The following is a 57,671-nucleotide window of genomic DNA, read 5'->3' as shown; positions in this document are numbered from 1 at the left end:
ATGATTTAGCTAAAATAACTGAACAAAAAGTTGATGCTTACTCATTTGTTACAGTCAATAACAACAAATATTCTGTACCAGACTATCTAGTAGGTGAAACAGTAGTGGTTAGAAGTTATGCAAGAGAAATTAAAATTTATGTAAATGACAATCTTGTTTGCACACATAAAAAGAAAGATGGTTCTTTGGAATATTCTATCGACATTAAACATTACTTAAATACACTAGATAGAAAACCAGGAGCAATTAGAAATTCGCTTGCATTGAAAAGTACTCCATACCTTAAAACCATCTTTGATAAATATTTTATCAAAGAACCAAGAAAATTTGTAGAGATAATTAAAGATAATAAGGAAAAAAGTACTGATGAGTTAGTAGATGTATTTAATGAATACATTAAATATGGCGAAAATGGAGTTCCAAAAGATGTGATAAAGCAAGTTAATAGCATAGAATTAAAGACCAGAATGATAATATCATCCTACGATAATCTTTTAGTTGGAGGTAACAAATGAGTATTAAAGAAATTGCAAACGAATTAAAACTTTCATATCTAAGAGAATGTCATGGAATACTTCTAGAAGAAGCATCAAATCTAGGGTTATCAAATGAGGAGTTTTTACTTCTTTACTTAGAAAGAGAACTTGAAAGAAGAAAAAACAATGGTATCACCAGAAGAATAAGCCGTGCTAAATTTGTAAACAAAAAGTTTTTAGAAGATTTTGACAAAAACAAATACTCTTTAGAATTAAATAAAAAATTTGAATATCTAGAAAAACTAAAGTTCATAGAAAACAAAGAAAATGTACTATTGATAGGAACACCAGGATGTGGAAAAACACACTATGCAACAGCGTTAGGAATTAAAGCGTGTATTGAAGGAAAAAACGTATTGTTTACAACCGTTCCAAATTTAATAATTGAACTACAAGAGTCAATGAGTAAAAACCAACTAACAAATTACAAGAGAAACTTTGAAAAGTATGATTTAGTAATCTTGGATGAACTTGGATACATCTCATTTGATAAGGCAGGATGTGAAATACTCTTTAATTTACTTTCTTCAAGAAACGACAAAGGTTCAATAATATTAACAACAAATTTAACATTTGATAGATGGGAGGAAGTATTTAAGGATCCGATGCTTACAGGTGCGATAATCGATAGATTAGCGCATAGAGCACATATCATGGATATGTCACGAGAAATAAGCTACAGGATGGAAGATACAATTGAATGGTCAAAATTAAATAGCTGAAAAAACAAGAAAAAAATTTTCTCCCCCTAGGGGGAGAATGAATTAATTAACAACAATACTATTATTAAGAATAAATATTGGACCATTTTTCAAATATTATCATGGACCATTTTTCGGTTGACATTTACACATATCAAATTGACTATTATAAGCTGATATATAACGAGATGAATTGATTTTTGATTCTATCTCAGACCAAAGCTCACCAAATGTTGGTGCCGTTGCGGTATCCTTCGAGGTAATACCATGCACGCGTATATTGGACTGAGCATAACGATTTCCTGGTGGTTGAATTAAACTATAAAATCGATCAACGATTTCAAGGTCTTTAATAAACGCCATACCGATTGAACAGGCTGAGTTATTATAATGTGTTGCGGTCTCAAAATCGATGACGCAACAATCAAATTGTTTTGGTAATTCTATCATGACTACCACACCCTTTTCTTATTTTTGCTCTTTTATTATAGCACGCCGATAAAAGAGAGAACAGAATAGGGAGCGAGCTCTTGAAGTATTTTCAACTTCTAGCCCACTCCCAATAGATTCATTTTTACCGCAAAAATGTAATTAACGGTTATTTAGTAAATTTATTCTTCATTCACAATTTGATAGTAAACACTTGAAGTAACACGATACACAATGTAATAAATTACCACGAAAACAGTAATAACAATCAGATAAGGGATAAAGAATTGTGATAATTTATAAATACCGAACAACCCTAAAAGGCGGAAAATAATCTTACTTGCAACTAAACCATGAATAACAGCCACAATAATCGGTAAGGCGAAGAGCCAAAACGTTTGCTGTTTAATCGTTGTTTTTATCATTTCTTCTGGTAATCCAACTTGTTTCATGACTTGGAAGTTGGCTTTATCATCATACCCTTCGGTTATTTGTTTATAATAAATCATTAAGACGGTACCGACCAGTAACACCACACCAATCATAATCCCTAAAAATAGGAACCCGCCATTAAATTGATACGTTTCTTTACGGGTCTGTTCAACGCTTAATACACGTTGATTGCCCCCAGCAAAAACAGTTGCTATTTTATCTTTTAGAGCATTACTATCTTTCGTTACATCAAAGGAAATTCTAAAACTACCTGGCCCCATAACCGTATTCTCTAGTTGATAATACTTACCAAGTTCCATCATCTCTTCTCGTGTTGGTACCACAAGTTGGACATAATCAATAATAACATTGGTATAAATAGGATCGGTATTATATTTGACTTGATACTGTTTCCCGGCAATATTGAGCTCTTTCTTATCTTTTAAAACCTCATTCAAATCATTTAATAATATTTCGCCTTCATTTAATTGATGCTTGGTCCCATGCAATTGATTATAATCTTCTATGGTCATAATCGTTCCAATAAAAGTCCGATCTTTTGACATGATCTCGATATTTGCTAATTTTTCTAAAGTATTCATATCCTTTGATAATCTTAAATTAATATAAACACTTTCAGTTAGATAAACATCCTTTACTTCTTGAACGTCCGATAACTGATTTATTTGCTCTTGAAGTGCTTCTTTCTTTGCCAAAATAGCGTCGGGGCTTTCATCTAAAAAATAATCATGATCATAAGAATAAACTTCATAATCGCGTATATGACGCATTTTTATAGTATCTTCAATCCCGCCATAAATCGAAATGGTACTTCCTAACGCTAACATAAAACCTGTACTTAAAATGGCAATACTCGCTAAACTTATGGCATTTGAACGAATTCGGTATAACATTCCAGATATTGATAGGAAATGATTTGGTTGATAATAGTAGTTCTTATTTTTCTTTAATTGATTCAATACAAATGAGATTAACGTCATAAATAAGAAATAGGTTGCCATCATCACGAGCAGTACTGCTATGAAGAACATTAAAATAGCATCCAAGAGACCTTTTGTAGTCCAAGCTATATAATAACCCGCACCCAGTGACACCAAACCAGAAATTAACCAAATCCATTGAAATTTCCCAGTTTTTTCTCCAGATTTTTGTTGGCTCATTAAATCAATTGGATTTAACAAGCTTACTCGGAATGTTTGAAATAGATATAATACGAACAAGATACCCGCCAATAAAATTAGTACTACAGAGATAGCATACCAAGAAAGTGGATAATCGCCTAAGGTGGCGGCTACGTCTTTAAGCAGATTTGTCATCACCTTAAACATAATCGTCCCAACTAATTGCCCCATTACAATACTCAATAAACCAATCACAACAAAGTTAATCAGTTGCTCAATTAGAATAACCATTGAAATATGCAATTTCTCAAATCCTAAAATAGAATACAATGAGAATTCTTTACTTCTTCTTTTTGCGATAAATGTTTGACCATAGATGGTAAAGATGATGGCCAATAAAGCTACAATAAAAATCCCCAGTCCCATTAAGATGGGTAACTCCGTATGGCGTTCTGTCACAAATTTATTGGTCTTTAATGATGCCATGATGTAAAGCGTCGCAAACATGATACTGCTGGCCAATACGAATGGTATTTGCAATTGATGATTGGCTTTTAAATTTCGCCAAGCAAGTTTTAAATATAGTCCTAATTTCATAATTATTCACCACCTTGATTCATAGCGGTTAAACTATCTGCAATTCGTTCTTGGAACGCTTGTACCGAATCATTGCCACGATAAATTTCATGAAAGACAATCCCATCTTTAATAAATAATACGCGGTTCGACATTGCCGCAGCTTTAATCGAGTGGGTTACCATTAAAATCGTTTGTCCCATCTCATTTAATGACTGAAATAATTCTAAAATTGTTTGGGAGGTTTTCGAATCTAATGCTCCCGTTGGCTCATCAGCTAATAAAATATCCGGTTGCGTAATAATCGTTCTCGCAATCGCAATGCGTTGACGTTGCCCTCCTGATATTTGGTACGGAAACTTCTCTAATAAGGATTCAATCCCTAAGATAGGGGTAATCTCTGATAAACGTTGTTCCATTTCGGTTATCTTTTTTTCCGAGAGAACTAATGGCAAGAGGATATTGTCTTTATTATTGAAGTTATTTAACACATTAAAATCCTGGAAAACAAACCCGAGACGTTCTCGACGGAACTTCGCAATATCTTTTGATTTTATTTCAGATAAAGGTAGATTGTTTAGTAAAACTTGTCCGTTCGTCGGCTGATCTAATGTTGCGATAATATTTAGTAAGGTTGTTTTCCCCGAACCAGACTCTCCCATGATTGAAACAAATTCTCCTTCATTGACTTCGAAGTTAACATTTTTAAGAGCTTTCGTTAGCACGCCAAAACCTTTTTTACCATATACTTTCTCGACATTTTGAATTTTTAATAATGACATTTTGCTCACTCCTTTGATTTGTTAACTTAAGTTTACTGGATATCTAAGGTAACTGCCTTTATCTAAACTAACAAAAACAAGTCTAATCTTACATTTTTGCAAGATTAAACTTGATATAGAAAATACTTCCTTGATTCAGTTGTGATTCGACTCGAATGGGTTGGGTTAAGCGTTCTGAGATTAAATCGACTAAGTATAACCCAAGACCACTGGCTTTTTCATGTAATCGTCCATTAAAACCAACATAGCCTTTATCAAAGATTTTAGTCAAATCACTTGCTTGTATACCAATACCATTGTCTTGAATTGCCAACTCTTGTGTTGCCTCATTAAAATATATTGATATTTTTGCGCCATTTTCATTTTGGCAGTATTTCAACGCGTTTGAAAGAATTTGTTCAATCATCAGGGAGCTCCAGTGACCGTCAGTAATCACCACTTGTATTAATCTCTCATATTCCAAACTCACATTATAGTAAAAGAATTGATATCGATATTTCTTAATCAGTGGACTTAAGATTTCATCCAATGTTAACCTAGTAAACTCCAAATCTGCGCCAGGATTCATTAATTTTATATACGATAATGCCATACCCGTGTATTTATCAATTTCGGTCATTAATAAGCGTAATTCATTGGTATTTTCCCCTTGGTTTTCTCGCAATAATAATTGCGCTCCCGCAATCGGCGTCTTCATCTGATGAAGCCAGGTCAGAAAATACGTCTCGGTTTCGAGTCTGATATGATGGAGCTCTTGTTTTAATTGGTGATTTTCATCTTGTAAAACTTGCAATTCTTCTTGTTGTAATTGGTCATGTTCAAAGCGAATTAAACTAATTACAAATAAAATCACGCCGACAAATAAGCTCAACCATAATATATATTGAATCATCTGTCCATCTAATTGGTAGACGATCATGACAACCATCGTTAAAACGACTGGTGTTATATACAAAAGCAAAGATGGCCATTTTAGTTTAAGATATTGTTTCAATCTATTCATTTTCATCCACCTTTAAAGCATAACCAAGTCCCTTTTTAGTTTGTATACTCGTTTTGACACCTTGTTCCTCCAACCGTTTGCGAATGCGCGAAATATTGACGGACAAGGTATTATCATCAATAAAATTAGCTTGATCCCAACAATGATCCATAATCGCTTCTCGCGAGACAAATCCACCTTTAGCTTCGATTAATGACTCCATGATTTGTAATTGAGTATGAGTTAATTCGACCGCTGTTCCTTCATAGAGTACACTCGCATTGGCAAAGTCGACGCTTAATCCGCCATAACTGTCTTGTGGCGCTTCAACGGTGTAATCATAAGAGCGGCGAAGAAGGGCTTGGATCTTAGCCAAGGATAAACTTAAATCAATCGGCTTGGTTAAGTAATCGTCCGCCCCCATTTGAATTGCCATCACTTGGTCCATATTGTCTGCTCGAGAAGAAATAAAAATAATGGGTACTTTTGAAAATTGTCGAATTTGTTGACACCAATGATAGCCATTAAAAGCTGGCAACCCAATATCCATTAATACTAAATGAGGTTCGAATGCTTTAAATTCTTCAATGACTTTCGTAAAGTCTTCAATTAAAGCAACTTGATATTGCCACTTTTCCAACTCGACTTTTAATTGTCGAGCAATTATTTTATCATCTTCAACAATGAGTATTTTCATAAGCCACCTCCTAAGTTATTTAACACTATTTTACTAAACTCATACTAACGTCGCTTTCTTCTTTTCCATTTGTCATAGATTAATAAAAGCCATTGAATCGGGTAATAAATAAGCACAAAAATGAAGGCTATTCTAATGACTGGATACATTAAATAGGGATTGCGCCAAATTTTATAATAGAGAATAATACCTAATACGATTAATAGGAAATGAAAAATACGACTTAGTCTACGCCTGATTAACCATTCACGGTCACTCATTTCTCGTTGTTTTCGCATATTACCGTCCTCTTTTTATGAAATTCATCACGTGATTTCTGCTAGATTTATCTTACCATTTTATAAACAAATAACCAATGATAAATGACTGAATTAATGTTCAATAGCTTTAATTATAATGAAAAATTGCTGCTCATAATTGATAATCTGCAACTATATACTTTTGAAAATATTGTGGTAAATCATTAGGAAATATAGACTCGAATCTTTTCAGCCCTGAATATTATGTTCCATCTTAATTACAGTTTCTTCCATAACAAAGTATAATTTTTTAAAAGCTTGGATAGTAAAATTAAGCTAGAAAAATAAATAGGCCATTTGTATGGTATCCTAAACATACGAACACATGCTAAGGAAGGAGTACATACAAATGGCTTATACACATCTTACCATGAAAGAATTGATTTGGATAGAAAATTATTACGATAGCGGTAAAAAAGTAACGGATATCGCTAAAAAATTAAATCGGGCCATCCAAACCATTTATAACGTCGTTAATTTTCTTAAAAATAGTGGTAATATTCAGGAATACTACGATCAATATAAAGAGAATAAATCACGCTGTGGTGCCAAAAAGAAGGTCTTTAACACTAAACAAATCACATATATTAAGAAAAAAGTGGACCAGGGGTGGTCTCCTGACGTCATCATTGGTCGGAATGAACTCCCATTAGGATGTACAGCTCGAACACTTTATCGTCGTTTTAAAGACTCGGAACTCTTTGATCCCTCAACTTTACCGATGAAAGGTAAGAGAAAACCTAATGGGTATCAGGAAAAAAGAGGTAAACAACACTTTAGACGCACCATCGAAGATCGTCAAAAAGAAAATCCACAATATGAGAAAGAATTTGGACATCTAGAAGGTGACACTATTGTCGGAAAAGACCATAAGAGTGCAGTCCTAACACTGGTCGAAAGAATCAGTAAACTCATCATCCCGATAAAAATTAACAGTCGCAAAGCAAGTGATATGCGAATCGCTTGTGATAACTGGTTTGCTTATTTACCGAGAAATTTATTTAAATCCATTACGTTTGATTGTGGAAAAGAATTTTCTGATTGGCAAGCCATTTCAAATGTCAATGACATCAATATTTACTTTGCTGATCCCGGTTGTCCGTCACAACGCGGCTTAAATGAACACTCTAATGGACTACTTCGAAGAGATGGGTTATCTAAGGGGATGGATTTTACCGATATATCGCAGGAAATACTCAGCCAAACAGCTCATTTCCGCAATGAAATTCCACGAAAATCATTAGGTTATCGAACGCCAATTGAAGTTTTTATCGATTGTTGTAAGGAACTTGGATGGATAGATGCTTTCTAATGCACACAATGTGTTTGTTAAGACAGTGAATCCATTGCGTAAGGCACCTGATTGTTAGAGCTTGACTTGGTGCCTAGCCCGGCATGATGATTTGGGGATGCTTTTTGGGTCTCCTACCCAAACCCTTTCCCCAACTCGCTATTCGCGAGTATCATACCGGAGCATCCAAGTAAAGCTCTAACGATTTAATGCATCAATTTGACTCACTACACTTGCCACAAATCTGACTTTGTGGAAACCTTAAAGTTAGTGGATAATTTATACTTGAACTTTCGAACAAGCATTTTAATTATCAATTAGAAAAAAAGCAAACGTATTATGTGTTAGGTAAAAATTCTAGCTTAATTTGACAATCAAAAAAGTTTAAATTATTTTGACTTTTATAAAATTTTTGGTAATTTATAATTGAAGTGAGTTTTATAATTTGGGTATTCATCATCAATCAAATATCTTTATCCAAGGCCCTTTGAAAATATTATAGGAGGTAGAAAATCATGAAAAAATTTCTGAAAAATTTACTATTTATAGTTGGTTTAATATTAGCATTTAATAATGCTACATTAGTAAATGCTACGTAAGCGTCCTATATCAGAGTATCTTGATACTTAAAAAATCCACTTCCAAATTTTTTAATCAAAGATGGAAGTGGATTTACTTTTTTATTGGACACTTAACTGGCAATGTCGTTGGACTAATTCACTCCATGGCAAATAAGCCTCTAAGACCTCATTTTTTTCAAAAATCGGTTCATTCGGTAAGTGGGTCAGTAAATAATTGATATATTTTTCTGAATCAAGCCCATGTCGTTTCGCTGTTTCAATTATTGTTAGAATGACAGCGTTCGTTTGAGCCCCTTCAAAACTCTTGGAGAACAACCAGTTCTTTCGACCAATCACCAAGTTCTTTATCGCTCGCTCCGCTAAATTATTCGATAAGACTAAATGACCATCTTCCAATACGGTTTTAAAAGTATTTTCATAATTTAATGCATATTGGATGGCTTTACCGAGCTTGAACCCTGGCAATACTTCTTGGGTGCGACACCAATCGAAGAAGGCTTCCATAACAGGGCGTAACTCTGACTGTCGTTTGACAAGTCTTTCTTCTGGTGTGAGTTCTGCCCATGCTTCTTCTAAGCGGAATAGCTGATTACAATAGTCTAAACCAACTGCTCCCAAACTCTCTTTCGACTGCTTGGGTGTCGCTTCGTAGAATTTTCGTCGCACATGGGCCCAACAGCCGACTAATTTCGCATTCTCGAGTTGACGATAAGCCGCATGCATATCACAATGAACATACCCCGAGTAGTCACCTAAGAGTTCTTTTATCACCTGTCCACTCCGCTTAGCATCATGATGGTAGAGTGTGATGCCTCTTTCAGCGTCTTTACCAGAAGCAACGACCCAATAATAAGTTTGATTCGTTTTACTCTCTAAGACTCGATACGGTGTTTCATCCGCATGTAGATGCGTTTGTGATAACAGCTCTTGTGTTAACCGCCGATAAAGGGGTAGAAAATATTGTTCACTCACTTTCATCTGCCAGTGAGTCAATTCTTTTCGGGTGATGGGAAGGGATAACTTCACCCAATCTGTTTCTTGTCGATAATTAGGGACTTTTAAATTGTATTTTAGATGAATGGAATGTGCAATAATCGAAGCGGAGCCTAAACTATGGTTCAAGGGAGCCTTCGGTACCGTGGATTTAATAATGACATCTTGATCCTTCAATTGACTACAATGCTCGCATTTATAGGCATGTTGAATATGGTCCACCCGTTTTATTTGCGCAGGGATAAAGACTAATTCCTGACGATAACAGTGCGAACCGATTTCTTTTAAATGATGTTGACAATCTGGGCAGTGGCAAGCTTCCCCTTCAAGAGAATAGTGTTTTTCTTCAACGGGAAATTGATCGAGTGTGAGTTGGCGTTTTCCGGACGATTTCTTTCGTGTATACTGTATCGTTTCAATCTCGCCTGGGAGAGTCCGGCATTTGTTTTGCCGGTTCATTTTCATCTTCGAAGAGAGAGAGTTGACCATCAGGAACGATAATCTTCTCAGATTTTTTCCCATAGAGCAGTTTTAATAAATAAGCATTTTGTTCACGAAGTAAAGCAATTTCATTATTGAGTGTTTCGATTAAATTTAATAGTGATTCGCCTTTTTGTTCTAAATTGTTCATATGCCTTACTCCGTTCATTAGTATAGGTATAGTATAAAACAGAAGAGAGAGACTATCAATAGAAAGTTCGCTGATTGGCCACCTTAATTTTGGGTTCGATCGAGAACCCTTGAAGTAACCAGTTCACTTGAGTTTCATTTAATTTTATTATGTCATCATTATGAGAAGGCCAAGTTAAACGGCCGTTTTCGAAACACTTATAGAATAGCCAAAACCCTTGACCATCCCAATAGAGAATCTTAAACCGATCTTTTTTTGTCCCACAGAATAGAAAAAGTTTTTGTGAAAAAGGATCCAATTGATACTTTTCTCTCACGAGTGATGCAAGGGAATCAATTCCTTGGCGCATATCGGTTTTTCCTGAGATTAGATAAACTTGACCTAATTGATTGATATTCATTTTCAAGATAACACCCCTAAAATAGTTTGATTATCACTATTTTAGGGGTATTATCCGATTATTGATAGATACTCTGTTATGGGACGCTTACAATGCTACTTCTCTCATTGATGATTATAGTATTGATAAGGGGGCATTAGTACAACCGCTACATTATGAAGACGCAAGAAATTTCAAAAAATATAACTATCAAATTTTGTCCGATTGGTATTTTGCCTACCAAGTTTCGCCTGGAATTAACACCCCAATTGGATCTATTGTAAGAACTTACAATGTTTTTTGGAGAGATGTTTCATATACAGTAGAATACGATGTATATGACAGATATTCTGGGGCATTTATTAGACATGTCAAAAGAACACAATACACTAAAGAAGAGGATTGGCGTGTGGTTTATTAGTATAAAGGAGTGGTAAGATGAAACTTTTGGAATCGAACATAACAAAATTTGTTTTGATGATAATATATTTCCTGTTACCTATTGTCAGTTTACACCTAAATTTACCCACCTCAAACATAATTATAAATAATAAAATCAGTTCCATCATCTCATTCATTTTAATCTTAATTTTTTACAAAAAGCAACTTTCAATGAACAAACTCATTTTAGGACTCTACCTTTATTACTTCATTTTTCTAATTCTAGCAACAAGCGGAATTTTTTCCTAAAATCAATAGTTGAAAGAATAAATTATAGTATGTCTATTAATTAAGATGTGCTGGTACACTAAAATTTGAATACCAAATTTACAAACCTACAAAAGCAAAGAAACAGTTCAAAATGTATGTTTCTTTGCTTTTTTGCTACCACTTTAATTATTAGAAAACATCTATACCTCCTATACTAGAGCTATTAATTCACTCTGATAACTTCCATATGAAAAGATACATTAAAAAACGCCCCCTCATTGAGGGAGCGTCACATTAATTAGCAATTAACTAATTATTTTTTTAAGTCTAAGTTGTAGAATGATTTTAAGCCGTTGTATTTAGCAACCTCGCCTAATTCATCTTCGATACGTAATAATTGGTTGTATTTAGCGATACGGTCTGTACGGCTTAATGAACCTGTTTTGATTTGGCCAGCGTTAGTTGCAACAGCGATGTCAGCGATTGTTGAATCTTCTGTTTCACCTGAACGGTGTGATACAACTGCTGTGTAACCAGCTTCTTTAGCCATTTCGATTGCATCGAATGTTTCAGTTAATGTACCAATTTGGTTAACTTTGATTAAGATTGAGTTACCAACGCCGTTTTCGATACCACGTTCTAAGATTTCAGTGTTTGTTACGAATAAGTCGTCACCTACTAATTGAACTTTATCACCGATACGTTCAGTTAATAATTTCCAACCTTCCCAGTCGTTTTCATCCATACCATCTTCGATAGAGATGATTGGGTATTTGTTTACTAATTCTTCTAAATAATCAACTTGTTCTTCAGCTGTACGTTTTACACCATTTTCACCTTCGAATTTAGTGTAGTCGTAAACGCCATTTTCATAGAATTCTGAAGAAGCACAGTCAAATCCTAAGAATACATCTTTACCTGGTTCTAAACCAGCTTTTTTAATAGCTTCTAAGATAGTTTCAACACCATCTTCAGTTCCTTCGAATGAAGGAGCAAATCCACCTTCGTCACCTACAGCAGTTACTAAACCACGGTCATGTAAGATTGCTTTTAATGCGTGGAATACTTCAGTACCCCAACGTAAAGCTTCTTTAAATGTAGGAGCACCAACAGGTAAAATCATGAACTCTTGGAAAGCGATTGGCGCATCAGAGTGAGATCCACCGTTAACAATGTTCATCATTGGTGTAGGTAAAACTTTAGTATTGAATCCACCTAAATATTGGTATAAAGGAATATTTAAGTAATCTGCAGCTGCACGTGCAACAGCGATAGAAACACCTAAGATTGCGTTTGCACCTAATTTACCTTTGTTAGGAGTACCGTCTAATTCGATCATTAATTTATCGATTGCTTGTTGTTGTAAAACATCGTATCCTAATAAAGCTTCAGCGATAATATTGTTAACATTATCAACTGCTTTAGAAACACCTTTACCTAAGTAACGTTCTTTGTCTCCGTCACGTAATTCAACCGCTTCGTGTTCACCAGTAGAAGCACCTGAAGGTACCATACCGCGACCGAAAGCACCGCTTTCTGTATAAACTTCAACTTCGATTGTTGGGTTACCGCGTGAATCTAAAACTTCGCGTGCATAAACATCTGTAATAAATGGCATTTTTTATTTCTCCTTTAATTTGGTATAAATTTTTACACTGAGATCGTATAAAATACCTATCTCTATTGTAATTATAAATTGGGTGAAATGCAAAGCATTTCGAGGTTTTTCATTATTTTTTAATTAATGATTCACCAGTCATTTCTCCTGGTTTTTCAAGACCTAGTAAATCTAACATTGTAGGCGCTACGTCTGCTAATCGGCCATCTTCTCTTAATTCAATTCCATGTTTTGTTACGATAACCGGAACTGGAACAGTCGTATGAGCAGTGTGTGGCGTTCCTTCAGGTGTTATCATCGTCTCTGAGTTTCCGTGGTCAGCAAAAATTATCGCATAGCCACCTTTTTCTAAAATAGCATCAACCACTTTACCTAAGTTTTCGTCAACTGCTTCGATTGCTTTGATAGTTGGTTCTAACATACCAGAGTGTCCAACCATATCTGGGTTGGCGAAGTTTAAGATAATCGCATCATTTTCATCATTCATAATGCTATTATATAAAGCATCGCCCACTTCGTAGGCTGACATTTCAGGTTTTAAGTCATAAGTAGCTACTTTTGGTGATGGGATTAAAATACGGTTTTCGCCTGGGAATTCCTCATTACGTCCACCATTCATAAAGAATGTAACATGTGGATATTTTTCCGTTTCGGCGATACGTAATTGTTTTAATCCAGCATTTGATAATACTTCACCGATAACATTTGTCATTGGAATTGGTGGGAATGCTACTTCTGCATCAATACTAGGATTATAAAGCGTCATAGTTGTTAATTTAACATTTTTCGCTTGTACGCCACGATCAAAGTTATCCCATTCTTTATCGGTAACTGCATTTGATAATTGGATCGCACGGTCTGGACGGAAGTTAAAGAAGATGATTGAATCATTGTCTTCAACTTTAGCAATTGGTTGACCATTCTCTGTAATCACAGCTGGAACGATAAACTCATCTGTTATACCTTCAGCATAGTTATGTTCTAAAACAGCTTGTGCTGAGTCAAATGTTGGTCCTTCGCTATGGAAAATAGCATCATAAGCTAATTTCACACGTTCCCATCGTTTATCACGGTCCATTGCATAATAACGACCAGATACAGTAGCAATCTTACCTACGCCAGTTGCAGCTAAGTAATCTTCTAAAGTTTTAACGTAGCCTGGTCCAGCTTTTGGATCCACGTCACGTCCATCCATAAAGGCATGGATGTAAACTTTTTCGATTCCTTTAGCTTTAGCAGTATCCACTAAGGCTAATAAATGATTTATATGACTATGAACACCACCATCAGATAATAAACCAAATAAATGTAAAGCTGAATGATTATCTAATACTTGTTGGAAAGCGTGATCCAAAGCATCATTCGTTGCGAATTCACCATCAGCAATGGCTTTATCGATACGGGTTAAACTTTGATAAACAATACGTCCAGCACCAATATTGGTGTGTCCAACTTCAGAGTTACCCATTTGACCATCAGGAAGACCAACATCTAATCCTGATGCTTTCATTGTTGAATGTGGAAATTCATTGTAATATCGATCAAAATTTGGTTTTTTAGCTAAAGCAACCGCATTACCATTGCTATCAGCTCTCCAGCCAAATCCGTCTAAGATGATAATCGCTACGGGAGATTTACTCATTATTTTACTACCTCCAATAATGCTAAGAAAGAATCAGGTTGTAAAGAAGCGCCACCTACTAATGCGCCGTCAACGTCTGGACAAGCCATGTAGTCTTTAATGTTTTCAGGTTTAACTGAACCACCGTATTGTACGCGAACTTTATCTGCAACATCTTGACCAAAGTCAGCTGCTACCACGTCACGAACAGCTTTACACATTTTTTGAGCATCATCTTGAGTTGCTGATTTACCAGTACCGATTGCCCAGATTGGTTCATAAGCAATGACTAATGAAGCTACTTGGTCTGCGGTTAAGTCTTTTAAGGCTGCTTTAATTTGAGTACCCACAAACTCTTCAGCTTTATCTGCTTCATAAGTTTCTAAAGTTTCACCACAGCAGATGATTGGTGTCATCTCATTTCGGAAAATAGCATGTGCTTTCTTATTGATGTCTTCATCTGTTTCGTGGAAATATTCTCGACGTTCAGAGTGACCAATAATGACATATTCTACTCCTAAGGCACCTAAGGCTTTAGGACTAATTTCTCCAGTAAATGCACCTTCATCTTCAAAATAACAGTTTTGAGCTGCTACTTTAACTTCTGTATCTTTAACCCCTTTTTTCATTCCTTCAAGGAATAATGCAGGTGAACCGATAACTGTATCAACTAAATCATTTGATGGGATATTGTTTTTGACAGCATCCACAAATTCACGAGCTTCGGGAGCCGTTTTATTCATTTTCCAGTTACCAGCGATAATTGGTTTACGTGACATTCTATCTTCTCCTTTTATAATTCTTAACTAACGACAGGGTAGAGTCACTCCCCCACCCTGGCTTTGAGCTTTTTAATTACTTGTCGTTAATTGCTTCAACGCCTGGTAAAACTGCGCCTTCTAAATAAGTTAATGACGCACCACCACCAGTAGAGATATGTGAGAATTTATCTTCATATCCTAATTGTAAAACTGCTGCCGCAGAGTCTCCACCACCAACGATTGTTGTGGCATCTTCTAAGTTAGCAATAGCTTCACAAACACCAATAGTCCCTTTAGCAAAATTAGGCATTTCGAATACACCCATTGGGCCATTCCACACCACTGTTTTCGCATCTTTTAAGATCTCAGTGTAAAACTCTACTGATTTAGGTCCACAGTCTAAACCTTCCCAATCAGCAGGAATGTCGTCGATAGATACTACTTGAGTATTCGCATCATTTGAGAAGTCATCCGCTACAACGACATCTACCGGTAAAGCAATTTTATCACCCGCTTTAGCTAATAATTCTTTAGCTAACTCAACGCGGTCTAATTCTAATAATGAATTACCAACTTCTTTACCTTGAGCTTTTAAGAATGTATAAGCCATACCGCCACCGATAATAACTTTATCAGCTTTGTCTAATAAGTTTTCAATTACTTTAATTTTATCCGAAACTTTCGCTCCACCTAAAATAGCCACGAATGGTCGAACAGGGTTATCCACTGCTTCACCTAAGAATTTTACTTCTTTCTCCATTAAATAACCTGCAGCAGATTCTAAATGAGAAGCAATGCCTACGTTAGAAGCATGGGCACGGTGAGCTGTACCGAAAGCATCATTGACGAATAAGTCACCTAATGAAGCCCAATATTTACCTAATTCAGCATCATTACCAGATTCTTTTTTGCCATCGATATCTTCAAAACGAGTATTTTCAACAACTAATACTTCGCCTTCTTTTAAAGATTTAACAGCTTCTTCTAATTCTGCACCACGAGTAACTGGTGAGAATTTAACCTCTTGTTCTAATAATTCAGCTAAACGGTCAGCAGCTGGTTTTAATGATTTACCAGCTTTATCCTCTTCTGTTTTCACTTTACCTAAGTGAGAGAATAAAACAACTTTAGCTTGGTTGTTGATTAAATATTTGATGGTATCTAAAGCCGCAACAATACGATTGTCGTCGGTAATAACGCCATCTTTCATTGGAACGTTAAAATCCACACGCACTAATACTGTTTTGCCTTGAACTTGTAAATCTTCAACTGTTTTTTTTGCCATACTTTTCTCCTCCTAAAGAGTTTTTTATATATAAAAAGTGCAGGGAAGCGTCTTTGCCTCCCCGCACTTTTGGATAGACGCTTTTGAAACGCTATTTGATAAATTAAGCTTTAGCGAAGTATTCTAAAGTACGAACTAATTGTGCAGTATATGACATTTCATTGTCATACCAAGCAACAGTTTTAACTAATTGTTTGTCGCCAACAGTCATAACTTTTGTTTGAGTTGCATCGAATAATGAACCATAAGTAATACCTACGATATCAGAAGAAACGATTTCGTCTTCGTTATATCCGTATGATTCGTTAGCTGCTGCTTTCATTGCTGCGTTAACTTCTTCAGCTGTAACTGGTTTTTCTAATACAGTTACTAATTCAGTTAATGAACCAGTTGCTACAGGAACACGTTGTGCAGCTCCGTCTAATTTACCGTTTAATTCTGGAATAACTAAACCGATAGCTTTAGCAGCACCTGTTGTGTTAGGAATAATGTTTTCAGCTGCAGCACGAGCACGACGTAAGTCACCTTTACGATGTGGTGCATCTAAAGTATTTTGGTCACCAGTATAAGCATGGATAGTTGTCATTAAACCTTCAACAACTCCAAAGCTGTCATTTAATACTTTTGCCATAGGAGCTAAACAGTTAGTAGTACATGAAGCACCAGAGATAACTGTTTCGTCACCAGTTAAGATATCATGGTTAGTATTGTAAACGATTGTTGGAACATCATTACCACCAGGTGCAGAAATAACAACACGTTTGGCACCACCTTGTAAGTGTAATTCAGCTTTTTCTTTAGAAGTGAAGAAACCAGTACATTCTAATACGATTTCAACTCCTAATTCGCCCCAAGGTAATTCATTTGGATTTGGGTTAGCTAAAACTTTCACTTCTTTACCGTTAACACGGAAAGCTCCGTCTAATACCTCAACTTCACCATTGAAGCGACCTTGAGTTGTATCATATTTTAATAAGTGAGCTAATTGATTAGCATCTGTTAAGTCGTTGATTGCTACTACTTCGATTCCTTCTACTTCTTGGATACGACGGAATGCTAAACGACCGATACGTCCAAAACCATTAATACCTACTTTTACTGTCATAATTGACTTCCTCCTTAAGGATTTTTTATTTTAATGAGTTTCCTCATTTAAAATCATATTTGCGACGCCCTCATCACAGATTAACCATCCATGATGTTGGACTAATTTACAATAGCCTTCTACGGCATGTGCTTTTGTAGCACCACCAACTATTGTCAGAACTAAAGGAATGTGGCTCACGTCTTCTATTTGAATACCAATCCGTGGTAATCGTAATACTTCTTGGCCTTGTTCATCAAAGAACACGCCAAACGCTTCACCAATCGCCTTTTTTTCTTTTAATAATTGTTGTTGTTGTGCAGTAAGCTCCCGACGCTCTGCCATCACTTCGGCGGATCCAACACTGACTAATAAACAATCTGCTTTCTTACTCAATGCCACTGCCTGACTAATCGAAGGATCTGTCATCAATATTTTCGACGCATCTTCTTCCATTGCATCCGGTAGAAATAAAGGAACATATTTTGAATTCGTTTTTTGAGCCATCACACCGCCAACAATATTGGATTGGATATTAAATCCACCCCCAACACCGCCACGGGCTGGAACAAATACTAATTCACGATTTTGGGACAAATCATCAGTTAAACCTTCGCCGACATGAGCTAAGGTCTCACCACCTGTCACCGCAATAATACTACGACCAAACTTCAAGTAGCGTTCTAATACTTGTTGAGTAGCGTAACTCAATTCCCGATAGACGACCGAATCATGATCTAAATCACCTGGTACAACCCAACAATTGGAGATACCTAAATGACTTTTTAATGATTCTTCAATATCGTGTAAACGACTTGAGTTTTTTACTGTCTCAGAAATCATGTCTGAAACAATATGTCCATGTTCCGTTAAGCGAATCCCCACTCTTGTCACTTCGACTAAGTCTTGTTCACGCATTAGATCAATAATCGTTCGTACTGAACGTTCAGAACTGTTAATCCGTTCAGCTAAATTTTTTCGACCTAATGGTTCACCAACTTGTCTTAAGTGATAGAGGATTTCATAGCGCGTTCGCAAGGTTACACTTAAATCAGGTGCTATTGCTTGCATCATAGAAAAAACATCCTTCATGGTGTTCCTCCTCTTGGGCAACTAATGACCAACCACTCAAGTTTATAAAAAACTTTAGTAAATAATCAGTCCATCGTTTTCCATATTAATACTATACCATTATTCAATATTGTTTGCAATCAAAATCAAATAATAACAGCCGATATTGCCCCCTATTGCATGGGCGATTATTGGCCAATAAGATTAAATATTTCAATATTAACAAATGGTTAAGTGCTTTCTTTGAAAGAGTTTAATATTACATATATTTTCATAAAAAAAATTCTGGACTTTCGCCCAGAATTAAGATTTTCTTAAAATTTAAAATATTAAATTCTTTTCGTTCTATTATTTTAACGATTTGTTATTCTCCATAATATGATCAATTAAACCATATTCTTTTGCCTGTTCCGCAGTCATATAATTATCACGGTCCGTATCGCGGGCAATAATATCGATTGGTTGCCCTGTACGATCAGCTAAAATCGTATTAAGGCGCTCACGCGTATGTAAAATATGACGGGCAGCTATTTCGATTTCAGTTGCTTGACCTTGCGCTCCACCTAATGGTTGGTGAATCATCACTTCAGAATTAGGTAAAGCGTAGCGTTTGCCTTTTTGTCCTGCTGCTAATAAGAAAGCCCCCATTGACGCAGCCATTCCGATAACAATCGTTTGTACATCAGACTTAATAAAGTTCATCGTATCAAAAATAGCTAATCCAGCAGAAACGCTCCCCCCAGGTGAATTAATATATAAATAAATATCCTTTTCTGAGTCTTGGGCTTCTAAAAATAATAATTGGGCAATGACACTGTTAGCCACATTATCATCAATAGGTCCACTTAGCATAATAATTCTATCTTTTAATAAACGAGAATAAATATCATAGGCACGTTCTCCACGTGAAGATTGTTCAATTACTGTAGGTATTAAATTCAAATTTATCGCTCCTTTTCTCACTTTATCTGGATTCATTATACTCCATTAGTCAAATAAGGTCAATCTTATTGACTTGAATATTTCCTTCGTCATTTTATCGAACACTGTTACAAGTTTCAACGAAAAGCATTCTAGGAAAAATTCATTTTTGTTTATCCTTTATAAAACGGCTCTATACTTTTTGTTGTAGGTCAACAAAAATGCCTCTGTCCATTCACACCATTTGACAAAGAGCCTATAAAAAATGAAGGCCTCTGTTAAAGCCTTCATTTTCCGTACTGTTGTCATTTATCAATCGTCTTGTTAATTATAGACCTAAAAATTCTTTTACTAATGTTTCGATATTTGCCATTTCAGTTGCTGCTTCAGCATCATTAATAATAATATTTTCTAATGCTGTTTTTAACTCAGAGTAAACTTCACTAGCTCCAACATAGGCAGCTTGTGCCTTACCAAATTCTAATTCTTCAGAGGCAGCTTTAACAAGTGGATTTTCTTCTAAGTATTGAGTCCATTCTTCAGATTCTGCGCCTTGTTTTGTAACAGGTAAATAACCTGTCACAATCGCCCAACGGTCAGTATTTTCTAATAAGAATGACATGAATTGCACTGCCGCTTTTTGTTGTTCTTCAGATGCAGAATTGAAAACACCTAAATCATTACCTGCAAATAAGGTTAACTCTTCACCATCACCAAAGACCGGAATATGTGCAGTTTCTAATTCGATACCACTTTCTTCTACACCCGGTAAGACATATTGTAAACCAGCAGAAGAACCAATATATAACGCACTTTCACCAGCAGCAAATGGACCAGACATATAGCCATCTTCACCTGCTGTACGTGCATGTTCATTCGCTAATAAATCTTTAATGAATTGAAGTGGCTCAATTGCTTTTTCAGAAGACATATCAACTTGCGATAAATCATCTGCAATCCAAGTTGCACCATTTTGACGAGCCATTGTTTCATATTCCATGGTTAACTCGTTTTCAAGTCCCATTGCTGGTTTTTCAATTCCAGCTTCATCTAATTTTTCACCTAATGCCAATACTTCATCCCAAGTTTTTGGAACTTCAGCATTCACTTCATCCAACATTGTTTTATTGACAAACATTAAGCGTACTGATTTTGAGAATGGTAAAGCATAAATTTGATCATCAAAAGTAGCACCTTTTAAGAAAGTTTCATAAACCCCTTCTTTTAACTCATCAGTATAGCCGTTTTCAGGTGTTAATAAGTCATTTAAAGGTAATAATAAACCTTGATCCATGAAATCCGGGGTGTTCGAAGCTGTTAATTGAGCAATTGTCGGTAAATCGCCTGATACACCAGAAGCCATAATACTTTGTTGTAAAGTAGAATAGTCACCTTGGTTTTGTTCAACGACTTCAATCCCTTCTTGTGAAGCATTAAATTCTTCAACTAATTTAGTTAACATTTCTTGGTGTGGACCATTCATCGCATGCCAAAAAGTTACTTGTACTTTCTCTTGCGCATTTGCTGATGGAACAAAAGAGCCTAAAGTTGTTGCTGCTAATAAAGTTGCCGCTAATGTGCGTAATTTTTTCATTAATGTTTTCCTCCCAGAAAATAAATCCTAAGTCATCTAGCCTTTAAGACCAGAACTTGCAATACCTTGCATAATATATTTTTGCAAGAACAGATAAATGACAACCATTGGAACTACTACTAAGGTTGACGCCGCCATTAATAACTCAAATTGAGTTCCGGCTTCGGTCGTAAAAGCTTGTAGTCCCACAGGCAATGTACGTAATGCCTTATCGTTTGTGACAATTAATGGCCACATAAACGAATTCCAACTACCAATCACTTTCAATATCATGACCGCAATAATCGATGATTTAGATAAAGGTACCATCATTTCCCAAAGGAAACGCCAGTCACTCGCACCATCGGTTTTAGCGGCATAATAAAGCTGATCCGGTATCGATTGGAATGATTGTTTTAAAGTAAAGACTGAAAAAACACTTGCAAGCCATGGTATAATCAAAGCCCAATAGGTGTTAATCATATCCCAACTTGCTAACGTTACAAAGTTAGGTATGGTCATTAATTCACCCGGCACCATCATGGTGGCTAATAAAATAATGAACAATACATCTTTACCCCAAAACTTTAGTTTAGCAAAGGCAAAAGCTGCCAAAATGCTCGTAATTAACTCGCCCGTTGTGGTCGTCAAGGTGACCAATAAACTATTTAAAAAATAGCGAGCGAATGGGGCTACCTTCAGCGCTTTTTCATAATTTGAAAACAACCAATTCCGAGGTAACCAAGTAGGAGGAATCGCAATAGCTTCCCCTGCTGATTTTAAACTTGTTACTAACATCCAATAGAAAGGCAACACCATAAACAGGCCACCTAAAAACAATAGCATATATAATAAAATGTTTTTTAAAAACCCCTTCATCATTAGCCACCTCTCTTTTCAAAGTAACGGTTGCCGGCATTTTGAACCATAGTAATGACTAAAACAATCAAGAACAAAATAATACCGGTTGCTGCTGCTTGACCATATTTGAATTTCACATAGAATTTTTCAAATAAATAATAAACCAAAGTGGTTGCCGAACCTGCGGGTCCAGGTCTACCACTAAATAAAGCAAAGACTTCGTCGAACACCTTAAAACCACTGATTACCCCTAAGGTCGACAGTAAAAATAAAGTCGGTCTTAATAAGGGAATCGTAATGTTCATAAAGCGATTAAAAGCATTCGCCCCATCAATTTTAGCGGCTTTATAGTAATTCTCATTGATATTACCTAAACCTACTAATAATAGTAAAATATTAAAACCTAAACTCTTCCATACCGCCATAATCATCACGGCCGGCAACGCATTATCAGGTGAATTTAACCAGTTGACGGCATCTGCTCCAAATAAGCTAAGAATATAATTAAAGAAACCATAGCGTGAATGATACAACCAACTCCACACCACCGAAACAGCTACGGTACTGGTCACATAAGGCAAGAAATAAACGGTTCTAAAGAAACCTTTTAAAAACGGAATACTATTTAACATTAACGCGATCATCAATGAGATAAAAATACTCGTTGGCACGACCCCAATAACATAAATAAAAGTGTTTTTTAGAGCTTGATGAAATTTAGGATCACTGAGGACGACTTGATAGTTTTCCAATCCTCGCGATTTAACTTCACCCGTAAACAAATTAAAATTAGTATAAAAACTCATCGCCACTGATTTAAAAATAGGATAAATGGTAAAAATACCAATAAATGTTAACATCGGTGCCAAATAAAGCAATGCTTGTAAGGTGCTTTTTAGCGTCGGTTTTTTATTCATGATTCACTACCTCAACTCTGGCAGTTGTCTTATCAAAAAACATTATTTTTTCTGGTGCAACTTTTAAGTAAACCAAGCTACCTTCTGTTACATCTAAATCTAAATCGGTAACCGTAAAGGATTCACCCTCGAATATCATATGCATCGTAATATCTTTCCCCACATGTTCAATTCTCTCAACCGTTGCTTGTAGTAAGTAATCTTCTGCGTTTCCTAATGTAAAATGCTCAGAACGAATCCCTATCGTTTCCCATTCATGATCAAATAGCCATGCCTCATGATTTAAAGAAGGTGAATTTTTAGTAAATGTATTAATAACGGGTGAACCGATGAATTTCGCCACAAAAAGATTTTTAGGTTCTTTATATAAAGTAACGGGATCTGTTTTTTGTTGAATTTCACCTTGGTTTAAGACCATCACATTATCCGCAATACTTAGTGCTTCTTCTTGATCATGGGTTACAAACACAGTCGTTACACCTGTTTCTTGTTGAATACGACGAATTTCCTCACGCATCTCAATTCGCAAACGCGCATCTAAATTAGATAATGGCTCATCCATCAATAAGACCGACGGAGATTTCGCCAAAGCCCGGCTAATGGCTACTCTTTGTTGTTGCCCACCCGATAATTGACGTGGATATTTATCCAGTTGATCGTCAATTTGTGTTAAAGCTGCCATCTTTTTTCCAATTTCGATTCGCTTGGCTTTCGGCATCTTGCTCATCTTTAATGGAAACATAATGTTTTCTAACACTGTCAAATGAGGGTATAAGGCATAATTTTGAAAAACTAATCCGACTTGACGTTTTACTGGATCCAGCTTAGTGACGTCGCGATCATCAAAATAAATCTTCCCTGAAGTAGGCGTTAATAATCCTGAAATCAAATATAAAGTGGTTGATTTTCCACAACCTGAAGGGCCTAAAAAAGAAATCAATTCATGACTAGGCAAGGTAAAGCTAATATTATCGAGGACCTTTTTATCTTCAAACTGCATGGTGACATTTTCAAATCTAACTTGCACAATTACACCTCATCTGTATTCATTTTTGTCTGATTTAACCATTCGATATGTTGGAAATGTTGATTAATCGTAGCCCATTTCTTTTCATCAAAGGTATTTAATGCTTTTACCAATTCAGACGCAATATCATTTTGCGTTATTTCAACTATTTTATCTTGAGTCAGCATGGTATAATCGCCCCCACCAACTGCACGGTATTGAGTGACGGCCAACTGATAAAGCCGCTCTTTTTCTAAAGGTTGATTGGTTCTTTCATCAATCAACTCAATAACTCGTTGTCCTTTGGGTTTGGAGACATCAACGATCGTTTTAAAACCTGAATAAATATCATAATTATAATGGCGTGGTTTAGGAGAAATGTATTCCGGATTGACTATCATTTGTCCATTCGCATCCAATTCAAAGTATTCTAAATTGTATTCCATGACCTCATATATTTCTTGACCCGTTAATTGTATTTTGGTAATCAAATTATAATAAGGATAAGCTTTTAATAGAATTTCATTCGTTATATCGCCTTGAAAATCAGCAAAATGCTCATTAACTAAAGCAATACCACTAAAATCAGCACCCGTTACTTGTAATTGAACTTGGTTCAATAATTCTAAAAATGGATGCCCATTTACACGCGCTAAAAAGATATCATGTGTCGGTTGCACAATAGGTGCATGGCCTAAAACCGTCTCCAACCACGCTTGGCCATTTGATAATTGCGGCTCCAATTGTGGCCGTAATTTATCTAAAGCTGGATATTGCGCTGTCTCATGTAAATAGCCTTCACGATGGATAATTTGATGTTGCTCATCTAATTCTAAAATCACTTCCGCGACAAATTCACCAGCATGACCCGGTTGCACGGTCCAGGTATTCTTCACTTGTTGGTTAATAACCCGATGTTGATGACCAGTTAGCAATACATCAATGCCCTCAATTTCTTGTAACATCTTAGCCCCTTGGTTTTCACCCGTCCATTCTTCTAAAGGTGAGAATGTTTCGAGGTCACTTTCAAATCCTCCATGATAAGCAACCACTACCACATCCACTAATGGACGTAATTCAGCCACATACTTTTTGGTTGTCTCAAATGCATCTAAAAAGATTAATCCTTCATAGTGTTTGGGTAATTCCCAATGGGGGATGTAATGGGTCGTAACGCCAATTACGCCAATTTTAACACCCTCTCGTTCAATGATTTGATACGGTTGACCAATAAACGGTTGACCGTCTGCTTCACGAACAATATTACTTAATAAGATTTGTGAATCAAGTTTCGTTAAGATACTATCTCGATAGTCTGGTCCATAATTAAATTCGTGATTCCCAATGATTTGGAAATCATAGTTCAAGGCATTCATGGCACGCGCAAAACAACTGCCATCTTTTACTTCTTGGCTACAATAAGTAGCAAAGGAAGAGCCTTGAATAAAATCTCCTAAATCGATGGTGACGACTGGATGTTGACGTTGTTGACGAACAGCTTCTATGGTACCTGCAGTATTAAATAAATTTGCTGTTGGATGTGTCAAGCGATTTAACCAAAAAGCATGGGTATCACTTGTCATCAAAAAACTAATTTTTTTCATTTTTTGCTCCTAATTTTTCCGAAAGTTGCGACCAATAATAAGTTTTATTATATGAAGGCCACCAAACATTTTGTCCTTGGGCTGCAATAGCTTCGCCATAAAGTTTAGGTTGGTAAGTATGCCATGGCACCACTAGTTTCGGTTTAATTACCCGATTCACTAATAACAAATCGTTCGGGGACGCATGTCCTCCCGCATTCGCTAACACGAATTCCCATCCATAATCCACCACACGACGGACAAACGGTTCATAAGTCGGATCGTAACTCCCTAATGGCATGCCATTTGAATGGAAATAAAGGCCCGGTTTCACTGCGAATAGTGCTGTTAAATCTTCAATATCGACTTGCAAAGCGTATTGATGAGGGGCTTCATTAATCTGTTCAATGGTGATACCACCTTCACCGATATACGTCATAGCTAACGGTTGAATTAAATAAGCTTTCAATAACTGATAATAACGTTTATCTAAGACTAATTGACGGCCATGGCCATTGACGATTCTCGCAAAACGGATCAATCTCGTAATATTTTGAGGATAGCCATTAAAAGCCACTAATTTGTCAGTCGCTTTAGCCATTTCCTTTTTGAGACTCGTTAGTAATTGTTGTTCATTTTTAGCCATTAAATTACGCGTCATTTGTTCGATTCTTAAATCCGCTTCGCTTGGCTCTGCCCCCACATGACTGAAAGTCGTGCCCTCGATTAACAAAATGTCTGCATCAAATGCTCGCGCTTTTTGTGCCCAGGTCAGTACTTTTTCCGGATGGAAGCCTGATAAGCAAAAATCCCCCGAGTAAATCACCTTAACATCAGGAGCTGTAATAAAAATACTCGCCGCACCTAAAGTATCATGATCAACCGGAATAAATTGAATCGTAAAAGGACCATGTTGAATCGTACCAAAGTCTTCAACCGGGTGCCAATCAACATCATACGAAGGTAATAATTCGTTTTCTTTTAAATGCCCATAAAACTCGACCGAGTCTTTTAGAGCATAGATAGGTATGGTAGAACTAAGTTGACCAAATGACCCTAAATGATCGAGATGTAAATGAGACAAGCAAATAATCGTCTCCACATCGCTATCCTCAAATGATTCCAATTCGACATCTTTTAATGCTTGTTTTGAATAAAGACCTGGTATTTTAGGTAATTTTTCTTCTTTTAATAATTGTGAGGTCAAGCTATGATTGAGTAAATCATCTACATTAGCCCCTACCATTGCACCAAAGTCTGTAATGATACGATAGTTCTTATATTGTAAACTAATAATATTGCCACCTATCGTGTTGAGTCCACTCCAAAACTGGATTGCTGTTTTGGTCAATTAAATTCACTCCTTCTATCTACATACAACTATAGAATACTATATTTGTAGAAAATTAACAGTAATTAATGCTAGAATTTACGTGCTTTTCACAAACAAATTTCGCTTTGAAACTCACTCCAGCTTTTCATTATAAAACAAATGATTATTGATTACTATTTAATTATTGTGAAAATAATGTAAATTGAATCTTTGTTCGTGTTTTGTTCAGGCTAAACAATGTAAATTCATTTAACTTAGGAGTGGGATAAAGTAAAAAACAATTGATTTTCACTTCGGTTGGCAGCCCAGCACAGTTAAGTAAATGTCAAACAAGTCCTTAATACAGAAACACCCTAAAATTAAGCGACCGATCACCTGTACACAATACAGGCGAAAAGCCGCTAAAAAAATAAAATCAAAAGCCTGAATTATGGGAGCAGGATACTTTTTGAAATACTCATTGGTTATTTATGAGACTTTTCCCCAGTTGTTTATCTGTCTTTAAATAGTATTTTCACTTTCCTCATAGATTATCAAAAACATATTTTGTGATGATGATTCGATTTTAGATAAAGAGTTGTGGTTATTTTTTCAAGCTAATTTTGTGTTTCTAACTCTTCCACTTGATCTAATAAACCATCGACGTATCGAATCGCACTGCGCAATGCATCCGCATTTTCCATTGAAACACCTGCTTTTGCTGTCAATTCTAATGGTTCTAATGTACCACCAGCTGCTAAAACAGCTAACCAACTTTCAATTGCTTCAGCTTCCCCATTCGCAATCCGTTGGCCAATTTGCGTCCCCACCGTTAAGCCAGCTGAATACGTATAGGGATACATGCCCATGAAATAATGTGGTTGACGCATCCAAGTTAATTCTGCACCAGGATTAATCACGACCTCTTCACCCCAGAATTGTTCTAAGGTCTCTTTAAAGAAACCATTTAATTTTTCAGCATTTAAGACTTCTTCTTGATCAACCGCCAGATAAACCTTACGTTGGAAATCGGCTTCTAATAGGTGAGTTACCATATTATGGAAATAAGTACGTGCAATAAATTCTGTAATTAAGACCCGTTTTTGAGCAGCTTCTAGAGGCTGATTTAATAAATATTGACAAGTAATCACTTCATTGGCTGTTGAAGGTGCTTCAATAAAATATAAACTTGCTTCTGGAGTCATCATTAATTGACGATCATAAGTTAAGCCAAAATGAGCCGCATGGCCTAATTCATGCGCCAAAACTAATGCTTCGCTTAGTAACCCATTCCAATTTAATAAAATATAGCCCGGGCCATCATAAACTGGCGAACAGAAACCACCGGTTGATTTCGTTTGATTCATTGGAAAATCGATCCAACGTTCATCAAAACTACGTTTTACAATCGATAAGTACTCTTCACCAAATACCGCGAAGACTTCTTCCATCATTTTACGCACCTCAGCAATCGAAATATGTTGAGGCTCTTCTTGGGTAAAGGGCATTTTAATATCAGCTAAGCTAATCGAAGCTAATCCTTGTTCCTTTTGTAATAAGCGTACATAACGACGCATCACCGGTGCAAACTCTGACATAATCACATCAATCTGGCGATTATACGCTTCACGGGTCACTTGTTGACTAAATAATAAATAATCAATCACGGAATCAAAGCCACGAAGTGTTGCCATTTTTTTCTCAGTTTTAACATGATTAATATAGTTTGTGGCAGCGGTGTGTTGGAAGGTCGCTAATCCTTTATGGAATGAAGCCCACGCTGCATGACGAATCTCTTGATTAGGATGACTTTCGTAATCATTTTCAAATGAAACAAAACTATTATGGTAAGTTTTGCCGTTTGCTTCAAAATCATCAAAAGTTAAATCTTGGAATTTCAAGGTCAAATAAAGTGGATATTGACTAGATAAGGTCCCTTCTAAGCTACTTAACACGGTTTCCACTTCAGCTGATAAACGATGCTGTTTTTCACGTAATAAGGCTTGTAAATAGTATTGATATTGTGCTCCCTCATCGGACTTCATCACCGTTTGAAGTACATTCTCTTCTAAACCTAACAGTTCTGATTCAAAAAAAGATAAAGTGGCACCCACAAATTCACTTAACGCAGGCAATTTTTGATAGTTTTCTTCATTGTCAGCGTTCAACTTATCCGCTTCATATCCTAAAGAGCCATAGCCATAAATTTTAGACAATTGACGTTTAATTTGTTCCAAATTAGCTAATGACTCAATAATAATGGTCTCGTTCGTTAATTTCCCTTGATATTGTTCTTTAAAATGAGTCACTGACGCTTTCACTTTTGCAATAGCTGCTAGGTATTCAGCTTGATTTTTAAATAATAAGCTTAAGTCCCATGTCTCTGTAACAGGTAATTCGGTTCTTAATGGTAATTTACTCAATTTTGATTTCCTTTCATTTCAATAATATATTCTTCAATACGTTGTAATGCAATTTTTAATTCGGCAATGGAATAAGCATAAGAGATACGAACAAACCCTTCTCCACTATCCCCAAAGGCGGTACCTGGTACGACTGCAATCTGTTTCTTATGAAGTAAATCCATCGCAAATTCCTCTGAAGTCATGCCAAAATGCGAAATATTGGGGAAGACATAGAAAGCACCCAAAGGTTCAAAGCAGGGAATACCAAGACGTTCGAACTCAGATAATAAATAACGGCGACGTTGATTATAGCTTTCACGCATTTCTATAACATCCTGTTCACCTGAACGCAAAGCTTCTAAACCGGCATACTGACTCATTGTAGGAGCTGCCATAATAGTAAATTGATGGATTTTGGTCATTTGTTGGAGAATTTCTTCAGGACCAGTACAGTACCCTAAACGCCAGCCCGTCATCGCATAGGCTTTAGAAAATCCATTGATGTAAACCGTACGTTCAGCCATTCCAGGTAAGCGAATGATACTGACATGTTCTTCATCTTCGTTATAGGTTAGACGATCATATATCTCATCAGTAATTACTAATAAGTCATGCTCGATAATTAAATCAGCAATTGCTTCTAAGTCTTCTTTTGTCATGACTGCTCCAGTCGGATTATTAGGAAAGGATAAAACTAGCGCTTTGGTCTTATCAGTGATAGCAGCCGCTAATTCTTCTCGAGTTAAACGAAATTGATTCTGTTCTTTTAATGGAATAGCCACCGGAACGCCGCCCGCTAATTCAATTGTTGGCAAATAGGACACATAACAAGGCTCTGTAAAGATGATTTCATCTCCCGGTTCAATCGTTGCCCGAAAAACCAAATCTATCGCTTCACTGCCACCAACAGTCACTAATACTTGTGTGTCAGGGTTATATTTTACACCTTGTAAACGAAAAATATTTTCAGCTATCGCGGTTCTTAATTCTAATAAACCTGCATTGGCTGTATAGAAGGTACGTCCTTTCTGAACGGTATAAATTCCTTCATCACGTACATGCCATGGTGTATCAAAATCGGGTTCTCCTACACCTAATGAAATAACATTTTCCATTTCATTTGCTAAATTAAAAAAACGACGAATCCCGGACGGTTTAATAGCTTGTACTTTTTGATTTAGAAAACTTCTCATGAAATAAACTCCCTTTTATCATGTTCTTTTTCAATAAATAGGGTGTCATGATCTTTATATTTTTTCAAAATAATATGAGTTGCCGTTGATTGTACCTCTTCAATGATGGATAGACGAGAAGAAACAAAATTCGCAATTTCACGAATCGGTGCTTTTTGCATTTCAATTAAGAAATCATAGCCACCAGAAGTTAAATACATGGCTTTGACTTCTGGAAAATTATAAATTTTTTCAGCAATCCGATCAAAACCTTGCCCTCTTTGGGGATTTACTCGCAGTTCAATAATCGCCGAAACCATATCACTGTTCGTCTTTTCCCAGTTCACTAAAGTAGTATAACCACAAATAATATTCTTCTCTTCTAATTCTTTAATCGTTTTGGTAATGAACGCTTCGTCTTCGCCCAATAACACCGCAATTTCATGGTGAGTTAAACGACTATCACGTTCTAGGAGTTTCAGGATTTTTTCGTTGATATCCATCATTGATTCCTTCTTTCTTATTATGTTGACAATAATTATATCAGAATACGGTGAGGCTGGGCAAAGACTTTTTAAATTCTGTTCAGGAATATCTATTTAATTCAAAACGCAGTGGTTGAGTGGTCTCAAACTGTGTCTTAATGAGATTGAACATAAATTTAAAAAATTCAGTCAAATTAGTGCTTATTCATTAAAAGCGCAGTGGTTGAGTGGCCTCAACCTGCGTCTTTCGACTTGTTTGAGGCCTACTCAACTTTGCGGGGGTAGGCCGACGAAGCGAAAATCATTTGATTTTCTACTTCTGGTCTACTCCCAACTGTGCGGGGGTGGACAGACGAAGCGAAAATCATTCGATTTTCTACTTCTTGCCCACACCCTCATTAAGTTCTCATTTTATCAAACCATCCAAACCTTTATTTTCTTTACGAATTTTAAGTTATTCACTAATTAATCATGAAAACAGAATTGGTTGTTATCTTGGTTTTATAGTTGCGCTCTTTATCTTCGTTTGATAATGAATTTTCAATGACCTGGAACAATTTTATGAGACCGATTTTAACAGTAATAATGTAAAAAAGACGTTATTTGACACAAAAACGAGGCCAGGCAAGAAACTCACTTTACTCGACCTCGTACTCTAATGGCAAACTTACTAAAATATCAATCAGCTCAGTAAATTTAACCGTCTAGAAAATATTTAACACTTATCATCTCGTCAATGATTACTTCATTATGCTTCTGAAGCAATTTTGAAAATAATTTGATCTTTAAAATAATTCTTTAATTCTTCTGTTAATACTATTTCAGGATAGATATCTTGAAACACATTAAATGGCAGGCGTTCACGCAAATCAATTTCATCCACACCCTGAAGCAATACCTGTTCTTGGATATAAGCGTCATAGCTGTCTATATCTAACTCTCCATGCTCTTCACCAAAGCGATCAATCGCAATCAATTTATAGACAAAATATTCATGGATTCGCTCGCGCAATTCTTCTTCTTGTTTTGAGGTTAAACCAAAACTATTTTGTAAGAATTCATCGTAAGAAATTCCCGCTTTTTCTGCATCTTCCTTATAATTATCGGTCATCGCGATAAAATAAGCTTCTTCCTCATCTGAATTAATCACAGTCTGAGTTGTATTCGCAAAAAATACTAATAAATAAGGAAATATGTCAAATTGAAATTTACGTTCTTTTTCTCTCTCTTGAAATGCAGTCATCGCATATTGTTTGACTTGGTGAACTGTTTTTAATTCAGGATTATCCAAAGCTTTAACCATCTCATCGGTTAATTCTGTTTCTTTCGTTTGATGTTGATGATTATAAAATGTAATAACTCCTTGGACAACTGGATTAATGATCGCTTCCCAAGACGGAATTTCAATTGCTCGATAAGGTTCAGGTAATAATATTTCATCAAAAGGTAAATAGTGTTCTACTTGGCTTTTCATAATATCCTCCATAATGCTACTTTATGTACCTTTAAAATTTTACCTAATTTGTGCCATAATTACAAACTGAAAGGCTCCTTTACACAACAAAAAAGCCCAATAGTATGGGGTCTACTGGGCATCTATATTTGGGAGTTAATCCATTTTGATTATTGAGTGGCGATTACTAGTTGGGAGAGAATAAAAGCCTTACTCAATAATCTAATGAAAGTATAAGAACTGAACTTAAAATATACTTAAAATTTTTTACTTTATTTTTCTTTTTGCAAAATTATATGGACTTGACTATTGATAGTCGATTTCTAACTTAAGCTAACCCTGTTTATAACTTTCGAACAACCTATTTAAATATCAATAAGACAAAAAGCAATCGTATTATGTGTTAGGTAAAAATTTCTAGCTGAATTTGACAATTCAAAAAATTAATCGATCAGCTTTCTTGGTGTATTCATGATGTATTTTTTCATTTACCTCTTATACGCACTGTTATATTAAGAAGGCTGGGCATAAACTTGATAATGTTAGTTAAGATTATTGTTCCTTAATTAATAGCGCAGTGGTTGAGTGGTCTCAAATGGCGTCTTAATGACTTGTTTGAGACCTACTCAACTGTGCGGGGGTAGGCCGACGAAGCGAAAATTATTCAATTTTCTACTTCTGGCCCACTCCCATACTTAAGGTTTTTCATTGGATAATGGCAACATTAAGTCATTTAAAACCGGATTGTGAATGGTTTTCCCGACTACAATGGAATTGGGTTTTTGAAATTCTTTTTCAAAATAATCATAATAGGTTCCTGGGGCTAAAATCCCCACCATGGCTAATAAATCTAAACCGCTGGCTCCAATCAATTGGTCGGCCAACAATACACAATTCGTCCCTAAAACAAAATATGTTTTGTAGCGAGAGCTTCTGAATTTGAAAGTTTCTACTTTATATTTTTGGGTCATTTTACCCAGATAACTGGATAATTGTGTGGATGAAGTAGGTTCCCAGGCTTGAGTATTCTTTAAAATATCATTTAAATTCTTTTCAAACTCAACTTCTTGAGTAGCAGTTAATACGACTCGATATTCAAATAGCGTTTTATTATTCTGTAAACAATAATCGATATAATCTTGATCATCTAAGCTAAATAATACACCATCACCAATTGCACCTAATAATCTCTCAGAGTCGATATCATAATTGCCATAGGCATAGACGCGCCCTTTATAACTTAAATCAACATGCCCCATCTGATTAAAACCGTCTTCCCCCACATGAATAAATACTTTCAAAACGGGCTGTCTATCAGTTTCCTTCAATTCTGGGCTGGTCCATTCACTCATTGATAATTCTTCTTGAATAAAGTGATTAATCTTATCCAACATTTTTTTAGGTAAAAGGATTGTAAAAATAACCGGTAACGGAACACGAATTCGCCGTTTTACTCTTGTTTTTGTTCGTTGCGAGAGATAATAGTCCCGAGCATCCATCAAGATTGTCAACCCAATGAAAACTAAATAAAAACCTAATCTAGCTACGACGCTGTCGACTGTCTCACTACTTTTTATCGCAATACTGGCCACTCCCCAAATTAAATTAATCACACTGGCCAAAAGAATGCCAACTCGACCCGATACGCGATCACGCCTCAATAATAACCAACTAATAAATAGCGAAACCCCTATGAAAAGTTGATAATAACCGATAGCTTTTGATAAAAATGCTGGCCAACTTAATCGAAAAAAATAAATCAAAAAGGCAAGCACCCAATCACTCACGCCGGTAATTAATAAAACAAGCCTTTGTTCAAAATTGCGTTCACGCTTAGGCACAACTACTTTGACCAATCGGCCGCTCCCGATAATAAGCAACACACTAGAAAATAAAATTGAGATGTTAACCACAAATAATTGCTTTTCGATAATTAGAAAAAGTCCTACAATAATCCATAATAAACCGGATATAAGATAACTATATTTCTCAACTTGTTTCACTTTAATCCCCTCCCTTAAAATTTTCCAAAATTACAAAAAAGACTTTCACCATTAATAAGGTGCTTTTTGAATCGACAATACTGACTAGTAACTTTTGCCAGTATTTGCTTTTCAGCTAGCTTATCACTTTGATGAAAGTCCTTTTTATTCTATATAGATTAAGTTAGTGTTTGGTTCGCTAGTCGTTTTTGTAAATCATCACGGAACAATTTATAAAGTGCTGCTGCTATTGGAACCGCTACAAACATTCCAAATATATTCGCAATAGCACCCCCAATTGAAATAGCAACCAATACCCACATCGGTGGTAAACCAACCGAACCGCCTACTACACGAGGATAAATCAAATTCGATTCAACCTGTTGTAAGACAATAATGAAAATCACAAAGATAAAGGCTTGTGAAACCGATTGAGTTAAAATTAAAACCACCCCAATGATGGCGCCAATAAACGCCCCAACCAACGGAATCAAAGAAGTACTCCCTATCATAATACTCACTGTTGACGCATATGGTAATCTTAAAACTAACATGCCAACAAAACACAAACTACCCAATATTACCGCTTCGATTGTTTGACTGACGATGAACCCTCTAAAAGATTGATTAAACACATCGATAGTCGCTTCTATCGTTTGATACCAATCCGGAACATATGCTTTTAATACATTGGTAAATTGAACCGATAGTTTATCCTTACTAATTAAAACATAAATAGAGAAAACAATACTCATAAACACATTAATAACGGTCGAGAAAATACCAGTTGCTGATGTTAAGATACCTAACAGTAAATTCCCAATAGAGCTTAGAATTTGTTGCACATACCCGGTAATCGTTGAAACAATATCAACATTCCCACTCGTATCACCTTGGATTAAACCAATGATTTGTTTAATGATCCCATTATCTTCCATTGATTTAAAAATTTGTTGAATCGTTTTGGGATCAATTGAAAGTAATGACTGAACCGCTCGAATTAACTCCGGAATGACAATCCCCAAAATAACGATAATGGCGATTGCAAATGTCAAATAAGCTAAAAATAGACTCAAATTCCGTTTCATTTTTAAGATTGGTTGAAATGATATAAATCGTGTTATCAAATTTTCATACCCATCCATTAGGATATTGACAATATAAGCAATCATCGCACCCACAAAAAATGGTTTGGTAGCATCAAATACCGTCATTAATATTTCTTCAGCTGCTCCCCAATAACGATATACAACATAAATAGAAGCTAAAATTAAGCCCCAAACTAAAACTTTTTGTCGATTGATTTTCATAATAACTCCTTCACTTGTCTTCTATTTTATTATAGCTAAAGATGCAAATAGTAAGCAAGTATGTTTCAATTAATTTTTACAATCGCCTTAATAAAAAAGAGTGGGCAAAGGAAAATCCACTTGCCACTCCCAAAAGGCTCTCTATTAACTTACTTAATTTACCGAGGCTGGGCAAAAACTTTTTAAGTTCTGTTCAGACATATCTATTTATTTCAAAGCGCAGTGACTGAGTGGTCTCAATCTGCGTCTCTAGACTTGTTTGAGACCTACTCAACTGTGCGGGGGTGGGCAGACGAAGCGAAAATCCACTGATTTTCTACTTCTTGCCCACTCCCTTCAAGCTTAATATAAAGCAAGTTGTTGACTATTCAATTTATTTAATCATCAATATAATTCGTGAATAACATCAAACTGTTCTTTCACTGCTTCAATTTGTGCTTTATTACCAATCACCGCTATCGCAGGATTTTGTAATAAGGTTTGATAAGTTGCTCGTAAATGATGAAGTTTATCTACAGTAGTCGCTAATACCTCTTCTTTAATTTGTTTACGCTCCGCTTGATCGACACCAATATGATAATAAACAAATGCCATGTTCCCTTTGTCAGCTGCTGACATCGGTTGATTTAAATCACTCATCGTACCAATCATGTATTTTAATAAATCCATCTCATTAATTTCCAACTGTTCAATGAAACGCGGAATATCATGATAAACATTAAGCGTTTGAGTAATATTAGGATCACGATAACTTGCTAATGTCAACGAACCATTACGTCTTAAATTATACATCGCTCCATAAGCGCCACCTTTTACACGAATATTATTCCATAAATAATCATAACGCAAGGCTTTGCCTAATACATGGTACTCTCCTGATAACTTGAACGCTTCCGGTAAGACCGCTGCTAATCCAACATAATTAACATCTTGAGCTGTTACAAAGGCTTCTTTTTGTTGAATACCAGGTTGATACGTTTGTTTAGCTCCTATGGCTTCAGTTGGAAGGTCAGCAAATGTTGTTTCAATTCTATTAGCTAAATGAACTTTACGTTCTTCATCCCCAATATAAAAGACATTGAGACGTGTTTGGTTGCCAATGCGACGATATAAAGATACTAATTTTTCTACTACTTGATGAGCATTTTCAGATTTAAGTTGTTTCAAAACATCTTTCAAGAAACGGTATTGATCAATACCTCCAATTATTTCCGCTAATTTTGCTGTTGCATTCACTTGACTTAAGGCCCGTTGCGAAGCTAAAGCGTGGGCTTGATAATCAATTTTATTCTCAAAACCTGAAATCGCTCGTTGTACAATTTTAATAATTTCTTCAACATCATCAAATTGTGTATGAAGGGTCAATTCATGCATTAACTCAATCAAATGATGATCCATCTCTTCTAAAGCTTTACCACGAACAACAAAATAAGCTTTATTGTCGCCCTCTTGCTCATAAACTTGCACAGCACCACCCACACCACCGGTGTATAAATCAATTTTAGTTAATAATTCTTTACTTGAATAGTGTTTAGTTGGTAATTTACCTAATAAACGTGATAAAAGGTTTAACCAAATAAAATCATCTGCAGTAAAATCTTCAATATTGAACAAGATATCTAAATAGTCAATACCAGCGGTAAATTGTGGTGCATGATAGAACTGATTGCCATTAGATAAAGTCGCTATTTCTAAAGGATATTCTTCCGTTTCAGTCGTTAAATCCTCTTTAGCTAGAGCCGGTATCTTCGCTAAATCTTCTGCGGTATCGGGCGTACTTTGACGTTCAATTAAAGCTTGCGTAGTCGCTACTAATTCATTAATTTCAGCTTCAGATAAACTTGCTTTATACCTTTGTAAGGATTCATGTAAAGCTTGTTCTTGTCTATCATTTAATCCAGGATCGGCTTTTAATGAAACGGTCGCACGATGATCATTTTCTAATAAATAAATTTGAACCAGTTCTTCAAAATAACCATTTTCAAATTTTTCACGTAATACACTCAAGTAACGATCAAATTCTAAATTATCCATCGGATTAAAATCATATAACCAGGTTTGGAATGCTGTCATCGCATATAAAACACCACGTGGATTACTTTCTGAGATAACTAACTCTTTTTGACGAAATGCGATTTGATTTAAAGCAGCGTCAATTAATTCTTTTTCTACACCTTCGTCTACTACCTTTTGTAAAGCATTCATCACGATGTTTTCAAATTCTTTTAGTTTATCAACAGAGGTATATTTAGCGACAATATTAATCATGCTGAAATAACCAATTTGATCCCGATCAGCACTAATATCGCCAGCAAACCCCACTTCTAATAAAGCTTTTTTTACAGGCGCTTGATTATTTCCAAATAACACATCCATCACGACATCTAAAGCGAAGCCTTCTAAAATATCTTCCGCTACATTCGAATGCCAAGCAAGAGCTAAATAATCTTTATCAGTCGGATCTTCACCATCAGTAATTGAATACGTTGTTTCAATATTAGCATTTTTGACAAAAGGTACATCAATGGCTAGGTCAACTTGTTCTGCGTCTCTACCTGCTCCTTCGAAATATTCTTCTAACATACTAAACGCTTTGTCATCATCTAAATCCCCATATAAAACCGTCATTGATTGACTTGGATGATAGTATTTTTGATGGAATTCAATAAACTCTTCTTGTGTTAATGAAGGAATGGCACTTGGCAAACCTCCAGACTCGTAAGCGTATAAAGTATTTGGATATAAAGCTTTCACAATTTCAAAGTAAAGACGTTGCTCGGCTGAAGCCGTTGCACCTTTCATTTCATTGTAGACAACCCCTTTATAGATTAAATCATCTTCAGGTTTTTCTAAATGATAATGCCAACCTTCTTGTTGTAATATTTGATTATCGGTATATAATTTCGGTTGAAAAACAGCGTCTAAATAAACACTCATTAAATTTTCAAAATCTTGTTGATTCGTCGAAGCAATAGGATAGATGGTTTTATCTGAGAAGGTCATTGCATTAACAAAGGTGTTCAAAGAACCTTTGATTAATTCTACAAAAGGTTCTTTCGACGGATATTTTTTTGAGCCATTTAAAACAGAATGCTCTAAAATATGCGCAATCCCATTGTCATTATAAGGCGGTGTCTTAAACCCAATGGTAAATGCTCGGTTAGGGTCATCATTTTCAATACGTAATACTTGGGCTCCGGTTTCCTCATGTTGATACAATTTACCGGTTGATTGTATATCAGTTAATGATCTTGTTTCTATTAATTTAAATGTCATATACTCTTTTCGCTCCTTTTATACTTACAGTCTATTGTAGCCTTTTCTGAATCTTTAGTAAACTAATTTAGCTAGCAAAAAAGGTAGGATAATCAGTATAAAAACTCAATCATCCTACCAGATTTTATTAAAATTAATTTTTTAGGTAAATACGCTTAGTACCAACCATTTGCTTGCCAGAATGCTAATGCTGCTTCCCATGATCCGTAACGATTTAAGACATATTCATCCGCTACACGCTCTTGATTTTCACGTGAAAAATCACCATTTAAGTATGATGCTGTTAATTGGTAACGTCCATAATAAGTTTGAGTTGGGTTCCAAATTTCATATTGTCCACCTGACTCACGCATTGCAATCCATTCTTTGGCATCAGAAATAATTCCACCATATTCGTTGTATTGGCCACCATTTGTTGCAGGTGCAGTTGTTGTTTCTTCGACGACTGCTTCTGTTTCTTCTACAATGGGTGCTGCGGTTGTTTCTTCAACAACTGCTTCGGTTTCTTCCACAACGGGCGCTGCGGTTGTTTCTTCTACTAACGCTTCTGTTTCTTCCACAACGGGCGCTGCGGTTGTTTCTTCAACAACTGCTTCGGTTTCTTCTACAACGGGTGCTGCAGTTGTTTCTTCGACTAATGCTTCTGTTTCTTCTGCGACTGGCGCTGCGGTTGTTTCTTCGACTAACGCTTCTGTTTCTTCTACAACGGGCGCTGCGGTTGTTTCTTCGACAACTGCTTCTGTTGTTTCAACTGCCGGTGTTTCAACCCATTCAGGGGTTTCATCAACATAATAAGTTGGTTCTGTTGCTACGGTTTCTTCCACAACGGGTGCTTCAGTCACTTCAGCTACAACTTGTGTTTCTTCTACTAAATCATAAGTATAAGCTTGATCTGTTGCATTATCTACATAGGTTACTGTTTGGTTTGCATCATCAAAATATAATACAGATCCTGCTGTGATAAAGTCTGCATCCGCAATTGCATTAAAGTTTGCTAATTGATCAACTGAATGACCTGTTGCTTCAGCAATTGTACTTAAAGTGTCACCCCATTGGATAACATATAAGCCATCTTCATTATTTGCTAATGTTTCTTTTACTTGATTAACTGAACGATGAGTCCAAGTTTGTGCTCCTACTGTATTTAAGTTAAACGCTAAGGTCGATGCTAACATCGTCGCCGCAGCTATTCTTAATGATTTCTTCATATATAAATTCTCCTTTTATAGAAATTGGGCATTAAAATCCCAAAAATCTTATCACAGTATTATTCTACAATAAGATGAGGAGGATATCAGGAAATAAGGCAAACTGTAAGCCATCTTTAATGTTACTGTCTGTTATTGTTATTGAAGTGTAATATAAAACGGCTCGTTTTAGCGTTTTGTAATCATTCTGTAACATTAAATCCACTTAAAATTTACAAACTCCTTGAAATATGTCCTTAAAATAGCCTCAATTTTACAAAAGCTATGTTTTTGTTGTCATATTTTTATTCATAAGTTTAAGTAGCGTACACACATATGCTCGATTACATCCTAAATCTTTACTGCGCTTTATTAATATTTGTATTGTCACCTTTCAGATACCTGTTCAAAACGGACATTTTTTTTACTTTTTTTCGAAAATTTTGGCGAAAATTACCCGAAAAATTTTTATTTTTTGAAAATCGAAAAAAACCCGTTCAAAACGAACAGGTTAGATTGAGTTTCTAATATCCAAGATTAGTTACTTACGACATTTTTACATCATGAGTGAAATATAAACTTCTATTTTTTTGCTTGTTTAAATTGAGCGACATTCCATGACAACGGTTGGTAACCATTCTTTCAACATCAAATCTAATTGATCCATTGGTACTTATATGGTTCCCTTAGAAGTTTTAAACTTTTTCAAATCTTCTTCAAATTAACCCATCGCTTTTCTTCCTAGATAAATTCCTAAATGACTTTTGAATGCAGCCAAATGATTCAAGTTCTTTCCTTGCTTGTATATTGACATTTCATAGGCACGTGTCCTTCACAATCTGGCACAGCTTCTAGTATCCTTTCACGATACTGCAATAATTTTTGTCTCGCTTCATCCGTTTATTGTTCAAAATATTGTTTAACTTCTGCCATCATATACTTCACGCATTTTTATTTAGAAAACATTTGACTAACTTCGTCCGCAACTTGTTGCCATTGATTTTCTTTATTAATGGTGGCGACACCGTCTCCCTTTTGAAAGCCATAATCCCCAAATTGACTATGATTTCCTCCATCAATGACCACCTTCTGCGTCGTAGCTGGTAGACGTATATCGGCATTATCATAATTTTCTCGATTAATCACCTGATCCTGATTGCCTACGATGGACAAGACCTTCATGGTGCTATTAGATAAGTCTGTCCCTTCTGCAGGATAACTCGCTAATAAGACTAAGCCTTCAATATTAGACTTAGACAATGCCGCTTGACTCGCGACGACACCACCCAAAGAGTGTCCCATTAAGATAACATTTTGTAATTGTTCGCGTTCTATGATGTTTTGTGGCTGATTGATACCAAATATAGGTAAATCAAACTAACTATCCATTATATAAATATCAAACCCTTTTTCCGCGATTGAAGCTGCTAATGGTAAATAAGCTTTTGCATCAACTAAAGCTCCTTGATACATGATTATGGTGGCTTGTTCATTGGGAACATCCACAAACCAACCATATTCATCCTGTGTCATATTATTTTTGACAACTACATCTTCAGCAGTATATCTTAAATTGTAATACCCCAAAATAAGGGTAAGTATTAATTCCACAAAGATAATACCCAGAATTTTTAAAAATTTTTTCATCGTTTCAACCTACTTTTATTTAATTTCTATCATTATAACACTCATAGCGTTTTAACCTATAGAATTTGCGATTAAGCACTATCTAGCCACAAGACAGATATTTTTTTCATCGCAAAATAAATAGTAGTAATCATTTAATACTCAACAATATTTCGAATCAATTCAAATTCATCTAACAGAGGCTGTATGTTTGCATAACACTCTGTTCAATCGCTTTTTAATTCACTTCATATCTCAATCTAATTTGATGATTTCTGCATACGGCCATACTTAGTATCTGACAATTCAATCGCCTGACGATAGTAATCTAATAATAGATGACTTGCTTTAAGCCAAGTCTTTTCTTCAGCCACTCTTAATGCCGTTACTTTGATTCTTCTAACTCGTAATGGTAAATCTAATACATTTATTTTTTCAAGAAGGCTTTGAATATTTCCAGGTTCATAAACCAAACCTGAAATATTATCTTCTATTTGCTCTAAAGTTGGCCCACTACTAGCTGCGATGACTGGTAAGCCACTAGCCATCGCTTCTGAGATAACTAAACCAAATGTTTTCGAAGTAGATGGGAATATAAAGGCATCTCCCGTTGCAAAATATGTGGCCAGTTCTTCACCTTGTTTAAAACCGTTAAATGTCGTCTTAGTCCCTGTAAATAGTTTTTCTAAATTTTCTCGTTCAGGACCATCACCCACAATAGATAAACAAACATCTTCTCGATAATTAAAAATTTCTCTTAATTGATGGAGACTTTTTTCTGCTGCTAAACGACCGACATAGACCAATAATTTTTGGTTTTCCAAACCAAAAGTTAACTTTTGATATAATGCTTCATCAAAATATTTTGGACTACGCATTGAAAGGTCCACACCACTCGGCATCGTGCCATCAACGGGAATACCTTGCTCTCGTAATTCGACTTGTAGTGATGTTGAGACGGTCAAATTGATATCAGAGCCAGTATGCCATAATTTAATATATTCCCATACAGCAGGCTTTAATAATGGTAAATTATAATGATCTAGGTACTGAGGAATGTGCGTATGGTAAGAAGTCAGCAGTGGAATCTGTAATTTTTTAGCATAATAAACCGCAGATGTTACCATCAAAAATGGATTCACCGCATGAACGATGTCCGGATTAAACTGTAAAAGAACTTCTCGTATTTTTCTAGAAGGTAGCGCCCACGGTCTAGATGGGTAAAAAGGTACCGTCACACTTTCTATTTTAGTGATGGGGATTCCATCATAATAATCTACTCCCAAATCTGGGGATACAATTAATATTTCATGGCCTAATTGTTTCATGATCCGAACCATTTGTCCCAATCGGGTACAAATCCCATCGGTTGCTGGAAAAAAGTCTCAGTGACTAAAGCAATACGCATACTTCACACTCCTTGAATACTTTGATCTATACTCTCAGTTTACATTCTCTCTATTTAAACTAAGAAAAAAAGCCGTAAAATTTAAGTAAAGATAGTATTTTTTCCATAATATTTTTGGAATTCCCATTAACTTTACATGATTTTATTATAGGAAAGTAAATTGTACGCCAATATCAGTGAGATGATCTCGAAGTTGAAAATTGGAAGTTTGCTGTTCTACCTACCTCCACCTTGACCGACATCGTCTGTAGGAATACTACCATCTTATGCCCTAATGCTCTTTATCTAAAAAACACCATTAGTACTCAAAATACATCCGAGTCACTAATGGCGTTGATTACTATATTAAATATTTTACTTCATCCATTGATGATAATCATTGTCTTCCATCGCTTCAACGGTTCCTAATAAATAACCATTTCCAACTTGAGAGAAGAAGTCATGATTACTGGTTCCTGTAGAAATACCATTCATCACAATTGGATCCACATCTTCTGCTGTATCAGGGAATAATGGATCAAACCCTAAATTCTGTAACGCTTTGTTCGCATTATATCGCACAAAAGTTTTAACTTTTTCTGTCCATCCAATCGCATCATAAATCATTTGAGTGAATTTCACTTCGTTTTGATATAAATCGTAAGTTAATTGATAAACCCAGGCTTTTAATTCTTCTTGTTCTGCTTCGGATAATTTATCAAATCCTAATTGGAATTTATAGCCGATATAAGTCCCATGAACTGATTCATCACGAATAATTAATTTAATGATTTCCGCTACGTTTGCTAACTTATTGTTACCTAAATAATACAATGGTGCAAAAAATCCTGAATAGAATAAAAATGATTCTAATAATACACTGGCTGCTTTCGCTTGTAAATCCGTTCCATTTTTATATGCATCATTAATTTTAGAAGCTTTATATTGTAAAACTTCATTGGAATTTGTCCAATTAAAAATCGATTCAATTTCAGCTTTAGTATTCAATGTACTAAAGATTGAAGAATAACTTTTTGCGTGGACACTTTCCATAAACTGAATATTATTTAAGACTGCTTCCTCATGTTGAGTACGAATTGATTGACGTAGTCGCTCAATTGCATCTTCTGATTGTAAAGTATCAAGTAAAGTTAGTCCACCAAAAACTTTGCCTATCATATCTTTTTCAGCGGCTGAAAGAGTACGCCAATCGTCTAAATCGTTAGACAATGGGATACGTGTGTCTAACCAGAATTGTTCGGTTAACTTTTCCCATGTTAATTTATCTACCATATCTTCAATCTGATTCCAGTTGATTGCCATATAGTTATTGTTTTCTAATGCCATAATGTCCTCCTTAATGCTTTCTCAAAAATACCGTTCAATTTAATTAAGCTTACTAACTGTCAGAGTATTTCTACTGCAACAGTTAGTATTCCTTAAAGATTAAATTGAACAAGACTCACATGCATTACTTCCTAACTCTTCGCCATCATCTGTAAAGGTACGGATATAGTAAATGGATTTAATGCCTTTATTCCATGCATAGTGACGTAATATATTTAAGTCACGCGTGGTCATTTTATTCGTTCGACCATTTTTCCATTCATACAATCCTTCTGGAATCTCACTTCGCATAAATAAAGTCAATGACATTCCTTGGTCAATATGTTTTTGTGCTGCGGCATAGACATCAATGACTTTACGCATATCAATATCGTAAGCCGATTTGTAATATGGTAGCGTGTCGTTTGATAATTGTGGAGCTGGATAATAGGTTTTACCTGTTTTCTTCTCTTGTCGCTCTTCGATTAAACGAGTGATAGGATGGAGTGATGCACTCGTCTCATTGACATAACTGATAGAGCCAGTTGGCGCAATCGCCATTCTATTTTGATGGTATAAACCAGTATCTTGAACCTTCGCTTTTAATTGAGCCCAATCTTCAGCTGTTGGCATTGGGACTTGTTTCATAATTTGAGCTACTTTTTCATTTTGAATCGTAAATGGATTTTCAATATATCGATCGAAATATTCGCCAGTAGCATATTGAGAGTTTTCAAAATTATAGAATACTTCGCCACGCTCAGTCGCAATTTTATTACTTGCAACTAAGGTAAAGTAGTTCAAAGCATAAAAATACGCTTCGGTTAATTCAATCGATTCTGGAGAACCATAATGCATTTGATTTAAGGCAAATAATGTATGTAATCCCATACCACCTAAACCAATCGTATGAGCCTTATCATTTCCATTTTTTATCGTCGGAACCGCTTCAATACTTGAATTATCCGTCACAAATGTTAAAGCACGCACTGCCGCATCGACTGATTTTTCAAAATCAGGAGAATTTACCATGTTTGGAATATTGGTTGAACCAAGATTACAACTAATATCTGTTCCTAAAATTTCGTACTCTTGCTTATCATTGATAAGAGAAGGTTGTTGGACTTGTAAAATTTCAGAACATAAGTTACTCATCGTAATCATCCCATCAATGGGGTTACTACGGTTGGCGGTATCAATATTAATAATATATGGATAACCTGATTCTTGTTGTAATTTACTAATCTCATTTTCTAATTCACGAGCTGAAATTTTCGATTTACGAATTTCAGGATTATTAACGATATTGTCGTATTCCTCCGTGATGTCAACATATGAGAATGGTTTACCATAAATACGTTCAATATCGTAAGGGCTGAATAAATACATCGGATCATCATTCGCTGCTAATTCATAAAATTTATCCGGCACGACTAAACCTAATGATAAGGTCTTAACACGAATTTTTTCATCCGCATTTTCTTTTTTAGTTGATAAGAATGATACGATATCCGGATGGAAAACATTTAAATAGACGGCCCCTGCACCATTACGTTGCCCTAATTGATTAGAATAGCTAAAGCTATCTTCTAATAATTTCATGACTGGTACAACCCCACTAGAAGCATTTTCAATTTTCTTAATTGGGTCCCCTGCTGCACGTAAATTCGATAAGTTAACACCAACCCCACCGCCAATACGTGACAGTTGTAAAGCTGAGTTAATCCCACGACCAATACTATTCATATCGTCACTCAATTGGATTAAGAAGCATGAAACTAATTCTCCACGACGTTTACGTCCAGCGTTTAAGAATGTTGGCGTTGCTGGCTGATAACGTTGAGCAATCATTTCATCACGTAAAGTTTTAGCTAATTCTTCATCGCCATCTGCTAAATATAATGATGCAAAAACAATACGGTCTTCATAACGCTCTAAATAACGCTGCCCATCATTTGTTTTTAAGGCATACTGTGTATAAAATTTAAACGCAGACATGAACGATTTGAAGCGGAATTTCATCGCATAAGTATCTTTCATCATTTGCTTAACAAACTCACGCGAATACTTTTCTAAAAATTCACTTTCAAGATATTCATTATCTACTAAATACTCTAACTTTTCATCTAAAGTATAGAAAAAGACGGTATTAGGATTAACGTGTTCTAAGAAATAAGCACGAACCGCTTCTCTATCTTTATGCAATGGAATTTGATTATTAACCGGACGATTCAACTCATTATTTAATTTAAAATAAGTTATTTCTTTCGGCTTAGTCGCTAATACTGGTTTTTCCAAGTTTCTCCACCTCATCTTTTAATTTTTGAACATCACTTGGACGTCCTTGAAACTCAAATAACAATAATATCGGAACATTAAAATCATGACTGAGATCTTTCGCTGTAAAACAATAAAGTGAATTAAAGTTTAAATTACCGCTACCTGCCACGCCTTGAAGATAAGACTGATTATTTCCAGTCTCAACGAATTCCCATAATATATCTGTCACTTCTTTTTCATAAGTGGGTGCGACAATAATATAAGGCTCGTCTACTTCGACTATGGGCATATCAGGAGTCAATTCGATACTTGGCCAGTCTAATTTTTTTACAAATTTTCTAGTCTGTCCCGTTAATGACATATACACCACAAGCACCTTTGATTCCTCCTTTTGTACTTAATCATGATAACACCTAGTCTAGTAAAAGTAAACATAAGATTACTATATTTAGTATTAAAAAGAATTATCTAACACTATATGTTGTGTTTCCAGCCGATTTCTTGATAGTAAATGCCTTGGTCTAAATTATCAATAACAACGCGATTGTAATCGATAATTTGGTCCGTAAAATCCTCTTTTGCTAACCACAACATCTGGCCATTTTTATGCGGCTCCATAATTTTCACTTGATTGCTTTCAGTATCATTTATCTGGACCAAAAAATAAAAATCATAATAAACTTGACCATCAGTATTACGATGATTGATCGATTTAAATTTTAGACGTTTTAATTCGATATTTAATCCTGTCTCTTCCATCAGTTCTCTCTTTGCTGCCTCTTTGGCCGTTTCACCCGCCTCTACATGACCTGAAGCGCCTAAATCCAGCATGCCATCTTGATAGCCGGTATTTTGACGTCGTTGAAATAAATACTTACCATCTGGTCGTTGGATTAGTAAAAAAACCGCACTTTTAGTTAAATATCGTTCCTTCATCTTTTAGTTTACTCCTTCCTAATCAACTACCTTCCCCCACTATCATACTCCAAAACTAACTTTAATGCTTATTTAAAAAATTTTAAGCATAAAACTTGCAAAACATAGGTTACAAATGTAAACTATATTTGTAGATTACAAACGTAACCAGGAGGTGAAATAATGGAGAACGCCACTATCACATCAGCTGAATGGGAAGTAATGCGCGTCGTTTGGGCCAAAAGTACTTTAACTAGTCGTGAAATTATTGATACTTTAACAAATATTTTGGACTGGAAAGAAGGGACGATCAAATCTTTACTGAATCGCCTTGTTCAAAAAGGCTTCCTTAAACAAGATTCATCGGTTAAACCCATGCTTTATCAAGCAACTATAAGTGCTAAAGAAGCCCTACAAGCTGACTTAAACGAGATTATGGCTCGAAGTTGCACCAAAGATCGTGGACTTCATATTGAGCAGCTCATTCAGCACGAAACATTATCTCAAAAACAATGTCAAATGCTCATCCAATTAATTGAAGAAAAAATGAAAAATGCACCTGAAATTATAAAATGTCAATGTCCTCCGGGACAATGTACTTGCCAACATCACACAGCCATCATTGAATAATAGAAAGAGGAATGTATTATGAAAAAAGAATTTGCTATCGAAGGAATGGGTTGCCAACATTGCGTTCATTCAATTGAAAAAGCTTTAACGGAATTAGAAGGGGTTCATCATGTAGAGGTATCACTTGAAAAGAACAATGCAATCATTGAATACGATGAAACTTTACTAACTGAAAAAGATTTACAAGCGACTGTTGACGAAGCCGGATATGATTTAATTGTCTAAGTCCTAAAGCAATTAAATCAGAAGGAGGAAGACATGAAAGCTACTTATAATGTAAATGGAATGACTTGTGCGGCTTGTGCTAGTAAAATTGAAAGAAAACTTAATAAGTTGGATGGTGTGCATGAAGCCGTTGTCAATCTAGTGACCGAAAAAGCATCTGTTGACTTTGACGAACAAAAAATTGATTTTGACACCATGCAAAAGAGCATCTCTGACTTAGGTTATGAGCTCTACCAAAACACCACTGGTACAGTCCCTAACCATTCAAACGTTCAAAACTATCAGATTAGTGGGATGACTTGCGCGGCTTGTGCTAGTAAGATTGAAAGAAAAATTAATCAATTAGATGAAGTACAAGAAGCCAGCGTTAATTTAACTACTGAACAAATGACTATCATTTGGAAGAATCAGATTAACGAATCCTTAATCAAAACTACGGTAAATAATCTTGGCTACTCTGCCGAACCTATTTTATCCGCAGAAGACCAATATTTAGAAAATCTAACCAAAAAAGAAGCCGAAATGAAACAGAAGAAACGCCTGCTAATTCAAATGTCGCTATTTACCCTGCCGCTCTTTTATTTGACAATGGCGCCGATGGTGGGATTGCCTATTCCTGCTTTTTTAGACGCGCACCAGCATCCTAATGCCAATGTTATCACTCAATTGTTGTTAACTACACCGGTTTTATGGTTAGGTCGTCACATCCTTATTCGCGGTTTCAAAGCATTATGGCATTTAGCTCCTAATATGGATTCTTTAATTGCAGTCGGAACGAGTGCAGCTTTTATCCAAGGAGTTGTCATGACTTTTCTTATATTAACCAACCGCCTTCATAGCGAAGGTCATTTAGAACTTTACTTCGAATCGGCCGCGGTGATCTTAACGTTAATGACACTTGGAAAGTATCTTGAAGACATTGCCAAAGGCAAAACGAGTGCTGCCGTCAAAAACTTAATGGATTTAGCGCCAGAAGAAGCTCGTCGTGTAAAATCAGATGGACAAATCGAAACCATCCCGCTTTCGATGGTCAACATCGGTGATCACTTACTCGTGCGTCCAGGTGAAAGTTTAGGAGTGGACGGTCACATTATTAAAGGCGAATCAGCAGTTGATGAATCGATGATTACAGGTGAAAGTATCCCCATCAATAAAAAAGTTGGGGACACTGTAACGGGTGGAAGCATCAACAAAAATGGTTCCTTCACCTATGAAGTTACTAAAATCGGACAAGATACCTTAATTTCACAAATCGTGCGGCTCGTACAAGAAGCTCAAGGTTCAAAAGCAGAAATTGCTCGCTTAGCCGATACCATCTCGCTTTATTTTGTACCTACCGTCATCTTAATCGCCATCTTAAGCGGCTTAACTTGGTATTTCGTTCTAGGTTCAAGTCTTGATTTTGCCCTTAAAATTTTTATTAGTGTCCTTATTATTGCTTGTCCCTGTGCATTAGGTTTAGCTACACCAACTGCCATTATGGTAGGAACAGGAAAAGCGGCTCAAAATGGTATTTTATTTAAAAACGGTTCGGCTCTAGAATCATTGCACAAAGCAGACGCCATTTTATTAGATAAAACCGGAACTATTACGGAAGGAATCCCAACCGTAACCGACATCGTAACCACAGATTCTATTAATGCAGAGCAATTTGTTCAGCTGGTTTCAGCTGTTGAAGCCAGTTCTGAACATCCATTAGGTGAAGCGATTGTTCGTTATGCTAAAGATCATAACCTTCACACTCATTTAGAAGTTTCTGACTTCAATAGCTTCACTGGACAAGGTGTCGAAGCCACCGTTGATGAGCAAGTGGTATTAATTGGCAATCAAAGTTTATTTGAAGGCAAGGTCGAAATCCCTCAAGAAGCTTTACAACAAGCCCAAAAGATGGCTTCACAAGGTCGCACTCCAATGTATGTCGCTATCGATCAGCAATACGCGGGGATTATCGCTGTCGCGGACCCAATTAAAAAGCATAGTCAACAAGCGATTAAACAATTACAAGACATGAAACTACAAGTCTATATGGTAACCGGGGATAACCACCATACGGCTAATGCGATTGCGCAACAAGTCGGAATTAAACAAGTGTTTAGCGAAGTGCTTCCCGAAGATAAAAGTAATGTGGTGAAGAAAATTCAAGCGAAAAATCATAAAGTCATTATGGTAGGTGATGGAATCAATGATGCACCTGCTTTAGCCATTGCTGATATCGGGATAGCGATTGGTTCAGGAACGGATATCGCTATTGAATCAGCCGACACTATCTTAATGAACAATGAATTAAGTGACGTGATTACCGCTATTGATTTAAGTCACAAAACCCTCCGTAATATTAAACAAAATCTTTTCTGGGCTTTCGCTTACAATGTCATTGGCATCCCGATCGCAATGGGAATTATTTTTGGACTCTTTAATGGTCCTTTACTCAACCCAATGGTCGCAGCTTTAGCAATGAGTTTTAGTTCGATTACTGTCCTATTGAATGCTTTGCGTTTACGCTTTTATCAGCCTGATAAATAAAAACGACAACACTTACAAGACTGGGCCAGCCGTAGAAGATGAGAGTTTTTCGCTTCGTCTGCTACACCAAGTCACATTGAAGAGGACCAGCATCATTCAATCATAAAATAAAAATAGGAATCTGCATTTAAGACGTATTGAACACACTTAATTCTGCAGATTCCTTTTATTATGTTTTAAATTATTCTACCCATCGTTTATAAAATCGAGTGTAATAATCATCCCAAAGTTGTGCAACATTCTCTTCAGAATAATCGGTGGCGATTTTATTTGATGCTGCTTTCGCTTTAGCCATTGTTTCAGGATTGGTCATCAATTCTTTAATATAGTCAACAAATGCTTCATTATTATTCGCTCTTAAATAATCAGTAAAGTAAATTTTTTCATACAAATCTAAATCTCTCACTAAAATCGGCAATCCGCTATTGACTGCTTCTAAAATTGAGACAGGAAACAGTTCATTATAAGATGTCGTTAGTAAAAGATCACACGCATTGTATAACTCATTCATTTGCTCACGGTCTACAATCCCGACAAATTTTACATTGGAAGGCGGATTGTTAATAACAGCCGTTAATTGATCATAGCCGTCGGTAATCTTTCCAAAACTAAACCCACCTGCCCAAATAAACTGCACTTCTGGTAACTGTTTAGCTATTTCAATAAAGTCAAGTACTCCTTTACGGGTTTGTACTTGCCCTACACTTATGACTGTAAATTTATCTAATGATAAATGGTGTTTTTTAAAGAGCTCACTCGGTTCATTAATCTCTTTTGGATAGAAATCTTTCGTCGCTACTACATTGGGGATATATGTTATTCGGTCTTTATCGATACCATAGTGCTTTAAAGGTTCGATAAAAATAGGATTCACCACGATTAACTCTTCTGCAGCTTTGTAAAAATGAATGAAGTAGTGATAAAAAAAAGATTGAACAATTTTAGGCAATTTGATGCTACCTTCTACTGTTTCAGGTAAAAAATGGACATGCATGCATGATGGCTTTTTCGATGTTTTCATTTGCCAGAAACATTTGGGATGAATCGTATGAATATGATTAAAATCAGCCTCTTTCGCATTATTATAAGTTAGCTTTATTTTATCGGATAATTTTAATTCAATTAGTTTGATTAACTCAAAGTAGGCACTTCCGACACCTTGCCCTTTGACTTCCTCTCCTTTAGAGATCATGTTTATTATCAATCTATACGACTCCTTTGCTTGAGTTCTCTTTACTAAATTCAATTATACAAAATTTTTCCCGTTTTGTAGAGTTAGTTAATATTAAATTATGATTAAACTTAAAAAATGAATAAGAAGTGCGCAGGAAGTAGAAAATCGATTGATTTCCGCTTCGTCTGCCCACTCCAAAAGTTTATTAGGTCCTAAATGAGTCATTAAATGCCGTTTGAGTCCACTCTTATTATTTTGGTTTTAATTAAAAATGGGCCATATTATAACGAACAAGTCGACAAAGATTTACTTTGCTACAGAGAAAGTCTATATCTCAAACTAACGTAATATGATAGCAAAAAGCTTATAGATTTAATTTTCTACAGAGGAAACCTCTATCTCAAACACCAAAATCGTTTAATGTCTATTTACGCTTATTCTTTAATAGAATAAATCCTCCTCCGGCTAATATGAGCGCTACGATAACGATCCATAAAGAGCCTTGTTCACCCGTTTGTGGTAATAACCCTTTTTGAACTTGTTTTGTTTTACTCACTTGTAAAGCTTGAGTAGTGGTTGGTTCTGACGTTGTTGACATTTCATGCGTTGTTTCGGTGGTGGTGGTGTCGCTCTGAACGGTCGTGGTATCCGTTTGATGACTTTGGTAATTTTCCAATAGTGTTTTTTCAATTGCTTCATAAGTCGTAACATTGGCTGCTGCTTCCCAATTTAATAACATCATCAGTAAAGGATCAATATGTTTTAATTGGGCGAGTGTCAGAGAAGTCTTAGTAGTTAAATTATTCATAGTACTCTCGAGCAATGGATCAAATAATTTAGGATAATTTTTATACGCTTGTTTAAACGGGTATGTGACATCATTACCTTGTAAATAAGCTTCTCGACTCCATTGAAGGAAGTCTTCATCTGGTATTTGACTTGCAATAGCTTGTGTCATTGGTGTATGGGCAATCGCAAATTCACGTAATGTGTTAGCCACATCATAAATTTGTTGGGTAGTGAATCTTTCGGGATAATACGTCACAAACGCTCTTCTGAACACTTTTAGATTATTATCATCGGTAGCAGTGAGTGGCAATCCTGTAATTTCACTAATCTTGCTTAATTCTTGTGACGTAATACTTGATAGTTGTTCGGCTGTAATATCCGTTCTTTCCAGTAGCTTTTGTCTAAACTGTCCTTCTTCGGTTTCTTCGGAAACTGAGGTGGTTTCTAATGTTAAGGTTGTTTCGTTTGTAGTTGTTTCTTCCGCTACCTTTTCTTCGACGGTTGTTTCATCCACTACACTTTCTTCAGATGTTTCGACGGACGTCGTATCGCTAATAGTCTCTTCAACGGTTGTGTCTTCTGTCTCTTCCGTTATACTTTCTTGACTCATTTCGACAGTGGTTGGTTCCGTTACCGTTTCTTCTGTTGCTTCAACTGAAGAATTTTTCACGGTGGTCGTTTCAAATAATTCGTCGGATAAGGTCGGTTCTGGTTCTTCCATGGTTGTTTCCACTGTTGTATCGACTTCGGTCACTGTGGTTGTTGATTCAGTTTCTGTTGTTTCTACCAAGGCGCTTTCAGCTGCTTTAACTGCAGCTCGTTCACCCTCTGATAATTTTCCATAATTAAGATCCACATTTGCTAAAACCTCTTGTATGGCTTTTGTCGCATCATCTGGATTGGCTTGTTTCGCACTATCATACTCAGAAATTAATACTTTTGGATCAACATTTTTTAACTCTTCTGCCGACTTTCCAGTCGTACTGATGATTTCCGCTAATATACTCTTAAATTTTGCTATTTCTGCAGAATCCGAAATCAATCCTAATTGCGAATAATGACTTGCAATGGAATGATAAATATCTTGCCATGGAGTGGCATTAGACGCCGATTCATAAAATTTTAAAAGATCTTCATTATCTACTTTTGCTAACTGTGTCTCTACGATGGGCTCTTGTGTTAAGAGGTTTGTTTTTATCTTAGCTAATATGGCTAATTTATCCTCTTGTGCGAATACACTATACCCATTTTCGGTATGACCAATGACATTTACAAAACTAGGAAAAAAACTTCCAAAAACCATTGTACTTAATGATACTATTACCATTTTTTTCAGTTTCATTTAAAATCCCTCCTCTTAGTATTTTAAGTATAAAAAATATTTGTGAAGTTTCTGAGAAAAAATCAAGCTAAATTGTATAAAGTTTTAGTTTCTTTTACTCGCTTTATGAATAATTTATGGTATGATATCTTTGGATGTTTTGGGTTTGCTCAAAACACATGAACCTTAAAGGAGGAAATATCTGAATGATCAATGTTTCTAATGTCAGCTTACAATTTCCGGATCGTAAATTGTTTGATGAAGTAAACATTACATTTAACCCTGGCAACTGCTATGGTGTTATCGGTGCAAATGGTGCTGGAAAATCAACATTTTTAAAAATTTTATCTGGTGAGGTTACACCGACGACAGGTTCTGTTACGATGGACCCTAATGAGCGTTTAGCGGTATTAAGCCAAAACCACTATGGTTTCGAAGAATATAATGTCATTGAAACAGTCATGATGGGACACAAAGAGCTCTATGATGTAATGAAAGAAAAAGATGCTATCTATATGAAAGAAGATTTTTCTGATGAAGATGGTATTAGAGCGGGTGAACTAGAAGGTTTGTTTGCTGAAATGGGTGGCTGGGAAGCTGAATCAGAAGCGAGCAATATGCTACAAGGTCTTGGTATCCCCACTGAAATGCATTACTCAAAAATGAGTGAATTAATTGAAGCAGATAAAATTAAAGTCTTACTAGCTCAAGCTTTATTCGGCAAACCTGATAATTTACTTTTAGACGAGCCGACCAACGGTTTAGATGCTCAAGCCATTGATTGGTTAAGTGATTTTATCCTTGACTTCCCGAATACCGTGATTGTCGTTTCTCACGACCGCCACTTCTTAAATACTGTGTGTACACATATGGCCGATGTGGACTTTGGTAAAATTAAAATTTATGTGGGTAACTATGATTTCTGGTTACAATCAAGTCAATTAGCTGCAAAAATGGCTGCAGACCAAAACGCAAAAAAAGAAGAACAAATCAAAGAATTACAAGCATTTATTGCGCGCTTCTCTGCGAACGCCTCTAAATCAAAACAAGCCACATCGCGTAAAAAATTATTAGATAAAATTACCTTAGATGATATTCAACCTTCTTCACGCCGCTATCCTTTTGTTGGATTTACCCCTGAACGTGAAATTGGTAATGATTTACTACGTGTCGAAGGATTATCAAAAACAATTGATGGTGAGAAAGTACTAGATAACGTTACTTTTACACTTCAACGTGATGATAAAGTAGCCTTTGTAAGTCGTAATGATAATGCTGTCACTGCATTCTTTAATATTCTTATGGGGGTTGATGAACCCGATTCCGGTACATTTGAATGGGGTGTTACCACTTCTCAAACATATTTACCTCGTAATTCTGGAGATGAATTTGACGGAGTAAATCTAAATATTGTAGACTGGTTAAGACAGTATGCTGCTAAAGAAGAACAAGATAATACCTTCTTACGTAGCTTCTTAGGCCGTATGCTTTTCTCAGGTGAAGACGTAATGAAACCTGTTAATGTGCTTTCTGGTGGTGAGAAAGTTCGTTGTCTATTATCGAAAATGATGTTATCTAAAGCCAATGTTTTAGTTATGGACCAACCAACGAACCACTTAGACTTAGAGTCTATTACTGCATTAAACGAAGGTTTAATTAAATTTAAGGGCGCAATTTTAATTGCTTCTCATGACTATGAAGTATTAAATACGACTTGTAACCGAGTAATTGAATTAACACCAACTGGCGCCTTTGACCGTATTAATACAAAATACGAAGAATACGTTGAAGATAAAGATTTACAACAACGTGTCGCAGCGATGTACCCAACAAAATAATCGTAAGATTAAATTAAAAGGAGTTATTTAGATAAAATGGAAGTTTTTGACTACGAAGATATTCAGTTAATCCCTAATAGATGTATTGTAAGTAGCCGTTCAGAATGTGATACCTCCATAAAATTTGGACCGCGCACATTCAAAATCCCTGTAGTTCCTGCTAATATGCAAACCGTAATCAATGAAGAATTAGCGATTTGGTTTGCTGAAAATGATTATTTCTACATCATGCACCGTTTTGATGAAGAAGGTCGTAAACCTTTTATCAAAATGATGCAAGATAAGGGCTTATTTGCTTCTATCAGTGTTGGTATTAAACCATATGAGTATGATTTCGTACGCGAATTAGTTGCTGAAAACTTAATTCCAGAATATACTACTATCGACGTTGCTCATGGGCATTCTGACGATGTCATTAAAATGATTCAATTCATCAAAAAAGAAATGCCTGATACATTCTTAATTGCAGGTAATGTCGCAACGCCAGAAGGTGTTCGTGAATTAGAATTAGCAGGTGCCGATGCTACTAAAGTTGGTGTAGGTCCCGGACGCGTATGTATTACTAAATTAAAAACAGGATTTGGAACTGGTGGTTGGCAATTAGCAGCAATTCGTTTATGTGCTAAAGCAGCGCGTAAACCCATTATTGCTGATGGCGGCATTCGTCATAATGGTGATATTGCTAAATCAGTACGTTTCGGTGCAAGCATGGTGATGATTGGATCGTTATTAGCCGCTCACGAAGAAAGTCCTGGTTTAACTCGTAAAATCGATGGTAAAATCTTTAAGGAATATTTCGGAAGTGCTTCTGAATTCCAAAAAGGTGAACGTAAAAACGTGGAAGGAAAAATTGAATTAATCCCAACACGTGGACACTTATCTGACACCTTAATTGAAATGCAACAAGACTTACAATCTTCTATCTCTTACGCTGGGGGTAAAGATTTAGATTCTATCCGTAAAGTGGATTATGTAATCGTTCGTAATACCGTATATAACGGAGATAGATAACAGAATAACAGGCGGGCGAGTAGTAAATCATAGGATTTTCTACTCGCCCGCCTTTTACTATATTCATTATTCTGCTTAAACTTTTAATTCATTCTCTTATCTATTATAAAGTTTTGATGATAATTACAATCAAATGTTAGCGAACACTTTCTGGATTCACTTTTAAATCTTCCGCAAAATCTATCTTAATTGGATTATACATTCACATCACCTCATGAATGATTATCCGTTATCTCCTCCTGTCTGTGAAGCTTCTATTTGTACATCTTTATTTTGTCACAACTGTACATTTTTATGTTAGCACTTATAGCTATTAATTAACGAACAATAATCTTAACTAAATTTATCAAGTTTATGCCCAGCCTCACTTTCTCAACGGAGCAGGAAGACAAAACGAAATTCATCTCATGTTCAACTTTTTTCCACTCCCATCAATATAATCGTTAGGACCCGCTTATCAATTTGCCCTTCCTTCTAATTTCTCAATTGTTCAAAACTATTTTGAAGTACTTTTTTTGGTAAAAAGCAGAAGTGTTCCTAATGTTAATAATATATAACTCAATAACATCAGATAAACAGGGTTTTTCGATCCGGTATTAGGTAACATACTAGAATAGATTAGATCATTGGCTGATAAGTCT

General features: G+C 35.8%; 47 protein-coding genes and 1 pseudogene (2 of these 48 only partly in view). 9 read left to right on the top strand and 39 right to left on the bottom strand.

Annotated elements, in window-relative coordinates:
* Positions 1–515, top strand: partial view of an IS21 family transposase gene (gene istA / locus CYJ72_RS08265; protein ID WP_284629263.1) — the 3' portion only. The gene continues 958 nt to the left of window position 1, outside the view; 515 of the gene's 1,473 nt are visible here — the last part of the coding sequence; its start codon lies beyond the left edge, outside the window; the stop codon is at positions 513–515.
* Positions 512–1,258 (top strand): IS21-like element helper ATPase IstB, encoded by a 747-nt coding sequence (istB, locus tag CYJ72_RS08260; RefSeq protein WP_071408141.1) that lies wholly within the window; start codon positions 512–514, stop codon positions 1,256–1,258. The genes istA and istB overlap by 4 nt, the downstream gene beginning before the upstream one ends.
* 99 nt (positions 1,259–1,357) lie before the next feature.
* Here the strand turns inward: istB and CYJ72_RS08255 are convergent, their stop codons facing one another.
* The 6 genes from CYJ72_RS08255 to CYJ72_RS08230 all read right to left on the bottom strand — a co-directional run bounded on the left by CYJ72_RS08255 (position 1,358) and on the right by CYJ72_RS08230 (position 6,555).
* The gene (locus CYJ72_RS08255; RefSeq protein WP_284629259.1) at positions 1,358–1,687 is read right to left on the bottom strand and encodes an exonuclease domain-containing protein; all 330 of its coding nucleotides are present in this window, start codon (positions 1,685–1,687) and stop codon (positions 1,358–1,360) included.
* A gap of 161 nt (positions 1,688–1,848) precedes the next feature.
* Positions 1,849–3,837, bottom strand: coding sequence for an FtsX-like permease family protein (locus CYJ72_RS08250; RefSeq protein ID WP_284629257.1), 1,989 nt, complete (start codon positions 3,835–3,837; stop codon positions 1,849–1,851).
* A gap of 2 nt (positions 3,838–3,839) precedes the next feature.
* Positions 3,840–4,598 carry an ABC transporter ATP-binding protein gene (locus tag CYJ72_RS08245; protein ID WP_284629255.1) on the bottom strand — a complete coding sequence of 253 codons (759 nt, stop codon included), beginning with the start codon at positions 4,596–4,598 and terminating at the stop codon, positions 3,840–3,842.
* Between the two features lie 88 nt (positions 4,599–4,686).
* The gene (locus CYJ72_RS08240) at positions 4,687–5,601 is read right to left on the bottom strand and encodes a sensor histidine kinase (protein WP_066126796.1); all 915 of its coding nucleotides are present in this window, start codon (positions 5,599–5,601) and stop codon (positions 4,687–4,689) included.
* Complete coding sequence (locus CYJ72_RS08235; RefSeq protein ID WP_066126798.1) at positions 5,594–6,277, bottom strand: response regulator transcription factor; 684 nt, start codon at positions 6,275–6,277, stop codon at positions 5,594–5,596. Before CYJ72_RS08235 ends, CYJ72_RS08240 begins: the two co-directional genes overlap by 8 nt.
* A 44-nt stretch (positions 6,278–6,321) precedes the next feature.
* The gene (locus tag CYJ72_RS08230; protein ID WP_066126800.1) at positions 6,322–6,555 is read right to left on the bottom strand and encodes a hypothetical protein; all 234 of its coding nucleotides are present in this window, start codon (positions 6,553–6,555) and stop codon (positions 6,322–6,324) included.
* 370 nt (positions 6,556–6,925) lie between these two features.
* Here CYJ72_RS08230 and CYJ72_RS08225 point away from each other — a divergent pair, with 370 nt between their 5' ends.
* Entirely contained in the window at positions 6,926–7,888 is a 963-nt protein-coding gene (locus CYJ72_RS08225; RefSeq protein ID WP_284629249.1) for an IS30 family transposase, read from the top strand.
* Positions 7,889–8,547: 659 nt separating this feature from the next.
* On the opposite strand, the gene tnpC is transcribed toward CYJ72_RS08225, so the two are convergent.
* The 3 genes from tnpC to tnpB are packed head-to-tail and all read right to left on the bottom strand — an operon-like array spanning position 8,548 to position 10,472.
* The gene (tnpC, locus tag CYJ72_RS08220) at positions 8,548–9,906 is read right to left on the bottom strand and encodes an IS66 family transposase (protein ID WP_431606493.1); all 1,359 of its coding nucleotides are present in this window, start codon (positions 9,904–9,906) and stop codon (positions 8,548–8,550) included.
* The gene (locus CYJ72_RS08215) at positions 9,857–10,072 is read right to left on the bottom strand and encodes an IS66 family transposase (RefSeq protein ID WP_284629245.1); all 216 of its coding nucleotides are present in this window, start codon (positions 10,070–10,072) and stop codon (positions 9,857–9,859) included. The genes tnpC and CYJ72_RS08215 overlap by 50 nt, the downstream gene beginning before the upstream one ends.
* Before the next feature lie 55 nt (positions 10,073–10,127).
* Positions 10,128–10,472, bottom strand: a complete 345-nt coding sequence (tnpB, locus tag CYJ72_RS08210; RefSeq protein ID WP_284630890.1) for an IS66 family insertion sequence element accessory protein TnpB — start codon at positions 10,470–10,472, stop codon at positions 10,128–10,130.
* A 61-nt stretch (positions 10,473–10,533) separates the two neighbouring features.
* Between tnpB and CYJ72_RS08205 the strand changes: the two genes are divergently transcribed.
* Positions 10,534–10,872, top strand: coding sequence for a hypothetical protein (locus tag CYJ72_RS08205; RefSeq protein ID WP_284629244.1), 339 nt, complete (start codon positions 10,534–10,536; stop codon positions 10,870–10,872).
* Between the two features lie 543 nt (positions 10,873–11,415).
* Here CYJ72_RS08205 and eno read toward each other — a convergent pair.
* The 27 genes and pseudogenes from eno to CYJ72_RS08070 all read right to left on the bottom strand — a co-directional run bounded on the left by eno (position 11,416) and on the right by CYJ72_RS08070 (position 47,540).
* Positions 11,416–12,720, bottom strand: coding sequence for a phosphopyruvate hydratase (gene eno, locus CYJ72_RS08200; RefSeq protein ID WP_066125952.1), 1,305 nt, complete (start codon positions 12,718–12,720; stop codon positions 11,416–11,418).
* A gap of 112 nt (positions 12,721–12,832) precedes the next feature.
* A complete protein-coding gene (gene gpmI, locus CYJ72_RS08195) occupies positions 12,833–14,362 on the bottom strand; it encodes a 2,3-bisphosphoglycerate-independent phosphoglycerate mutase (protein ID WP_066125950.1) in 1,530 nt (509 codons plus the stop codon).
* Entirely contained in the window at positions 14,362–15,120 is a 759-nt protein-coding gene (tpiA, locus tag CYJ72_RS08190) for a triose-phosphate isomerase (protein ID WP_284629241.1), read from the bottom strand. The genes gpmI and tpiA overlap by 1 nt, the downstream gene beginning before the upstream one ends.
* Before the next feature lie 76 nt (positions 15,121–15,196).
* Positions 15,197–16,387: a phosphoglycerate kinase gene (locus tag CYJ72_RS08185; protein WP_071408281.1), complete on the bottom strand. Its 1,191-nt coding sequence runs from the start codon at positions 16,385–16,387 to the stop codon at positions 15,197–15,199.
* 103 nt (positions 16,388–16,490) lie between these two features.
* On the bottom strand, positions 16,491–17,492 hold the full coding sequence (gap, locus tag CYJ72_RS08180) for a type I glyceraldehyde-3-phosphate dehydrogenase (RefSeq protein WP_071408280.1): 1,002 nt from the start codon (positions 17,490–17,492) through the stop codon (positions 16,491–16,493).
* Between the two features lie 30 nt (positions 17,493–17,522).
* On the bottom strand, positions 17,523–18,563 hold the full coding sequence (locus CYJ72_RS08175; RefSeq protein ID WP_101812898.1) for a sugar-binding transcriptional regulator: 1,041 nt from the start codon (positions 18,561–18,563) through the stop codon (positions 17,523–17,525).
* A gap of 327 nt (positions 18,564–18,890) precedes the next feature.
* Positions 18,891–19,484 (bottom strand): ATP-dependent Clp endopeptidase proteolytic subunit ClpP, encoded by a 594-nt coding sequence (clpP, locus tag CYJ72_RS08170; RefSeq protein ID WP_066125953.1) that lies wholly within the window; start codon positions 19,482–19,484, stop codon positions 18,891–18,893.
* Between the two features lie 307 nt (positions 19,485–19,791).
* Positions 19,792–21,057, bottom strand: coding sequence for an ABC transporter substrate-binding protein (locus tag CYJ72_RS08165; RefSeq protein WP_284629237.1), 1,266 nt, complete (start codon positions 21,055–21,057; stop codon positions 19,792–19,794).
* A 36-nt stretch (positions 21,058–21,093) separates the two neighbouring features.
* Positions 21,094–21,915 (bottom strand): carbohydrate ABC transporter permease, encoded by an 822-nt coding sequence (locus tag CYJ72_RS08160; RefSeq protein ID WP_101812900.1) that lies wholly within the window; start codon positions 21,913–21,915, stop codon positions 21,094–21,096.
* A 2-nt stretch (positions 21,916–21,917) separates the two neighbouring features.
* A complete protein-coding gene (locus CYJ72_RS08155) occupies positions 21,918–22,817 on the bottom strand; it encodes a carbohydrate ABC transporter permease (RefSeq protein WP_101812901.1) in 900 nt (299 codons plus the stop codon).
* Positions 22,807–23,841, bottom strand: a complete 1,035-nt coding sequence (locus CYJ72_RS08150) for an ABC transporter ATP-binding protein (RefSeq protein WP_101812902.1) — start codon at positions 23,839–23,841, stop codon at positions 22,807–22,809. The genes CYJ72_RS08155 and CYJ72_RS08150 overlap by 11 nt, the downstream gene beginning before the upstream one ends.
* A 2-nt stretch (positions 23,842–23,843) precedes the next feature.
* On the bottom strand, positions 23,844–25,424 hold the full coding sequence (locus tag CYJ72_RS08145; RefSeq protein ID WP_101812903.1) for a bifunctional metallophosphatase/5'-nucleotidase: 1,581 nt from the start codon (positions 25,422–25,424) through the stop codon (positions 23,844–23,846).
* Positions 25,411–26,754: an MBL fold metallo-hydrolase gene (locus tag CYJ72_RS08140; RefSeq protein ID WP_284629233.1), complete on the bottom strand. Its 1,344-nt coding sequence runs from the start codon at positions 26,752–26,754 to the stop codon at positions 25,411–25,413. Before CYJ72_RS08140 ends, CYJ72_RS08145 begins: the two co-directional genes overlap by 14 nt.
* 578 nt (positions 26,755–27,332) lie before the next feature.
* Entirely contained in the window at positions 27,333–29,138 is a 1,806-nt protein-coding gene (pepF, locus tag CYJ72_RS08135) for an oligoendopeptidase F (protein WP_284629231.1), read from the bottom strand.
* Positions 29,135–30,313, bottom strand: coding sequence for a pyridoxal phosphate-dependent aminotransferase (locus CYJ72_RS08130; RefSeq protein ID WP_284629229.1), 1,179 nt, complete (start codon positions 30,311–30,313; stop codon positions 29,135–29,137). Before CYJ72_RS08130 ends, pepF begins: the two co-directional genes overlap by 4 nt.
* On the bottom strand, positions 30,310–30,798 hold the full coding sequence (locus tag CYJ72_RS08125; protein WP_284629228.1) for an Lrp/AsnC family transcriptional regulator: 489 nt from the start codon (positions 30,796–30,798) through the stop codon (positions 30,310–30,312). Before CYJ72_RS08125 ends, CYJ72_RS08130 begins: the two co-directional genes overlap by 4 nt.
* Positions 30,799–31,525: 727 nt before the next feature.
* Complete coding sequence (locus CYJ72_RS08120; protein WP_276646865.1) at positions 31,526–32,251, bottom strand: hypothetical protein; 726 nt, start codon at positions 32,249–32,251, stop codon at positions 31,526–31,528.
* 674 nt (positions 32,252–32,925) lie between these two features.
* On the bottom strand, positions 32,926–34,233 hold the full coding sequence (locus tag CYJ72_RS08115) for an HdeD family acid-resistance protein (RefSeq protein WP_101812908.1): 1,308 nt from the start codon (positions 34,231–34,233) through the stop codon (positions 32,926–32,928).
* A gap of 158 nt (positions 34,234–34,391) precedes the next feature.
* Entirely contained in the window at positions 34,392–35,522 is a 1,131-nt protein-coding gene (locus tag CYJ72_RS08110; protein ID WP_101812909.1) for an AI-2E family transporter, read from the bottom strand.
* 384 nt (positions 35,523–35,906) lie between these two features.
* Entirely contained in the window at positions 35,907–38,798 is a 2,892-nt protein-coding gene (locus tag CYJ72_RS08105) for an insulinase family protein (RefSeq protein ID WP_284629226.1), read from the bottom strand.
* 155 nt (positions 38,799–38,953) lie between these two features.
* On the bottom strand, positions 38,954–40,006 hold the full coding sequence (locus tag CYJ72_RS08100) for a LysM peptidoglycan-binding domain-containing protein (protein WP_101812911.1): 1,053 nt from the start codon (positions 40,004–40,006) through the stop codon (positions 38,954–38,956).
* A gap of 930 nt (positions 40,007–40,936) precedes the next feature.
* Positions 40,937–41,458 (bottom strand): annotated as a pseudogene (locus CYJ72_RS08095) (alpha/beta family hydrolase).
* A 413-nt stretch (positions 41,459–41,871) separates the two neighbouring features.
* Entirely contained in the window at positions 41,872–42,939 is a 1,068-nt protein-coding gene (locus tag CYJ72_RS08090) for a glycosyltransferase family 4 protein (protein WP_284629223.1), read from the bottom strand.
* Positions 42,940–43,373: 434 nt separating this feature from the next.
* Positions 43,374–44,345, bottom strand: coding sequence for a class 1b ribonucleoside-diphosphate reductase subunit beta (gene nrdF, locus CYJ72_RS08085; protein WP_101812914.1), 972 nt, complete (start codon positions 44,343–44,345; stop codon positions 43,374–43,376).
* A gap of 99 nt (positions 44,346–44,444) precedes the next feature.
* The gene (gene nrdE, locus CYJ72_RS08080; protein ID WP_101812915.1) at positions 44,445–46,637 is read right to left on the bottom strand and encodes a class 1b ribonucleoside-diphosphate reductase subunit alpha; all 2,193 of its coding nucleotides are present in this window, start codon (positions 46,635–46,637) and stop codon (positions 44,445–44,447) included.
* On the bottom strand, positions 46,597–46,980 hold the full coding sequence (gene nrdI, locus CYJ72_RS08075; protein WP_066123539.1) for a class Ib ribonucleoside-diphosphate reductase assembly flavoprotein NrdI: 384 nt from the start codon (positions 46,978–46,980) through the stop codon (positions 46,597–46,599). The genes nrdE and nrdI overlap by 41 nt, the downstream gene beginning before the upstream one ends.
* Positions 46,981–47,078: 98 nt before the next feature.
* Positions 47,079–47,540 (bottom strand): NUDIX domain-containing protein, encoded by a 462-nt coding sequence (locus tag CYJ72_RS08070; protein ID WP_101812916.1) that lies wholly within the window; start codon positions 47,538–47,540, stop codon positions 47,079–47,081.
* A gap of 162 nt (positions 47,541–47,702) precedes the next feature.
* Between CYJ72_RS08070 and CYJ72_RS08065 the strand changes: the two genes are divergently transcribed.
* Genes CYJ72_RS08065 through CYJ72_RS08055 form a run of 3 tightly spaced genes read left to right on the top strand, consistent with a single transcriptional unit; the run spans position 47,703 to position 50,897 of the window.
* Positions 47,703–48,149: a CopY/TcrY family copper transport repressor gene (locus CYJ72_RS08065; protein ID WP_284629218.1), complete on the top strand. Its 447-nt coding sequence runs from the start codon at positions 47,703–47,705 to the stop codon at positions 48,147–48,149.
* Between the two features lie 18 nt (positions 48,150–48,167).
* Entirely contained in the window at positions 48,168–48,374 is a 207-nt protein-coding gene (locus CYJ72_RS08060; RefSeq protein ID WP_066123546.1) for a heavy-metal-associated domain-containing protein, read from the top strand.
* Between the two features lie 33 nt (positions 48,375–48,407).
* Positions 48,408–50,897: a heavy metal translocating P-type ATPase gene (locus CYJ72_RS08055; protein ID WP_066123549.1), complete on the top strand. Its 2,490-nt coding sequence runs from the start codon at positions 48,408–48,410 to the stop codon at positions 50,895–50,897.
* Between the two features lie 181 nt (positions 50,898–51,078).
* Here CYJ72_RS08055 and CYJ72_RS08050 read toward each other — a convergent pair whose 3' ends face one another.
* Both CYJ72_RS08050 and CYJ72_RS08045 read right to left on the bottom strand, forming a co-directional pair.
* Positions 51,079–52,101, bottom strand: a complete 1,023-nt coding sequence (locus tag CYJ72_RS08050) for a glycosyltransferase family 4 protein (protein WP_284629213.1) — start codon at positions 52,099–52,101, stop codon at positions 51,079–51,081.
* A gap of 394 nt (positions 52,102–52,495) precedes the next feature.
* Positions 52,496–54,202 (bottom strand): LPXTG cell wall anchor domain-containing protein, encoded by a 1,707-nt coding sequence (locus tag CYJ72_RS08045; RefSeq protein ID WP_284629212.1) that lies wholly within the window; start codon positions 54,200–54,202, stop codon positions 52,496–52,498.
* A gap of 185 nt (positions 54,203–54,387) precedes the next feature.
* On the opposite strand from CYJ72_RS08045, the gene CYJ72_RS08040 reads away from it, so the two are divergent.
* Complete coding sequence (locus CYJ72_RS08040) at positions 54,388–56,019, top strand: ABC-F family ATP-binding cassette domain-containing protein (RefSeq protein ID WP_078756158.1); 1,632 nt, start codon at positions 54,388–54,390, stop codon at positions 56,017–56,019.
* 36 nt (positions 56,020–56,055) lie between these two features.
* Positions 56,056–57,030 carry a GMP reductase gene (gene guaC / locus CYJ72_RS08035; RefSeq protein WP_066123565.1) on the top strand — a complete coding sequence of 325 codons (975 nt, stop codon included), beginning with the start codon at positions 56,056–56,058 and terminating at the stop codon, positions 57,028–57,030.
* A gap of 496 nt (positions 57,031–57,526) precedes the next feature.
* On the opposite strand, the gene CYJ72_RS08030 is transcribed toward guaC, so the two are convergent.
* Positions 57,527–57,671, bottom strand: partial view of an LPXTG cell wall anchor domain-containing protein gene (locus CYJ72_RS08030; RefSeq protein ID WP_284630909.1) — the end only. The gene runs 458 nt beyond the window's last position; only the last 145 of its 603 coding nucleotides appear in the window; the start codon falls outside the window, past its right edge — the gene reads right to left on this strand; it ends in the stop codon at positions 57,527–57,529.

The organism is Globicatella sanguinis (assembly GCF_002847845.2).
Lineage (GTDB): Bacteria > Bacillota > Bacilli > Lactobacillales > Aerococcaceae > Globicatella > Globicatella sanguinis.
This window is presented reverse-complemented; position numbering and strand designations above follow the sequence as displayed.

Coding starts and splice junctions, on each gene's coding strand:
- CYJ72_RS08125 (WP_284629228.1), bottom strand. CDS start 30,798: ATGATGGATATCAACGAAAAAATCCTGAAACTCCTAGAACGTGATAGT.
- CYJ72_RS08130 (WP_284629229.1), bottom strand. CDS start 30,313: ATGAGAAGTTTTCTAAATCAAAAAGTACAAGCTATTAAACCGTCCGGG.
- CYJ72_RS08245 (WP_284629255.1), bottom strand. CDS start 4,598: ATGTCATTATTAAAAATTCAAAATGTCGAGAAAGTATATGGTAAAAAA.
- CYJ72_RS08055 (WP_066123549.1), top strand. CDS start 48,408: ATGAAAGCTACTTATAATGTAAATGGAATGACTTGTGCGGCTTGTGCT.
- CYJ72_RS08090 (WP_284629223.1), bottom strand. CDS start 42,939: ATGAAACAATTAGGCCATGAAATATTAATTGTATCCCCAGATTTGGGA.
- CYJ72_RS08235 (WP_066126798.1), bottom strand. CDS start 6,277: ATGAAAATACTCATTGTTGAAGATGATAAAATAATTGCTCGACAATTA.
- CYJ72_RS08230 (WP_066126800.1), bottom strand. CDS start 6,555: ATGCGAAAACAACGAGAAATGAGTGACCGTGAATGGTTAATCAGGCGT.
- gap (WP_071408280.1), bottom strand. CDS start 17,492: ATGACAGTAAAAGTAGGTATTAATGGTTTTGGACGTATCGGTCGTTTA.
- CYJ72_RS08240 (WP_066126796.1), bottom strand. CDS start 5,601: ATGAATAGATTGAAACAATATCTTAAACTAAAATGGCCATCTTTGCTT.
- CYJ72_RS08255 (WP_284629259.1), bottom strand. CDS start 1,687: ATGATAGAATTACCAAAACAATTTGATTGTTGCGTCATCGATTTTGAG.
- guaC (WP_066123565.1), top strand. CDS start 56,056: ATGGAAGTTTTTGACTACGAAGATATTCAGTTAATCCCTAATAGATGT.
- tnpB (WP_284630890.1), bottom strand. CDS start 10,472: ATGAATATCAATCAATTAGGTCAAGTTTATCTAATCTCAGGAAAAACC.
- CYJ72_RS08215 (WP_284629245.1), bottom strand. CDS start 10,072: ATGAACAATTTAGAACAAAAAGGCGAATCACTATTAAATTTAATCGAA.
- CYJ72_RS08060 (WP_066123546.1), top strand. CDS start 48,168: ATGAAAAAAGAATTTGCTATCGAAGGAATGGGTTGCCAACATTGCGTT.
- CYJ72_RS08175 (WP_101812898.1), bottom strand. CDS start 18,563: ATGAAGGATGTTTTTTCTATGATGCAAGCAATAGCACCTGATTTAAGT.
- istB (WP_071408141.1), top strand. CDS start 512: ATGAGTATTAAAGAAATTGCAAACGAATTAAAACTTTCATATCTAAGA.
- CYJ72_RS08165 (WP_284629237.1), bottom strand. CDS start 21,057: ATGAAAAAATTACGCACATTAGCGGCAACTTTATTAGCAGCAACAACT.
- CYJ72_RS08160 (WP_101812900.1), bottom strand. CDS start 21,915: ATGAAGGGGTTTTTAAAAAACATTTTATTATATATGCTATTGTTTTTA.
- CYJ72_RS08250 (WP_284629257.1), bottom strand. CDS start 3,837: ATGAAATTAGGACTATATTTAAAACTTGCTTGGCGAAATTTAAAAGCC.
- eno (WP_066125952.1), bottom strand. CDS start 12,720: ATGCCATTTATTACAGATGTTTATGCACGCGAAGTTTTAGATTCACGC.
- tnpC (WP_431606493.1), bottom strand. CDS start 9,906: ATGAAAATGAACCGGCAAAACAAATGCCGGACTCTCCCAGGCGAGATT.
- CYJ72_RS08120 (WP_276646865.1), bottom strand. CDS start 32,251: ATGAAAAGCCAAGTAGAACACTATTTACCTTTTGATGAAATATTATTA.
- CYJ72_RS08100 (WP_101812911.1), bottom strand. CDS start 40,006: ATGAAGAAATCATTAAGAATAGCTGCGGCGACGATGTTAGCATCGACC.
- CYJ72_RS08065 (WP_284629218.1), top strand. CDS start 47,703: ATGGAGAACGCCACTATCACATCAGCTGAATGGGAAGTAATGCGCGTC.
- CYJ72_RS08185 (WP_071408281.1), bottom strand. CDS start 16,387: ATGGCAAAAAAAACAGTTGAAGATTTACAAGTTCAAGGCAAAACAGTA.
- nrdF (WP_101812914.1), bottom strand. CDS start 44,345: ATGGCATTAGAAAACAATAACTATATGGCAATCAACTGGAATCAGATT.
- tpiA (WP_284629241.1), bottom strand. CDS start 15,120: ATGTCACGTAAACCAATTATCGCTGGTAACTGGAAAATGAATAAAACG.
- nrdE (WP_101812915.1), bottom strand. CDS start 46,637: ATGAGGTGGAGAAACTTGGAAAAACCAGTATTAGCGACTAAGCCGAAA.
- CYJ72_RS08070 (WP_101812916.1), bottom strand. CDS start 47,540: ATGAAGGAACGATATTTAACTAAAAGTGCGGTTTTTTTACTAATCCAA.
- CYJ72_RS08040 (WP_078756158.1), top strand. CDS start 54,388: ATGATCAATGTTTCTAATGTCAGCTTACAATTTCCGGATCGTAAATTG.
- CYJ72_RS08105 (WP_284629226.1), bottom strand. CDS start 38,798: ATGACATTTAAATTAATAGAAACAAGATCATTAACTGATATACAATCA.
- CYJ72_RS08225 (WP_284629249.1), top strand. CDS start 6,926: ATGGCTTATACACATCTTACCATGAAAGAATTGATTTGGATAGAAAAT.
- CYJ72_RS08045 (WP_284629212.1), bottom strand. CDS start 54,202: ATGAAACTGAAAAAAATGGTAATAGTATCATTAAGTACAATGGTTTTT.
- gpmI (WP_066125950.1), bottom strand. CDS start 14,362: ATGAGTAAATCTCCCGTAGCGATTATCATCTTAGACGGATTTGGCTGG.
- CYJ72_RS08110 (WP_101812909.1), bottom strand. CDS start 35,522: ATGAAAATCAATCGACAAAAAGTTTTAGTTTGGGGCTTAATTTTAGCT.
- CYJ72_RS08145 (WP_101812903.1), bottom strand. CDS start 25,424: ATGAAAAAAATTAGTTTTTTGATGACAAGTGATACCCATGCTTTTTGG.